Origin of the sequence: Amycolatopsis rubida (assembly GCF_900115345.1) — a bacterium.
Classification (GTDB): Bacteria; Actinomycetota; Actinomycetes; order Mycobacteriales; family Pseudonocardiaceae; genus Amycolatopsis; species Amycolatopsis rubida.
Genome location: NZ_FOWC01000010.1, coordinates 166,110 through 223,780 on the forward strand (window position 1 = coordinate 166,110; position 57,671 = coordinate 223,780).

Sequence of the window (57,671 nt, forward strand, 5' to 3'; positions counted from 1 at the left end):
CGCACCGGCCGCGGTCACCGACGCCCAACTGGCCGCCCTGCCGCAGGAGACCACGTTCGCCGACCTGCCGACGGCGCCGAAGGACCCGGCACCGGGCCAGCAGCCCGACGGGCTGGTCCTGCATCCGAGGACCGCCGTGCCGCTCTACAGCAAGCCCGGCGCGGCCGCGATCGCCGCGCTGCCGCCGACGCAACTGGGCTCCGACACCTGGGTCCCGGTGATCGGCGAACAGCCCGGCTGGGCACTGGTGTTGTTGCCCGGGCGCCCCAACGGCTCGACCGCCTGGCTCTACCGCGACGACCCGCGCGTGGACGAGGCCCGCACCCCCTACGTGCTGCGCGTGGATCGGGCCGCCTACCGGCTGGAACTGGTCAAGGACGGCGCGACCGTCCGGACCTGGACCGTCGGGGTCGGCAAACCCGTCTCGCCCACCCCTGCCGGGCGGGCGTTCGTCCTCGCCTCGATCCGCGACACCAAGCCGACGTTCAGCCCGATCGTGCTGCCGCTGTCGGTGCACTCCGACACCTACACCACCTACGGCGGCGGTCCCGGAACCGTAGGCGTCCACGGCTGGCCCACCGACGGGGTCTACGGCAAATCCTCGTCGGACGGCTGCATCCGGGTGCCGCCCGATGCTCTGAACATCCTCAGCAGCGACGTGCCTCTCGGCACGCCGGTGCTGATCCGCTGAATTCGCCAATCACCGGCCCGGCCCGTCCACGGGCGGCCGAACAGCAAGGGGGAGAAATGGTCCGCACCACCACCATCAAGCCGCGGGCGATGCTCGCGGCGCTCGCGGGGGGCTCGGTGCTCGCCGCGGGCGTCACCGGGATCGTCGTTGGGAGCGTCGGGCAGGCCTCGGCCGCCGAGGCCTCCACCGCCTACGGCGTCTCCGCCGGCGGCACCGACGGCCTCCGCGCCCAGCCGTACGTGAGCTCGGCCGGAGCGGTCGCGTCCGACTCGCTCGGGTCCGTCCGGTCCAAGACCGGCGTCGTCAAGGCCAAGGGCCTGAGCGTGAAAGCCGGAGCGGGCACCGCCTCGGCCACCGTCGCCGACGTGACCGTCGGCGGCAAGTCCATCGGACCGGTCTCGACGACCTGCACCGACGGCAAGGCCTCGGCCGGCCGCACCGGCACGGTGAAACTCTCCGACACCCTCACCGTCACCTACGGCTCGGTCTCCGGCGGCAAGGCGACCGGCGCGACGATCACGCTCACCGGCGCGGACGGCGGGTCCGAAACCGCGCTCGTCGCCGTCGTGTCCTGCGGCGCGAAGCCCACCAACCCCCCGACCCACGACCCGGGGCCGGGCAAGCCGGTACCCGGCCAGCCCGGGCCGGGCCAGCCGACCGGCGGGCAACACGCCCCGGGCAAGCCCGCCGCCGGCGGGAAACCCGGAACGCGGCACGGCGGAGCCCCGACTCTCAAGCCCGCCCCGGCGCCGCAGCCGAAGCCGGGTCACCAGCCGGTCACCGGCTGACCCGGCCACCCGGCCCGCGCGGCCTGCCCGAGAACCGCAGGCTCGGGCAGGCCGCGCCTCGCTGCGGCCGCCCGCCGCACGGCACACCGGCGCCCCGACCCGAGCACCCCGCGCAGGCCGCCGGAATCCCGATTCCCTCCGCAGACACGCTCCGGCGGGATCGGGCCGTCACCGGGCGCGGGGGGAGAAGCGCCGTGCACACAGAGGAACACCGGGAGGAGGAGACGTGCGCACATCGCCGACTGCGATCAGCCTGGCAGCGCTCGTCATCGCGACGGCGGCGTTGATCGTCCCGCCCGGCACCCGTCTCGGCGAGCACCTCGTCGCGAGCTGACAGCCCTCGCGCAGCTGCCGTGGATCCCGGCGGCAACCTGGGCCGCGCTCGGGATTCTCGTGCTGGCCGGGATCGTGCTGACCGCTCTGGACCGGTCGACCCGGCCTGGTGCCATGCGGCCGCGGCGGGCGCGAAAGCGGCCGAAGCGCAGGACGCCGCCGCGGTGACCGGCCGACGGATGCCCGGCGCCGACGTGCGGCGGGCGACGCCGCGCGGTGAGGACGCCCAGCCGTGCGGAGCCTGGCGCTGGGGGCCGGACGAGATGCCGGAGTTCGTTGATCCGGTGGCCGCATGGCCGGCCGAAGCCGGACGGCCGATGCGGTTCCCGCCCGTGCCGGTCTGGCTGGGCCGCACGGGCAGCGAACTGGCGTCCCGCGCGTCGGTGCGGCTGGAACTGACCTGCGATCCCCGAGTGGAAACCCACTGCTGTTCGGGCGCCACGCCCAACGGATCCCCGCTGGCGTGGATCAACGTCAAACCGTCGTGGTTCAACAACGACCCAGACCGCGGCCGGTTCGTCCTCGCGCACGAGATCGCCCACGCCGTGCTCGGGAACCAAGCGCACCTGCGCCAACACCGCTGGCGTCGCGCGCGGACGGCCTGCGGCGCGCTCGCGCGGACACTGGCCTGGCCCGGAGCGCTGCTCGCGTTTTCCTTGCCAGGCCCCGCAACAATGCCCCTGCCGGTGCTCGCCGCGGCCGCGGCCGCCGCTGCGGCGATCGCCGCGGCGCTGTGCCACCTGCGCACGTACGCCATCGCCCGCGACACCGAACTCCAGGCCGATGCCTGGGCCATGGCAGCGCTCGACGCGCCGATGCCCGCCAGCGTCGACAGCATGAGCCGCCTGATCGAACGGACGGAACGAGACTGGGACCGGGAAGAACTCACAGCCCTGCGGTTCCTGCTGAACTGGACGGTGCTGCGCACCCACCCCCGGCCGCGCCGGCGACGTCGCAGAGCGGACGCGGCACAGACGGCACGTCGGCGGGTCCAAGCGGCCGCGACCGGCGAGAGCGCAGCGTCAGCTCCCGCAGCTCCGAGACATCGACGACGACGCACAGCCGGACGACTGCGGTCTCGTACCGCCGCCCGGCGACGCGGGTTAGCCTCACCGGTACAGCGCACCCGAATGGGCTGACCGGCACCCGCGTGGCGACCAGCCCCTTCGAGGGTCCGCGTAACGGCGCACCGCCGCGATCGCCGGTCGCGGCATAGACGCGGGGGATCTGGCGGACACTGCCGGTGGCGAAGGGACTGGTCAGGTTGCGCGAGCCGGGCAGGGCCACGGGCCCGGCGATCGCGACCGGCCGACGGGTTTCCGTTGCCCGCCAGGCTGTTTCGAGCCTTGCGAGGGTTCCCGGTCCGCCGAGCCGGGCATGGGCGAGAATACGGTCCGTGCTCGCCCCGTCATCCGCCGCGCGCCGCCTGGCCGCGGCGACCACGGCCCTGTTCGACGTCGATCCGGCCGACACCGGCGCAACGGTCGCGGTGCTGCGGTCCGGGCTCGCCGCGGCGTACGCGGGCGGGCTCGCCGTGGCTCTCGACCCGCGGTGGAGGCTGCGGCACACCCGCGCGGGCACGGTCGAGTTCGACCTCGCCTACTTCCTGGCCTGCGTCTCCGCCACGATCAGGGACGTCGAGGTGCCCGATCGCATCCAGGATTCCGAGGCCCTGTTCGGGACCGCCGCGGACGCCGCGGTCGCGGCGATCGCCGCGTACTGCAGGGCGGCGAGCCTGTGCACTCGGCAGGCCGCCGAACGGTGCCCGGACCGTTCCGCACGTACCGATTTGATGCGCACGTCCGGGCTCTGGAACGCGCTCGACGCGGCGTGGACCGCAGATGCGCCGACGCAGGCCGAGCCGACGCGGCTGCCGCGGGAACGTCCGCCGCGCGTGCCGTGAGATCGAGGTCGGCCTCGACCGGCCGGCTCCGCGCACGGGCGGACTGCGCCGCACTATCGGGCGACTCTTTCAGGTCCTCATGCGCCGACCGGTTTCGCGTGTCCGGCCTGCGGACAAGCCGCCGTCCACGTCCCCGGTCAGGACCGATTCGGCCCGGTTGTCGCAGCCGGATTTCCCGATGACGATGGTCGGCATGGCCCAAGACTCATGTTCCTGGTGCAGGCGACCGTTCGACCCCGACGGCCCGGTGAAACTGGATCTGTTGTTTCCCGAGGTGTTTCCCCGGTTGACCGGCTTTCTCGGAGCGCCGTGCACGACGTGCTCCAGCCCGATTCACTGCAATTTCGGAACCGACGACGCCAGGGCAGTCGACGCCTTCCGCGAAGGCGGCCGCCGCGGGCTCGAAATCATTCTCCGGCTCCAGGACGAGGCGCTCGCGGAGGCAACGGGATACACGCCGGACGACGTCGTCGCCGACGCCGTCGTCCGCTTCAGGATCAAGGAACGCGAAGCCGGGATCCCGATCGGGCACCACTGCACGGGCGACGACTGCACCGCGTGCCGCGAAGATCTGGACAACCTCTCCATTGTTTTCCGGCAAAGGCTGGTCGAAGAACACCCCTGATTCCCTGTGTCGGACGAGAAAAGACATCTGCTTCCGCAGCTTTTCCGGGAAAGTCCGCCTCGGGGCCTCGCCGGCCAAGCCGTCATCGCCGAGGCGCACCGGGGCGGCCAGGAACCCGCCGTGTCCCCGGTAATCCACTGTCCACACAGGACTTTCAGGGTCGCGCGGGTCCTCGGCCAGCGCGAGTTCGGCGTCCACGACCGCAGCCCGGCGAAGATCGACGGCGCGGCGCAGCCCGTCCGGGGACTCGCCGGACCGCACCTCGACGCCGTCGCGACAGGCCGTGCACGCCATCGAGTGGACGTCGTCGATCGCCCGGGCCAGGCGCGCGGCGTCCTCGGCCGGACCGGACAAGTCCAGGTAGAGACCCGGGTCCCGCAACAGGTTCGCGGTGCGCGCAAGCAGGTCGTGCACGAGAACCAGCCTGGTCCACACATACGGCCACGGCGGCTCCCAGCCCGGCTCCGGCTCAGGCTCATCTTCGTCCTCGTCGCCGCCGAAGTCGTGGTTGCCTTCGGACACGGAGCCCGAGCACAGCGACGGCCAGGGCTTCCCGCAGCGCCCGGGACAGGCGCGCCCGGCGTCGCCGGCCGCCGCAGTCCTCGTGGGCCTGTGCGGCGCACCGGGGGACAGACCCGATCGATGATCGCCCTGAGATCACCGTAGGCGGCGCGGGAACGACCTCATGACGGTCGCGTGCCGTCGTCGGCGTCGCGCGATTGCATGCGGAGCGCGGCCTCTTCCACGACTTCCCCCGACAGTCCCCCCTCCCGCAGCTCCTCGAGCACGTCCAGATGTGCCCGCAGACCCTCGGGCATGGCCAGCTGGCGGTCGGTCCTCCTCGCGACCGCCGGATCCCGCTGTGGATCGGCGGGTGGCGGGCCGTCGTCGGCGGTGCGCGATTCCAGCCGCAGCAGCTGGTCCTGCAGCAGGGAGTTCTGCAGCTGTAATTCCGCCCGAAGCGCCTCGATCATGCTCAGCTGACGCTCGACCATCTCCACCGTCTCCGGATTCGCGCCCGGATCGAGGTAGCCCGGCAGGACGCCGAAGACCTTCTCGATCTCCCGGGCTACCCAGATCGTGGGGAAGTCGCGCTTTCCGCGCCGCAGGTAGCCGATGTAGGCGGCAGAGACATTGACCCGATCGGCGACCTCCTTGTTTGTGTACTCCCTCTCCCCGTCGCCGGACCGGATCGTGTGGAACAGCCGGTTGAGCTTCTCGACCATCTCCAGGTGGCAGTCGACCTTGGCGACGATCGCCGGATCCGCGTCGGGATCGAGGTACCCGGGCTTGGCGCCGAAGAACTCCTCGATCGCCCGGGCGAGCGAGATCGGCGGATCGAGACGCTCTCCCTCCCGCAGATAGCCGAGGTAGGTGTCCGAGGCGCCGATCCGGTCGGCGACCTCCTTGTTGGTGTACTCCGTGCTCCCGCCGCCAGGCCGGATGGCTCGGAACAGCCTGTTGATCTTCCGGGCCGTCACCGGATCGGCGCGGTAGCGATCGAGCACTTCGCCGGTCGGCGGGGACGTTCCCCCAGTTTCGTGCATGCCTCAACCCCCTTGCTGTGGCTACCGGTTTCGGTCATGGCCGAACCCGGTAGGTGGGTGCCACAAGGAAAACCAACGGTAGTCGAGACCCGCCGATGCTCCCCAGTATCGTCACCTCACGTTACACGGCTAGTCCATATGGGTGAGTGTTCCCGCATGGCGCCTTGAGCAAGCTCCGCCTGCCCTACAGTGACGGACGCGGTTAACTATAGTTAAGTGCGCTGGCCCGGGGGGACCATCGTGAGGGAACTTCATCGTGCTGCCGGATTCGGCGGCCCGCTTCGCGCGCCTGTGCGCGGCCAACGCGCGCCGGCGTGCCGAGGGCACTCGGGGGCAGCACCGGCAGGGGCTGCCGCACAGGGCAGGCCGCCGGGTTCGCGCGCCTCGCCTGCCGGTTCGTTCTCCGGCGCGTCGCCGAGCCCGGTCCGCGACGGCAGGCGTCGCGGACCGGAGCCAGGGTCCGTCGCCGATCGCCGGGAACCTCGCCTTCGGCAGAGGCAGACTCTCGCGGCCGCAGGCACGGTCGCGACAGCCCCTGCCGCGCCGCCGTTCCCCGGCGGGCGATCATCGGCCGGTCGGCCCGGGAATCGCATGAAGAAAGGGGGATCACATGTCACGGTCGCGCATGCGTTGCCTCCTCTGAGTTGACGAGGGCACGGAAAAGCCGACTCGAATGGACCTGTTGTCAGGGGGAGTGACAGTTGCAGGCTGTACTTGTTCGTTCACATGTCGCGGTCGCGGCGCATAGCGGGACCTCCTCTCGGATGCGATCTCGCATCCGAGGCGCGACGAACCCGGAGAAGAAGGCGGTTCGGTGCCGGGCAGGTGCGTTCACCCCAGAAGGCAGCCCGGTTTCGGCTCGCGAAGCAGCACAAAGTTCACCTCCGCTGCTCGTCGGCCCCGAAGCGCGAGGTGAGAGCGGCAGGTCGTGGGTGGCTGCGCCTGTCGCACATCAGGGGGGATTGTGATGGCGGTAGTAAGGGTGTCACGAGCCCGGAAGGCGAAGGAAGCTCGGGTCAGTGACAAATACCGGTCAAAAGACGCGCTGCGGTCGCTGAGCGGGGCGACCGTCGCCTCGGTCCTGCTGATCGACTTCGCCGGACTGGGCGCCGTGGCGTGGGCGTGGCTCCGGTCCGACACGCCCCGGCTGCACCACTGGGTGCTGTTCGCGCTGCTCACCGCCCTCGCGCTCGCGCACATGGCACTCACCCGCCCCTCGGAGGAGCGCCGACGCGCTGTCCGCCAGGAGCGCGCACTTGTCGAATATGTGGACCAGAACGGAATCTGGTCCGCGGCGGCAGCGCTGGTGCTGCCGACGACCATGGCGATCGCGCTCGTCCTGATCGTGCGCAGCCGCCGGTTCTTCACCGCCCGCAAGCCTCTCGGGCTGTGGACGAGCACCACCGCCACGGTCGTGCTCGCGGTCGTCGCCGCCGGCTCCGTGCGGGACCTGCTCGACGCCGCGACCTGGCTCGGCCAGACGCCCGTCGTCTTCGACACCGGAGCCGGGCTGCGGGCACTGGCGGTGATGTCCGGCGCGGTCGTCGTGTACTTCCTCGCCGAGGCGGTGCCGATCGGGATCTACCGGGGCATCCGCTGGGGCAAATGGAGCCTGCTCTACACGATCGGCAGCCGGGACGACAACAAGCTGATCCTGCACACCCTGCTGCTCGGGATGGCCGTCGCGCTCGTGGCCGTCGTGCTGCCGCCGCCCGCGCTGCTCGGGATGCTGGCGATCGCCGTGTTCGACACCCGCAACGTCGGCCGCATCGCGGCGCTGGAAACCGAAAGCGCGCGGCACAAGACCGCCGCCATCACCGATGCCAGGACCGGACTGCTCAACCGGCGCGGCTTCGACGCACTCGCGGCCGCCGCGGTGGACATCGACCACGCCAACGGGCAGCCCACCGCCATGCTGGAAATCGACATCGACAAATTCAAGGGATGGAACAGCCGCATCGGCCACCCCGGCGGCGACAAAGTCCTCGCGGCCGTCGCGGACGTGCTGCGGCGCGACACCCGCACCGGCGACATCCTGGCCAGGACCGGCGGAGAGGAAATGGCCGTCGTGCTCCCCGGAACCGACTGGACCACCGCCCTCGATGTCGCCGAGCGCATCCGCCGCTCGGTCCAGAACCTCGAAACCGAAGTCGTCAACCCCGCCGGCGGCAACACCCTCCGGCTCGGGCACGACCCCCTTCCGCCGTGCACGATCTCCATCGGCATCGCCGCGTCTCCGGAGCAGGGCACCACCATCACCGCGCTGGAACGGTACGCCGACCAAGCGCTCGAGGTCGCCAAACGCAACGGACGCAACCAGGTCGTCGCGCTGGCCATGCTCGTCCCCGACGCCGGCGACCAGCTGCTCTGCTCGCCCGCACCGCAGGACCGGGCTGGCGCAGCAGGCGACCAGACCGCAGAGCGGATGCCCGTCCCGCAATGACGCACCGACCCGCCAGGTGACGCGAACCGGGCCCCGAGACCGCAACGGTCTCGGGGCCCGGCCGTCTGCCGCGCCGCGCGGTGCTGCCCGGCACTGCTGTCAGGAACCGCGCACCCGCCCGCGGCCGCGCGGCGGCGTTCCCGCGACAGTTCTCGCGCGCAGCCGAGGGTGCCGCCGCACCGCCGCGGACCGCGCGGCCGTCCGCCGATGCGCGTACTGCCGGTTGAGCCCGAAACAGGCGGCCGCGACGAGGACGAACCAGCCCGCCGCCCAGGCCGCCGAACCCGCGGTGGCGCCGGTGACGGCCCAGCAGGCGACGGCGGCGGGCGCCAGGTACCGGACGTCGCGCAGCGTCCGCCGAAGGGCCTCGCGCCGCCCGGCTCGCCGCGCAGGTTTGGGTTCCACCGGCCGACCGTCCCTCTTCCTCACGATCCCGACGCTCCATTCCAGCACGCGCGGCGACCGGTTGGCCGCCGAACGACCGGCATCCGAGGCGTGAACCGACGCCGCAGGCGCGGCGCGCGCTCCGCGACTCGACACGCACGAGGGCCGGGCCCATGTGCGAGCATGGCGAACTCCGGGTCACGCCGTCGTCATGGAAGAGAGTGCTGGGACGCCGATGCCGTCAATCACGATCACGATGGACGAATCCGACTTCGTGCAGCTGTGGACCGTGCACACGGCCTGGTCCGGCGCGGGCTGGCGCGACCATGCCGGGCCGTTCGAGGCCGTCGGAGCTGGCACGGTCGAATACCACTGGGAGCAGGCGTACTGGACGGGCGACAACTGGCCCGCGGTGATGCTCCTGCGCAGCTTCCTCGCGTCGATCGGACACGACTGCCAGGTCGTCGTCGACACGACCGACGACCCCGCCTACCACGGGTACGTCGTGCTGACCGACTACCTCGACCCGACAGCGGCCGGGTAGCCGGAGCAGGAGAGCCTGCCCCTCCCGGACAACCGCGCCTTCGACTTCGCGACCGGTCGGGGATTCAGTCGGTTTCCTCCGCGGCTCGGGCGTTGTCGAGGTCTGCGAGCAGTTCCCTCAGTTCTGCCGCGGTCGCGAATCCGTGCCCTGTCCGGAACGCGAACCAGACTGTTTTCGCGACGCGAGGCGCTTTCGGCGCGCCGAGGTCGGCGGGCGAGTCGACCATCGCGCCCGTCTCGTCGACGAGCTCGCTCTGCTGCACCTTCCAGACCAGGTTGGTGAACGGGTGCAAGACGAACATGTCGCCGCTGGCGTAGCCGGGCTCGTCGACCGTCGGAGGGTCCATGTCCTCGTCCAGCCGGTGACGGAAAATGGCGCGATAAAACCTCCTCTTGTAGCACCGGAGAAGTCTCCGGCCGTCAGGGCGAAACGAGACGAACGTCTGCAGATCCCGGCTGGCATCGACCATCGCGGCCAGCCGCAGGTACAAGCGGGTCGCCTCGCGACCGGACGGGACGCGGATCCACCACGCGAACCACACCAGAACCGCCGCCGCGGCGACGCCGGCGATCCCTGCGCCCGCCTAGCCGCTGTCGGCGGCGCTCCACGCACTGCAGGCGGACGCCAGCAGCAGGACGATCGCAGCCGCCCGCCGGAACCGCCAGGCGTACGCGGTCGCCACCCGGCCCACGATGCGCGACGTCATCCGCCGAGTGTCTCCCGCCGAATGACGTCGCGATGCTCAGCCCGCCGGCGCGGCGTTCGCACCGCCCGAGCCGAACCGCCCTCGTCGAGGCTCGCGCGCAACCGACCGGTGCGAGGCGGCGCAGTTTATTGGCAGGGTGTTTCGCGCCGAGACGACCGGACCGCTACTCTCAGTGCGGCTGGGATCACAGTGTCAGCACGCGGGGAGGTACGCGTCGTGGCCGACGCAAAATACGCGCCGCCGGGGGTCGACCCGAACCAGGCGAGCATCGCGCGGGTCTACGACTACTTCCTCGGCGGGAACTGCTGGTACGAGAAAGGCCTGGAAGCTGTCAACAAGATCTTGCGGGAACTGCCGGACGCGAAGGAACTCGCGTGGGTGAACCGGAACCTGCTCACCCGCGTCTGCCGGTTCCTCAGCCAGACCGGCGTCCGGCAGTTCCTCGACATCGGATCCGGCCTGCCGACCGCGGAGAACGTGCACCAGATCGTGCAGCGCGCGGATCCCACCGCGCGGGTCCTCTACGTCGACTACGACCCGGTGGTGGCCGCCCACGGGCGCGCCATCCTCGCCGAGAACGACAACACCGAATTCGTCCTGGCCGATGCCTTCGACCCGCCGAGCATCCTGCAGAACCCCGTGGTGCGAGACCACCTCAACTGGGACGAGCCGATCGCGTTGCTGTACATGGCGGTCCTGCACCACCGCTACTGCGACACCCCCGCCGACCGCGCGGTCGCGGCCGCGGCGACGTTGCCGCTCATCGATGCGCTCCCGCCCGGGTCGTACGTCGCCATCTCCCACCTGATCGACCCCCACGACGGCAGCGACGACGACACGACGGTGAAGAACGTCCTCGGCGCCGTCGACAGCAGCAGCATGAAGAACGTCACGGCACTGACCCTCCCCGAGATCGAAGCACTGTTCCACGACACAGAGCTGATCCCGCCGGGGCCGCACCAGCCTGCGGGGATCGTTCGGGCGGCTCTCTGGTGGCCGGACGGGCCGCTCGGAGAACTCTCGCCCGCGCAACGGATCCTGGCGGCCGGCGTGGCGAAGAAACTCTGACAGCACAGCGCCGACCGGCCCGGCCGCAGGCTGCGGCGAGTCCGGTCCGGACCGGCCGCCCAGCCGGTCGAGCGGCGAGGTCGAGTTCGCGCGACGGCTGCGGATTCCGGCGCGCCGCCGCCCCCGGGCGACTGGTTCAGTCCTGGGGCAGGGGGTAGCCGCTGATCGGATGGCCGCACCCGTAGAGCACGCCGCTGTCGGGCGGGTCGGTTTCGGCCATGATCCGGGGTCCGCGCGAGTTGATTTCGATGAGGTCTGCCGCGTGCAGCAGCCCGGCGTAGAACGCCGGGTGGATGCGGGCGTTGCCGTCGGCGTCTTCCACGACCGCGTCCCATTCCATCATCGCGCGCAGATCGCGCGGATGGGTCTCGCGGAGGATCGAGAACACGCCGCCCTCGTAGCGGACGTTCCTGCGCAGCCAGTCGGCCAGCCGCGCCCGGGCGGCGGCGTCGACCGACGTGCGCGGGTCGGGGGCGGGAGCGAGGCTGCTCGACTCGTGCCACTGTCCGGTTTCCCGGATCTGCGCCCGCGGGCGGCGCGACGAGGCCGGGGTGATCGCGTCGACGGTGCCCAGTGCGTCCTGCCCTCCTGCCGCCGGATATTCGACAAGGTCGCCGACGCTCGGACGCCATCCGCTGCCGCTCATCGCTTGTAGCACCTGCCTTTCGAGGTCTCCTTGCGCGGCGAACGGAATGCTCGCCGTTCGCCGCCCAAGGCGTTCCTGGTTCCCGAAGCCGGCATTCGGCATGCCGCTCAAGGTGTTCGCGCGGCCGGGCTGAAGGCTGCAGCAGGACGGTGCGGCCGCGCACCCGACGACGTCAGCTTCGGTTTGCGACGGCTTTCTTCAGTTCGGCGGCCGGGTAGGTCTTCACCTGGCTGTCGCCGATCATCGTGGACTCTTTGTGCACGCGGACCTGGCTGAGGGCTTGGGAAAGACGGCCGTGGCCCTTCGGACCGCGTGGCCAGTCGTGGCGTTTCGCCATGAGGGCAAGCAGTTCCGTTGCCCTCACGTGACTTTTTCCGTTCAGGAGCTTGGATCCGGCGACGACGTCGAGGACGAGCGCGGTGTCGTCCGGGATCTTCGGTTCCTCCTGCGCAGCATGTTCGGTCCCGGCGGCCGCAGGAGGCGCCGGTTCGCTGTCGTGCGCGGCCGCGACCGCGGTCGCGGGCGGCGGCGGGCTTTCGATGAGCAGCGGGCCCCGCGGCATCGGTTCGGTGTCGACGTGGCGGCGAACGAGTTCAGACGCCCATTCCTCCGGCGTCTCTCCGGCGATGGCGGCCGAGAGACGGACCAGCCTCATCACGTCGTCGGGAAGTTCTAGCTGCATGCGCGGACTCCTTCTGAGTCGGACAGCGAAGCGGCTCGCTCGGACGGCGAGCGCGGGTCACCTTGGTACCAGGGTGCGGAGACGGGCGTACGCGGGGGCGCTGCGGCGAGACGGACGAGGGATTGCCACGCGATTCCGGCTGCAGTCCGAGCCTGCGGAACGCACGCCCTCGTGCGACAGGACCAGGTCTCGCACAGGGGAATCCGGTATGGCGAGGCGGGGACCGGGAATGTCTCGGGCAGGTACGATCGGCTGCATGGCGGACACGCATTCCCTGGAGACGACCGCAGCCTACATCTCGGCCGTCGATCTGCTGGGCACGCGTCGAACCGCTGCTTTGGGCCTGGTTTCGCTGGCCGACATTTGGCGACGGGACCCTCGGTTCCGTGAATCCGCCGTCCCCATTTTGACCGCGATGCTGAGTGGCGACTACGACGAAGCGACCAGGGACGAAGCCCGGCGCCTGTTCGCCGAGTTCGCCGACGAGGCTGACCGCGATCGTCCTCCGGCGTCGCGGCACGAGCGGGGCGCGATGCGATCCCAGCCCCCGACGCCCGACGCGGCGACGGCCTGATCGTGCGTGCCGTGACCGCGCGGCGACCGGCATGAAGGCGGGCGACGAAGTGACCGCAGCCCGCGGCATCGGCGGCATCGCGCGACCGCACGTGCCCGCCGGCGCCGTCGGGGCCGTCGTCGAACCCGCCGGACTCGCCTCGTCCGCCGTGGTCGAGTTCAGGATTCCCGGCGGGGTCTTCTCGCGGGCGGAAACCGTCCGGGTCGAGGTCGGTCCGGACGAGGTCCGGCCCCGTTGACCGCGCACCGGCCGCGTCGTCGCCGGAGCGCGCGGTGCGCGCTCCCTCGTCGCCGGGAACGGCGTCGTCGGTCCGTCCTCGCCCGTCGCCCGGCGGCCGGGCGCCGTCGCGGTCCGTCCCGCCGCGATGTCCTTGCGCCATGGTCACTTTCGCGATCCTCGCTGGCACGGACCAGTTCGCGTCGCCGTCCAGGCCAGGACGGCCGTCGCGAGCCCCAGCAGGACAAGAATCCCGACGGCAGCCCAGATCGCCGTCCAGATCCAGGGCTGTTGCCCCAATTCCTCCAGCCCCGCAACGACATGCTCGCCGATGTGGGTGCCGGGCGGGACGATCAGCGCCGCCACCGCGATGACGAGCGCGGCCAGGCTGATCACCGTCGGGGACTTCCGCACGTTTCCTCCTGTGTTCACGGCATTCGCCCTGCGGGCTGGGAACGTTCGGGCGCGTGGGCGGGCGGTGCGAGGGTGATCGCGGTGACCTGTTGCAGGACCGGGTAGCCATAGGTCCCGAGGCTGTGCCTGTTCGCCTGGTCGAAGGTGCGGGTGCGGCAGGCCAGGACGAACGGCCGGCGGCGCGCGTCGGGGGTCAGCGCGTGCAGCGTCGCGATCGCCCTCAACGGCGGGCCGCCCGGCTCGTCCATGTCGTCGATTCCGTCCAGCACCGGCAGCACTCGCCGCAGCGACACCAGCAGCCGCGCGACCGGGCGCCGGTCCCTGCGCCGGGGCAGCCGCGCGGCGACCTGTACCGCCAGCCAGTCGTCGAAGCGGTGCGACAGCCCCAGCGGCCCGGTCAGCGTGTCGCTGTTTTCCTTGCGCCAGAGGCTTTTGCGCAGCGGGTCGAAGCCTCTCAGATCCAGCATCAGGGGAATCCGGCGCGGTCGCCGCTGACGGTCCAGGGAGCCGAGAAGCGTCGCCGCGAGATCGAGCGCGGCACCTCTCTTCCCGGATCCCGGTTCGCCGAGCACGACGAGCCGCCCGGTCTCCAGCCCGCAGTAGTAGCCGAGCAGGCGGCCGGCCACGCCGGTCTCGGCGCCGCCGTCGCTCGCGCAGCCCTCGAGGTCGCGTCGCCGGAACCGCAGGCCCGCCACGTCCGGACGGCGCGCCGGGTCGAGCAGCGGCGCCACCCGCGCCCGTTCCTCGCGGGGGAGCAGGTCGGCGGCCTCGGACAGGAACAGCAGCCGGCGTCCGTACGCCCGTGCGGACATGCACATCCCCCTCGGCCTCCGCGGTCGCGCCCCGTCGTCACGGCGGCCTCGCCGCCGCGTTCAGACCCTGCATACCAAGAAAGTCACTCAAAGTCACAAGTAGTCCGTAGCGGCTAGGCTGAACGGGTGATAGATTAACTATAGTTAGCCGGGCCGCTGGCGTGACGCTCTGCGACCGGGTAGATGTTGATTACCTCCAGAAATGGGGGAAGCGGTAACTCGGAGTAGTTGCCTGGTTGGCTTCAGGGGGACCGAGCAGTGCGCGGTCAACCAGGTGGACGCGGACCGCGCCCGTCGCCCGAGCGTCGTTCGGGCACTGAGCGTGGTCAACGGGGAGAGCCGGTGCGGCGCGTCGAGCACGCCGCAGCACACCTGGTTTCCTCTCTCCGTCACGGGCGCACTGCGCCTTCCGGGTGACCGCGCAACGAGGGGGGCCGTAGCCCGGCGGCCCCGGTCCTGGACCGGGAGCACCAGCCGGACGAGGACCAGCCGCCGGGTTCGCGGCGGCCGGCGATCGGGGGAGATCGCCGACCGCGAGCCCCCGGGATTCTGCACAAGCAAACAAATTCTGCCGTCGTGGCCCATCCGGGCGGCAGCAACAGCCCCGCGCACCGCGCGGGCACACGGTGTTCGGGGGGACACGTGACGGATGGGCAGAGGCCGCCGCTGGTGCTGGGCGGCGTCTCCGGCGGCGTCGGGACCACGACGTTCGCCCGCGTGCTGCTCGCGGAATGGAAGATCCCGGTGCGCGACCTGGGCGTGTACCGCGGGGGCCTGGTCCACCTGCTGATCACCAGCAACACCGCGGCGGCGACGGCGCAGCTGGGCCGCGCGCTCGCCGCGTGCCCGCGCCCGCCGGTGCTGATCGTGATGCACACCGTCCCCGGCGGCCTCAGCCGCGCGTCCAAATCGCACCTGCGCAGCGCCGGACCGCACCTCGCCGCCACGTTCACGGTCTTCCACCAGCGTCAGTGGACCGAGCTGGAAGCACCGCCGGGCAAGACGATTCCCAAACCTGTCGCGGACCTGGTCCGCCGGCTGCCCGACGCGGTGCGGCTGATGTACTCCGCGCCCGCGCGCCCGGCGCAGCCGTCCGCGGGCGGCCGCCCGGCGCACCCTCCGTCCGCCGTCGTGCCGCCCGGCCGCGCCGTCGTGCCGCCCCGGCCCCGGTCGTTCCCGCCGCGCGCGGGGCCCGCGTTCCCGGCCGGCGGCCTGCCAGTCAGGCCGCCTCAGTATTCCGCGCCGCAGCCAGGGGGGCTGGGACGCGTCACCGGGGGATAGACGGGGGAAAGATCGTGTTCAGCAAGGCAATCGCCGCAGTCAACGTCTGGCTCATGCAGGAGCCCGGCATTCCGGGCTTCGACGACCCGAAGCCGCATGCGCCGCCGGGCAAGCTTTCCGAGGCAGCGTCCACCATGGTCGCCTGGATGAAATGGGGCGGCCTGGTCGGCGCGGTCGCCGCCCTGGTCGCGGCCGGGATCATGATGGCCGTCGGCCGCCGCAACAGGAACAACATGGCCGTCGAGGGCGCGATGGCGCTGCCGTGGGTCGTGGGCGGCCTCGCGCTGATCCTCGGCGCGACCTCCATCGTGGGGTGGCTCATCTGATGGCCGCCCGCCAGCGGACGCGACGTCGCTGGTGGATCGTCGCGATCGTCGCCGCGATCGTCGCCACCGGCCTCGTCGGATGGCTGATCAGCAGCAGTTCCGGCGCCGCGACCGCGCACCCGCAGCAGACCGCCGCGCCGCCGGCCCGCTCCGCCGAGGGCCCGCCGCCGAGCGGGCAGCGGCCGCGGTGCCTCACGCGGTGGGAAGCCGCGCCCAGCGGAGACCCGGCGCCGGTCAGCGACTGCGCCGGACCCCGCGACGCGAGCGGCGGCCGCGCACGCGGCTTCGCGCACGACCGCGACGGCGCGGTGTTCGCGGCGATCAACCTCACGGTGCGGCTGTCGGCGGCCTCAGGCGCGGCGGTGTACCGGCCGACGTACGCCGAGCAGACGGTCGGCGACGCGCAGTCGGCGCTCTCGCAGCTGGCGCAGGAGCAGAGCGACGCGCACGCCGGCGACACCCGGCCGACCCAGTGGTGGTGGCGGATCAGCGCCGGCGACCCGGCAGGCGAACTGGTCGTGGTCGAGCTCGCGGCGGCGACCCCGCAGACGGCGGCCAGCAAGTCCTTCGCGCACCTTTCCGTGACGCTGCAATGGGTCTCCGGCGACTGGCGGGTTCAGCTCCCGCGTCCGCGCGCCACCGCGAAGTCCTCAGTGGACGGCTACGCCTCGCTCGGAGCCGTTCCGGGGGGAGGCCGCTGATGCCCGCGACCATCGTGCTGGCCGACGACTGCGGCACGCTCGACGTCGGCTGCCAGATCGGGTCGGGAGTCCACAACTGGTTCACGGATTTGGCCAATTCCATCGCCAAGGGCGCGGTCGAGTTGCTCGCCGAGGCCATGACGTACTGGACCAAAAGCGACCGCTCGTCGATGCTGCAAGGCCCCTCGATCACCGAGATCCAGGGCCTGCTGCTCTACGTCGGGCTCGTGTTGCTGGTCGGATCCGTTGTCTGGCAAGGCATCCTCATGATCTGGAAGCGCAAGGCCGAGCCGCTGGTCAACACCGGCATGGGGCTGCTGTCGTTCGCGGGCTGGTCGACGATGGGCACCGCGGCCGCGGTCCTGCTGTACCAGGGCGGGCTCGCGCTGTCGGACCAGGTGCTCAGCGCCTCGATCCAGAAGTTCAGCAACACCATGACCAACGCCATGCAGGCCAACGTCGCCGCGTCGACGGCCGCGATCTTCTTCCTGGCGCTCATCATGTTCTTCCTCTCCGGGATCCAGTGGATCCTGGGGTTCTTCCGGATGGGCGCGCTGGTGATCATCCTGGCGCTGATCCCGACCGCGGCCGCCGGGCAGATCAACGAGGCCACCAAACCGTGGCTGCGCAAACTGCTGAGCTGGGCGCTGAGCCTGATCCTCTACCAGCCGATCGCGGCGATCGTCTACGCGATCGGGTTCCTGCTGCTGGGCGAGGGCACCGACATCGGCACGATCCTCACCGGCATGGCCGTGCTCGCCATGGCGGTGATCGCGATGCCCACGATGCTGCGGTTCTTCGACTGGGGAGGGCAGCGGTTCGTCTCCTCCGGCGGCGGAGGCGGCGGCGCGATGGCGGCCGGAGCCGCGGCCAGCATGATCGGCGGCGCGGGCGCCAGCGGCTTCAGCAAGTTCATGGACCGCTCCGGTCCCGCCGGAGACGGCGGCGGCAACCAAGGCGCCGGAGCGCCGCCGGTGGCCCCGGCCAACAACGGCGACGGGCCGGGCGGGGGAGCCGGGGACCGGCCCGGAGGCGCTCCGGACACCGGCCACGGAGGCGGACCGCCCGGCGGCGGAAGCGGCGACGCCGAGCACGGACCCGAAGCCGCGGCAGGCACGGGAACGGAAGCGGGGACGGCAGGCACGGGAGCGGAAACGGGGACGGCCGGGGCCGGAGCCGCCGGGGCCGGGGCCGGTGCCGGGGCCGGTGTCGGGGCGGTGGCCGGTGCGGCGCTGGAAGCCGGAAACGCGGCCAAGGGAGCAGTCAGCGACACGATGACCGAGGGGTCCGGCGATGAGTGACACGCGCACGTACGGGGGATGGCGGGCCAGGCGGGGCTTCGGCGTCGGGAAGCTGTCCGAAGCGCAGACGATGGTCATGGCGGGCTGCGTGATGGTCCCGCTGGGGACCTGGGTCCTGGTCGCCAGCACCGGGCTTCCGCTGCTGGTGATGGGCATCGCGCTGCTGGTGTCGCTGGTCACCGGCGTGCTGGCGCTGGTGCCGCACCGCTCGCGCGGCGTGTCGCTGGGCGGGTCGCTGATCATCTCCGCCCGCAGCGCCACCGCGAACCGCAAAGGCTGGTCCGAGTGGGAATCCGGGGTCTTCACGCGGCACCCGCGAGGAAAAGAACTGCCCGGCGTCCTCGCGCCGCTGATGCCGCTGTCCACAAAGGACGGACTGGGCAACCCGTTCGGCCTGTTGTGGGACCGGCGCACCGGGCGGCTGACCGCGTCGCTGCGGGTCGCTCCGGTGGGCACCGTCCTGGCCGATCAGGACCGGCAGGACCTGTGGATCGGGTCCTTCGCCGCGTGGCAGGCGTCGCTCGGGTACGAGCCGACCGTGGAATGGGCCTCGATCACGGTGGAATCGGCCCCCAGCACCGGAACCGAACTCGCCGACTACGTCAGCGACCGGCTCGACCCGGCCGCGCCGGCGGTCGCGCGCGAGACGATGCGCGAGGTCGCCGAGGCGCACCGCGGGTCGACAGCGGACATTTCCGTCCGGGTGTCGCTGACGTTCCAGCCGCAGCGGGCGCGGCCGCAGCCGCGCGACGACGCCGAACGCGTCGCCGAGGTCTCCCGCGCGCTGTCCGGGCTGGAAGGCGACCTCCCGTTGTGCGGGGTCGCGATGCTCGGCCGGGCCACCGCCGCCGACATGACCCACTGGCTGCGCTCGGCCTACGACCCGCACGCCCGCGGCGAACTCGCCCGCCTGGCCGAGCAGAAGCACTTGCTGGCATGGGCCGACGCCGGGCCGGTCAAGGCGCACGCGCTGGCCGACCACTACTGGCACGACTCCGGGTGGAGCTGCACCTGGGCCCTGGCGGGCCTGCCCAACCAGCTGGTGACCAGCAACGTCCTGGCGCCGCTGGTGACGCCCGGCCGCTACCACCGCCGGGTCACCATCACCTATCAGCCGTATCCGGCCGACCAGGCCGGGGACGTGGTGGCGCGCGAGGCCACCGGCTCGGCGTTCCGCCGCGAAGTGCGCCGCCGGCGCGGCATCGACGACACCGCCCGCGACCGCACCGACGAGGTCCGGGCCCGCCAGGCCGCCGAGGAGGAGGCCCGGGGCGCGGGCGTCGGGCTGTGGGGCATGTACGTCACGACCACCGTCTCCGATCCCCGGCGGCTGCCGGACGCGATCGCCGACGTCGAGAGCCGGGCCCGCAACGCGAAACTGCGGCTGCGCCGGTGCTGGGGCTGGCAGGGCGCCGGGTTCGCCGCCTCCCTCGGCGTCGGGATCTACCCGCCGGAGCTGGCGCGGCGCGGGCGGATGGCCCGATGAACACCGCCGAATTCCTGCGGCGCAAGCGATTCCGGGGCGTGCCGCCGACGAAACCGACGGCGCTGCCCGCGACGGCGCGCCGCCGCGTCCACCCCTACCGCGGGCGGTGCGTCGGCCGCACCCGCCGCGCCGGGCGGCCGCCGCCGGGCAGTCCCGGACAGCAGCAGAGCGATGCGCGGAAAAACCAAGCACGGCAACGCGAACACCATGGGGGAAACATGGCCGCGACACAGCCTCGGCGCGGGAATCCCGACCCGCCGCCGGACACGCGGTGCGGGCGCCGGCCGATCGCGCCCGCACCGCAGGCGCCGTCCGCTCGCCCGATCGCGCACTGACGCGCGGCAGTTCCGCAGCGGCGCCGCTGCGCGCGGAACCACAGGCCGTGCTGCGAGTTCCGCCCGCGCCCGGTGGCAGGCGGGGACTCGCACGCACGCCGGCGGCATCCGGCCCGGCTGGGGGTCGGACCGGATGCCGCCATCTCACATTTCGTTGCCGCACCAGCAGTTCACGCGATCAGGGGGAACGCGATGAATCTGTTCGGCCGGCGCGCTGCACGCGCCGTCACCGATCCCGACCACGCCGACGGCGGTCTCGTCATTCCGCAGACCGTCGCCGACGCCACGCTGCGCCATCAGCCCGAGCGCAGCGACCCGCTCGCCGAGCTGCGTGCACTGCCCGTCCCGCCCGCGCGCGGCTGGGCGGTGCCCCAGGGCGGACGCGACCACCACGTCGGCTCGGCCGCGCTGTGGCAGGGCACCACCACGCAGCTGGCCGGTTTGTATCCGTTCGTCGGCGGGTCCGGCGCGCGGGTTCGGGGCGTCCCGATCGGACACGACCTGCACACCCACGAGCCCATCGGCCTCCACCCCGGGGACTGGCTGAAAACCGGTCTCATTTCCAACACGGGGCTGTGGGTTCAAGCGCAGCCGGGGGTCGGGAAAAGCGCGTTCGCGAAACGGCTCGGGACCGGGCTGTGCGCGTTCGGCTGGATGTTCTTCTGCCCGGCGGATGTGAAAGGGGAATACACCGCCCTGGTCCGCCGCCTCGGCGGCACCGTGATCAAGATCGGGCGCGGGCACGACGCGATCAACCCGCTCGACCCCGGCCCGCTCGGCGCGCTGCTCGCGACCACCGTCGGCCGCGAACGCGACGCCCTGCGCGAATCGATCCGCGCCCGCCAGACCTCGCTGCTGGAGGGCCTGCTGCTGCTGGAGCTGGACCGCCCGCCGACGCCGACCGAGCGCAACCTCGTCTCCCGGGCCATCGACTTGGCCACCGACGCCGCCCCGGGCAACCAGCCCACCATCCCGGACGTGCGCGCGGTGCTCGACCAGGCGCCGCAGCCGCTGCTGTCGGCCGCGCGGATCGGCGACAGCCGGGAACGCTATTTCGACCTCGTCCGCGAAGTGCTCTCCAGCTTCGACCTGCTCGTCGACGGCCCGCTGCGCGGGCTGTTCGACCGGCGTTCCACCGCGCGCCTGGACCAGGATTCCCCGGCCACGTCGCTGGACATCTCCGTGCTGGACGAGGAAACCGACGAGGTCGTGGCCGCGGCGATGCTCTGCTCCTGGGCCTGGGGCGCGGCGATGATCGAGGCCCGCCAGGCCGGGCACGGCCGCAACATCCTCTGGGTCCAGGACGAGCACTGGCGGGCGCTGCGCACCGGGTCCGGGCTGGTGGAGAAGTCCGACCGGCTGACCCGGCTCAACAGGCACAAAGGCGTCGCCAGCGTCTATCTGACGCACTCCATGGACGACCTGGAAGCGCTGCCGTCCGAAGAGGACCGCGCCAAGGCGCGCGGCATCGCCGCCCGCTGCGCCATCCACGTCTACGGCGGGCTCCCGGCCACCGAACTGCGCAGCCTGACGGTGTCGCTGTCCTCGCGCGAAGCCGACATGCTCTCCTCCTGGCAGTCGGCCGGCACGTGGGTTCCCGGGCAGCGCCATCCCGGACGCGGGCTCTACCTCGTCAAAGCGGGCGAGCGTGCCGGGCTGCCGGTGCGGATGAACCTCACCCCGCGCGAACTCGATCTGTACAACACCGATTCGGCGTTCGAGGCCGCGCCCCGTTCGGCGGTGGCGTGATGACCTCGCCCACCTCGCGCCGCCACGCCTCCGGCGCCACGCCGGTGCTCCCGTGGGTGATCGTCGGGCTGATCGGCTCGGTGTTCCTGCTCGGCGGCATGGTCTGGGTCGCCGCGCAGGCCGGTGCCGCTCCCGGATTTCCCGTGCCCTCGCCCGGATCCATCCCCACCGCGCTGCGCCGTCCCGGGCTGACCGGCCTCATCGGTCCCGGCGGATCCGAGATCTGGTTCTGGATCGCCTTCGGCGCGCAGATCGCGGTGCTGCTCGCGGCCGCGATCACGGTCGCGGTGCTGATCGCGAAACGGGGACGGCCGCGCGACGGGCACCGGGCGATGAACTCCGCCAAGGAATTCCGGGAACTGCAGCAGCCGGCCATGGCCAAACGCGCCCAGGGCCTGCGGCCCTCGCTCGCCGACGCCCGCCCGCGCGACCTCGCCCCCCGCCAGATCGGCGCGGCGCTGGGCGACATCGGCGGCCGGACCGTCTACAAGAGCCACGAGGACGTCGAGCTGGTGATCTGCGGGCCGCGCAGCAACAAAACGAGCGCGAAAGTCGTCCCCGAGATCCTCAGCGCCCCCGGCACGGTGGTGGCCACGTCCAACAAGGGCGACGTGTGGGCGCTCACCGCGGGCCTGCGCGCGCTCGCCGGCGAGATCTATCTCTTCGACTGCAACCACATCACCTACCAGCCGCAGACGTTCTGGTGGTCCCCGCTCGCCGGAGTGTCCGATGTGGAGTCCGCCTCGCGGATGGCGGCGTACTTCATGCGCGAGGTCGGCGGCGGCGCGGGCGGCGGCACCGACCGCGCCGACCCGTTCTTCACGCCCGCCGCCGAGAAAACCTTGCGGCAGATCCTGCTCGCCGCGGCGGTGTCGGGGCATTCGCTGCGCGACGTCGTGCACTGGGTCTCGACCCGTTCCGACGAACCGGCGGTGCAATTGGACCGGCACGGCTTCGGCGGGCAGGGCGATTCGCTGCGCGCCACGCTGGAATTGCCGCCGGAAACCCGGGGCGGCGTGTACGAAGGCGTCGCCACCGCCATTTCCTGTCTGGACTCCGAAGCGCTGCTGCGCTGGGTCACGCCGCCGCTGTCGTGGCAGGAAATACCCAAAGACCCCGGCCTGATCAGGGAATTGAACCTCTGGGACCTGATCACCCGGCCCGGGGACGCGCACCCGACGCTGTACCTGCTCACCCGCGAAGGACAGGGATCGGGCCGCCCGATCGTCGCGGCCATGGTCGGCGAATTGTGCAACGTCGCATTCCGAGCGGCGGCCGCGAATGGCGGGCGCCTGGACCCTCCGATGACTCTGCAATTGGACGAAGCGGCCAACATCGTCAGAATCCCAGAATTGCCCGGCTGGTATTCCTGGTTCGGGTCGCAATCGATCATGGTCACCACCGTTCTGCAGTCCCGCGAGCAAGGGCGATCGGTGTGGGGCAAGGAAGGTTTCGACGCGCTGTGGTCCGCGGCGACGATCAAGACGATCGGCGCCGGGATCGCCGACCCCGATTTCGCGGAGGACCTCAGCCGCCTGGTCGGCGACCACAAGGTCGAGGAAACCTCCAACAGCTACTCCAGCGGCGGCCCGTCCACCTCGCGCCAGCTGCACACCGAACGGATCCTCACCGCCGCCGACATCGCCGCGATGCCGCGCACCAACGCGCTGCTGATCACCTCCGGGCGCCGCCCCGGCATGCTGCGGCTGCGGCCCTGGTACGCCGAACCCGACGGCGAGGAGAAACGCCAGCTCGTCGAACTGTCCAAAGAGGCCACCGCGCAGATCCAGCAGTCGGCCATCGACTACCTCGGGCCCGACAACCCGGTCGCGAAATCGCTGCGGCCCCCGGACGCCACCGCACAGACAAGGCCGCGGTCGTGACCGCCCCGCCCGCAGGGCCGGGGCCGGACTCCCCGGACGAACCCGCCTGGCCCGCCGACGACACCGAACCGGCGACCCTCGCGCACCTGGCCGCGCTGGAACAGCGCGTCCGGCGGTGGCTGCGCTCGCTGGAGACCGAGCAGTTCCAGGTCAGCGGCGAGGTCGTCCTGATGCGCAACGCCGTCGAGATGGCCAACAACGGCCTGGACAACCTCGAAGACGGCCTGGCCGACATGAGCTACCAGTTCAGCAACCTCTACGCGCAGATGCAGGCGGTGGCGTCAGCTCCTCCCGTCGGCCCCGCCGCCGCGGCCGAGGACGGACCCGCCGCGCCCGCACCGGAAACCAGCGGCGGAGGGAAGGACGGCGCGGGCTCCGCCGCCCCCGTCGCGCGGCCGTCGCCGGGCGCGCTGCACGCCTGGGTGACCGTCCACATCGCACCGATGGTCCGCAAGACCACCACGACCGGCGAGGGCGGCGGCATCCGCTGGTGCCGCCAATGGTGGCTGCACCACGACGCCGTCGAACGGTTCACCGCCCTGTACCTGGCCTTCGGCGAGTTGTCCGACTCGGACGAACCGTCCTGGCTCTCGGTGTACCTGCGCGACCACCTCGACCCGCACCTGGCCACGCTCACCAGCCCCTACGGGCCCTTCCACGCCTGCACCCCGAACCGGCACTCCGCCACCGTCGCCGAACTCGGCCACGACCCGGCGCCGCAACCGGGCGCCGACCCCGCCACCGGGAGGACAGCATGACCGAACCCGAACAGCCGCCCGCGTTCCTGGGATTCGCCGGACGGCCCGTCCCCCCGCCGCCGCCGGAAACCTACGACTACGACGGCTACGACGCCCCGGCGCCGGGCGAAACCGACGCCGTCGAGACCCACTTCCACGACGTCGGGAAGGCCGACGGCGACTTCCTCGCCGACCAGATGACCCGGATGCACCGCGACCTGAATTACCGGCCGTTCGACCTGGATGCCGAGATCGACCGCTACGACCCGCAGCAGAACTGGGCCACCGGCATCGAGCCCGAAGACCACACCTGGCTCTACACCTCCGCGCTGATCGGCCGCCTCGCGCACCGCGCGGACCTGCTGCGCGAACTGAACCGGAACGACAGCGAACCGTCCCCGTTCCTCGACCCCGCGCAGCACGCGCCGGAACTGGCCCGGCTGCGCGACCAGACCCGCGATCTCTCCGCACCGATGGAGCTCGCCGACCGCTTCGACGACGTCGTCCGAAAACTCGCGGAGAACACCGGTCGTCCTCTGCCGTGGCGGCTGGAACAGGACGACCGGCGCCGGGAGTGGGCGGTGCGCGACCACGCCGCGATGGAAGACCTGACCGCCGCGATCGACCACTACCAGCTCCACCTCGCCCTGCCCTGGCTGCATTCGGACAACCCCGCCGAGCAGAGCGCCGAACGCGACCGCCGCACCGCCCGCGTCGCCGCCCTCGACACCCAGAACCACATCCTGGTGGAATACCTCACCGCCGACCGCGCACAGGTCGTGCAAGCGCTGCTGCCGGACTCCTCGACCCGCTGGAACCTCTACGCCCTGACGTCGCTCCCGGACCCGCCGGCTCCCGACAGCCTCGTGTTCCGGCAGCTGAAAACCGCCGCCGACGAACTGCTCACCGCGCTCCTGCACCCCGCCGCGCGCGCCGACGCCGCGACCGTCGGCCCGCTGGCCGACCGGCTCGCCGAACTGCGCGAGCGCGACCCCGCCCTGGTGCGGGAACTGCCGCCGCTGCAGGCCGGGCTGGTCCGCAACGCCCACATCGTCCAGGCCCGCGCACGGGGCGAGAACGACCAGTCCGCCGCCCCCGTTCGCCCACCCGCGCCCGAACGCGACCAGGCCGCGCGGCCGGACGAGCAGCCGCGCCGCGGCGCGGCCCGGCAGGGCGCCGATCCGGTGCGCCGCGACGATGCCGCCCTCGATGCCTTCTTCGGAACCTTCCCGGAGCTACTGCCTCCCGACCGGCGCGAGGCAGTAGCGGAAAGCACTGGGGCACAGGAATTCCCGCGCGGCGACGGCGCCGGCCCCGTCCGCTTCGCCGGGCCGCACGGCGGTGCGCGCGACGCCGCCGACCCGACGCACGCCCCGCGAGCACCGGTCACGCCCGCGCGCGCCGCGCGGCCGGGCACCGCCGCGAGCCGCCACGGCGGACCCGCGCACCCGCCAGGCACGGGCCGGGCGCGATGACGACCGCACCGACGGCACTGAAGGGGAGGACCGCATGACCCAGCCCGGCTACGAGGTGGCGTTCGAGGGATTCGCCGGCTGGCCTGTTTTCGAGTACACGGCCTGGCTGCGCAACCAAGCGGAGTTCGCCGACGCCGGCATCGACGACTACTACATCCGCCTCAACGGGACCTGGCACGCCGACTTCGCGACCGAGCAACTGCTGAGGATGCGGGACATCCCGGATTGGCGGCCGTTCGACCCGCAGGCCGAGGTCCAGCGGTACAACCCTGAACCCAGACACGCGCAGGGCACACAAGCCGAGCACGACCTCGCCCACTACACCTCGGCCTTCATCGACCGCCTTGCCCAGAAGGCCGAGCTGCTCCGCGACGTGCAACAGGGCCGCCCCGTCCCCGCACTCGACGTCGCCGAGGAACTGGAGGCTCCCGACCGCGGCGAGCGCATCCGCAAGCACGCCGCCGTGCTCCCGGCCGCGGACGTGCGGGCCGTCGCCGACGAACTCGACGACCTCGCCCGCGCCCTCTCGCACAAGACGGGCGTGCGGCTGCCGCGGGCCCTGTCCGAGAAGGAGCGCGGCCGGGAGCAGGAGACGCAGGACCGCGCGCAGGGCGAGAACGACCGGCCCGCACCCGTGACGGCCGGCGCCGAGCTGGAACGCCGGCTCGATGCCGCCCTCGACGCCGGTTTCGGCCGCGTCGCGGAGATGCGCCCGAACGGAACGCTGCGGTGGACGAGGCAGCCCCTCGCCGAGCGCGCCCGCGCTGCTCTGCGGAAGGACGCGCTCGGCAACGACCGCCTGCTCAAAGCGCTCCTGCGCAGCTTCCCTCCCGACCGAGACGGCGCCCAGGACGCCGCCGCTGCGGATGCCGCCGGGCCGGCGCAGACCCCGCAGGAACCGGCCAAGCCCGCGCGCGCCGCGCGGCCCGGCACCGCCGCCAGCCGCCACGGCGGACCAGCGCACCCGCCGAACACGGGCCGGGCGCGATGACGACCACGCCGACCGCGATCCCGGGGAGGACCGCATGACCCAGCCAGACGAGGAACCGGCGTTCCAGGGGTTCGCCGGCTGGCCCGTTCCCGAGCCCCCGGGCTGGGGGCGCGACTACGACCCGTTCGAGTCCCCGGCCGATCCCGGCGATTTCTTCCTCGGCGTCGGCGTCGACCACGCCGACGCCGCGGCGGACCAGCTGATGAGGGCGCGGCGGATACCGGGATTCCGGCCGTTCGACCCGGACGCCGAGGTCCGGCGGTACAACCCCGAGACCGAGTACCTCTACGGCGACGAACCCGTGGACAGCATCGGCCTCTACACCGGAGCCTTCGTCGGCCGCCTGGCCTGGGGAGCGGAGGTTCTGCGGGACCTGCACCGAGGCGACGACACCGCGCTCGCGGCCGAAGACGGAGAGATGCACGGGCCGGAGAAGGCCCGCCGCCTCCGCGCGTTCGTCGCCGAGTTCCCCGCCGCCGACGTGCACGCGGTCGCCGACGGACTCGAGTCCCTCGCCCGAGCCCTGACGCGCAAGACCGGTGCCCAGTTGCCGCCGCCGCTGGCCGAGAAAGACCGCCGCACGAACCAGGAATACGCGGACCGCGCCCGGCTGACCGAGCTGTCCGCGGCGATCGACCGGTACAGCGAGCAACAGGCCATGCCGTCGCCGAGCACGGCGAGCGGCGCCGAGCAACGCGCCGGGCTCGGCCGCCTCGCGGCCCGCGTCGCCGTCCTCGACACGCAGAACCCGCACCTGCTGGCCAGCCTCGATCCCGGCCGCGCCCGAGTCGTGCGCGACCTGCTGCCGGGGGCGGCCGCCCGTGAACACCGCGCCGACTGGCCGCCGCCCCTGCCCCAGGAACTCGCCCCTCACGAGATGGTCGCCCGGCCGCCGGATCTCGACAGGTCGGCCCGAATCAAAACCCTCCTCGACACGCTTCGGCAGGGATTGCGCGAACGGGGAATCCCGGCCCTCGACCAGCTCGTCAACGGCGAGTCCGTCACCGAACCACCCTGGCGATGGCAGCGTCGCGACCTTCCCGAGGAACTGGGGAAGGGGCAGGCTCTCCAGCCAGCCGGACGCGGCCTCCGGGAGCAGGAGACCGCGGACCGCGCCGGGCTGGACGCACTGGTCGCCGCGATCAACGAGTTCCGCGCACACCAGGACAGACCTTTCCCGTCCTCGGCCGCCGGCGGCCAGATGCTCGCCGAACGCGTCCAACGCGATCGCCTGGCGGCCCGCGTTACCGCCCTCGTCGCGCAGAACCCGCATCTGCGGGCCAGTCTCCGCTCCGAACACGCCGCGATCGTGGGGTTGCTGCTGATGGAGTCGGCTCACCGCGAGAACCCACTCTCCGTCGAAATGTCGCCTACGGGCGAACTCGTGCGCCGGGTCAGGCCGGCACGCACCCTCGGCGGCCCGCCGGAGCACGGCGACAACCGAGCGGCGATCAGCACGCCGGATCTGGAGAACGAGGCTCCGCACCAGGTCTTCGGGCAGGACAAGGGCACAACGCCGGCCCACCCCGGCGAGCAGGCCGACGCCGAACCGGCTCCAGCCCAGCCGCACCAGGCCACCCGGTCGCGCGACGCACGACCGGGCACCGCCGCGAGCCGCCACGGCGGCCCCGCCCAACCGCCAGGACGGGCGCGATGACGACCACGCCGACCGCACGGGGGAGGACCACGTGACCCAGCCCGCCGCAGCACCCGCGTTCCTCGGGTTCGCGGGGTGGCCTGTTCCCCCGCCCTGGCAATGGAGGCTCGGCCCCGGCGCGTCCGCAGCGCAGCACGAGCCCGGCGAGGTCGCCGGCTACTTCCGCGACGCCGGCGTCCGCCACGCCGACAACGTGGCGGAGGTGCTGCTCAGACAGCGGCGCCTCCCGAACCTCCGGCCGCTCGACCTGGTCGCCGGGGTCGACAACTACGCCCCCGACCCGGGGCACGCGTACGCCGCCGGGTCCGCCGACAACACCGGGGCCTACACCCGCGCGTTCCTCGATCGCCTGGTGCACAAGGCAGACCGGCTGCGCGACATGCACCGAGGCGGCGGCGTACCCGCACCCGACGACCTCGCGGACATGGACCCCGCGATGGCCCGATGGTTCCGCCACTCCGTCGCCGAGCTTCCGGCCTCCGACCTGCTGGCCGTCGCCGGCGAACTCGACAGCCTCGCACAGGCGCTGGCGGCGAAGACCGGCATCGCGCAGCCGTCCCCGCCGACCGACGAGGACCGCCGCCGGGAACCGGAAGCCCAGGACCGCGCCGGGACGGACGACCTGGCCGCCGCGATCGACGAATACAGCCTGCACAGGACCATGCCCTTCCTGCATTCGCCCGACCGCACCGAGCAGGCCGCCGAACGCGACCGCCGCGCCGCCCGGATCGCGGTCCTCGACGCCCAGAACCCGCACCTGCGGGCAGGCCTCACCCTCGCCCGCAGCCAGGTCGTGCGCGCGATCGTCCCGGAATCGGCCGTCCAGGACGATCGCCGCGACGGCACGCAACCCCTGCGAGCAGCCCCGGCCGCGGACGAGGCACTCGTGCGCGCGTTGAGCGATGACGCCGACAGGCTGGCCATCCACCTCCTGCTCGACGAGGTGGTCGAGACGTTCCAGCGCAGTGGAACAGCCGCCACGCTCCCGCGCAACGAACTGCTCGCCTTCTCGCCTCAGGACCCAGCCCGCAGCCGCCAGCGCGCTGAACTCGCTGACCGGATCGCCGCGCTGCACCGGGACCATCCGGACCTGGTGCACGCACTGCCCCCGATGCAGGCGGGGCTCGTCCGCGGCATCCGCACAATCCAGGCCCTGAGCCAGGACGACCGTGCCCCGCGCGCCGCGGAAATGGCGGCCAAGGCCGGAACGGGGCTGCCCCTGCGGCTGGCCGAACGAGACCGCCGCAGGGAACAGGAGGCAGCGGACCGCGCCAGGCTGGACGAACTGTCCGCCGTGATCGACCAGTACAGCCGGCACCAGGCCGCGCCGTGGCTGCGTTCGGCCAGCAGCGCCGAGCAACAAGCCGTGCTCGTCCGCCTCGCGGCGCGTGTCGCGGTCCTCGACACCCGGAACCCGCACCTGCTGGCCAGCCTCACCCCCGACCGCGCCCGGGTCGTGCACGCGCTGGTGCCGGAATCGGCCGCCCGCGAACACCGCGCCGACTGGCCGCCGCCCCAGCCCCAGGAACTCGCCCCTCGCGAGGTCGCCGATTTCCGGCTGGATCCCGACAGTTCGGCCCGAATACAGGCCCTCCTCGACCGCGTGCGGCAGTGGCTGCGCGAACGGGGAATCCCCGCCGAGCGCCCGGAGCACGCCGCAGCACCGGAGCGCGGCCCGCGCGTCGCCGCCGAACCGCTTGCGACACAGCAAGAACAAGGCTGGCAGCCGCACAAGGAGGCTCGGCCGGGCACCGGCCCGGCCCGCCCCGGCGCTCATGCGCAACCCGCAGGCTTCGCGACCGCCGCGGAGATCGTCCCGGACGGCACACCGCGCCCGCCGGCCCGCCCCGAATCCCGGTCCCGGACCGACGCCCTGCGCGAGGAACTGCCGGAAATGACCGGCACAAAGTTCGAGCTGCAAGGAATGCGAGGCGGTCCCGCTGTGCCCGGCCGAACCGGTTGGCACTACCTCGCCACTCCGCACGACGACGAAGCGCCGCCGGCCCCGCAAGAGCAAAAACCGGTCCAGCGGCCGCGCGCCGAACGGCCGGGCACCGCCGCGAGCCGCCACGGCGGCCCCGCGCAACCGCCGGGCCCGGGCAGGGCGCGATGACGACCACGCCGACCACCCCGGAGGGGACGTCCATGACCCAGCCCGCCGAAGAGCCTGTGCTGTTCCGGGGATTCGCCGACCGGCCCGTTCCCGTGCCCCCGCTCTGGGTGCTCGACGACGAGCCGTTCGCGAGCTGGACCTCCGACATCGACGACTACTTCCGCCTCGTCGGCGCCGAGCACGCCGACATCGCAGCAGAGCAGCTGATCACGACGCGGGACGTGCCGGGATCCCGGCCGTTCGACCCGGAGGCCGAGGTCCGGCGATACGACCCCCGACCCGCCTACGTGACGAACGCGGACGGCGAGGACAACGTCGGCGCCTACACCTCCGCGTTCCTCGACCGCCTCGCCCACAAAGCGGAACTGCTGCGCGGACTGCAGCGCGGCCGGCCCGAGCCCGCGTTCGACCTCGCCGAGGACCGGGCGCCGGAGCGGGCCCGGCGGACCCGCGACAGCGTCGCCGGGCTCCCGGCCGCAGACGTGCACGCCGTCGCCGACGAACTCGACGACCTCGCCCGAGCCTTGTCGCGCAAGACCGGCGTGCGGCTGCCGCGGTCGCTGGCCGAGAAAAACCGCCTGGCCGAGCTGGCCGCCGCAGTCGACCGGTACAGGGAGCACGCAGCCAGGCCCTTCCCGCATACGCCCAGCAGCGCCGCCGAACTCGCCCGCAGCGCCGCCCGCGTGGCAGCCCTCGACACCCGGAATCCGCACCTGCTCGCCGGCCTTTCCGCTGAGCAGGCACGTGCCGTGCACGCGCTGCTGCCGGAGTCCGCCGCCCCCGAACACCGTGCAGACGAACCGCCGTCCCGGCCACACACGCTTGCCCCGCAGCAGGACTTCCTCCGCGACGACCCGTGGCGCCGAGGCGGGGAACAGCGTCGCGACCAGGGACCACCCGCCGATCCCGTCCGCAGCGACGCGGGGCACGGCGGCCCAGCCGCCGCCGAACCGGCGCAAGCCCGGCAGGAACCGGCCAGGCGAGCACGCGCCGCGCGGCCGGGCGCCGCCGCGCACCGCCGCGGCGGACCCGCGCAACCGACCGATCCCGGCCGGGCCCGATGACGACCGCGCCGACCGCACAAAGGAGGAATCTCGTGACAGAGCCCGCTGAGGCACCCGCGTTCCTCGGATTCGCCGGCTGGCCCGTACCCGTGCCCAACGGCTGGGGCGACGACATCGACCCGTTCGAGCACATCGTCGACGATCCCGACGAGTTCTTCCGCTTTGTCGGCATCGCTCACGCCGACAGAGCGGCGGACCAGATGATCAGGGCGCGCAGGCGGCCGGGCTTCCGGACGTTCGACCTCGACGACGTCGCGCGGTACAACCCCGATCCCACGTTCGTCTACGGCAACGGTTACACCGGATCCGGTCCCAGCAACGGCGTCGGCGCCTACACCTTCGCCTTCCTCGACCGCCTCGCCCAGAAAGCGGAGATCCTGCGGGACGACGACCGCGCACGCGCGTTCGAGGAGGCCAGGTTCTCCGGGCCGGAGGAGGAGGAGGACGACCGCCGGTTCGGCGAGCCCGCCGCCGAGTTTTCCGCCGCCGACATGCTGGCCGCCGCCGACGAATTCGAGGGCCTCGTCCGTGCCCTGTCGGACAAGACCGGCGCGCGGTTGCCGCCGGTGCTGGCCGAGAAAGACCGCCTCCTGCACCAGGAAACACAGGATCGCGCCCGCCTGGCGGAGCTGACCGAGGCGATCGACCAGTTCATCGCGGTGGGCCTGACCGCCCCCGAACCGCCCCGAACCCAGCCCCGCCGGGAATGGGCGCGCGTCGAACGACCAGGGCACGACCCCGAGCGTGTCGAGCTCCGCGCGGCCCGGCCCGGCGAGCAGGCCGTGGCGCCCCGCGACGGCGCCGAACCGCCGCCTGTCCGGGAAGAACAGGCCGCGCGGTCGCGCCTTGCCCGGCCCGGCACCGCCACGGCCCGCCACGGCAGTGCCGGCCATCCCGGCTCCGGAAGGACCCGATGACCACCGCGCCGGCGCGCTGCTGACCACGCGCGCACCGCGCAGCCAGAACGACGATCCGGGGGGACGACGTGAAGGAAAACGAAAAACCAGGCCACAATGGAGACCGTGACGATGAATCACTACGGGGCACAGACCCAGGAACACTGGAGGAAGCACCGGGCGGCGGAGTACGCCCAGATCGAGGACCCGGCGACGTTCTTCACGGCCAAGGGCAAGGAGATCGCCGCGGAGATCGAACGCCGCACGAACGAAGCCGAGCAACAGCAACAGGCAGGCCAGAGCACGGACTTCATGGCGAACCTGGCGAGCCTGAACAACGTCTCGACGACGGTGAGGGACGAGGTGATGCGCGAGATGGCGTTCACCGAGCCGGGCAGTCCGATCTAGAACGGTTCCGGCCCCGGGGGCAGCAGGACTTCGCGCCCTCGGGGCAGAAAGCGCGGATCGAGGCGAACCTCGCCGCGCTGCGCGTCCTCGCACGGGTGCGCGGCGAGGACCCCGACCGCCCCACCGACACGGCGACCGACGACGGCGCCGCGCCGGAGCGCCTGTCGCACGAGGATCGCGCGACCCTGGCCCGGTGGTCCGGGTGGGGCGCGGTCCCGCAATTGTTCGACAGCGACGACTTCGCCGAGCAGCGCGCCGAACTGCGGCAGCTGCTCACCGACGACGAATACGACGCGGCCAAGCGCAGCACCCAGAACGCCCACTACACCGACGCCGCGCTGGCCTCGGCGATCTGGGACGGCCTCGCGCGCCTGGGCTTCGACGGGGGAGAGGTCCTCGAACCCGGCTGCGGCGCCGGTCATTTCATCGGCCTGGCACCGGATTCCGCCCGCATGCACGGCGTGGAACGGGAACCGGTCAGCGCCGCCATCGCGGCCCTGCTGTACCCGCAGGCCGACATCACCGAAGGCTCCTTCGCCGACATCGACGCGCACGAGGGCGCGTTCGACCTGACGGTCGGGAACGTGCCCTTCGCCAAGGTGAAGCTGCGCGACGACAAGCACAATCCCGGCCGCCAGCACTCCATCCACAACCACTTCATCCTCAAGTCCCTGCGCCTGACCCGGCCCGGCGGCATCGTGGCGGTGCTGACCTCCCGCTACACCATGGACGCGCGCAACCCCGCCGCGCGCGCGGAAATGGCGCTGCTGGCCGACCTGGTCGGCGCGGTCCGGCTGCCGAGCGGCGCGCACCGCCGCGCGGCCGGGACCGAGGCGGTCACCGACCTGCTGATCCTGCGCCGCCGCGACGACGACGCGGCTTCCGACCCGGCCATGCCGCCCTCGGCATGGGAAAGGGCCCTGCCGACCCCGGTCGGCGACAACGGCGAAGACGTCGAGATCAACCGGTACTTCCTGGACCATCCGGAGAACGTGCTCGGCGAGTTCGCCCTGGCCCACGGCATGTACCACGCCGAAGACCTGAAAGTCCGCGGCGACCTCGACGCCCTGCCGGAAGCGTTCGCGGCCGCCGTGACCCGCATCGCCGACAACGCCGCAGACCGCGGCCTCGCGATGACGCCCCGCCGCGAGACCGCGCCGCGCCCGGCGACCGCGATCCACGTCGTCGACCCCCAGGCCGCCGCGTTCCAAGGATTTCTCACCGCGCTCCCGGACGGCGGCTTCACCCGCCGCATCGGCTCCGAGGACACGCCCTTCGAACCGCCGAAGGGCCAGGCCGCCGAGCTGCGCGCCCTGCTCGGGGTGCGCGACGCGGCGATGGCGCTGCTGCGCGCGGAACGGGACTCGATCGACGACACCCCGCAGATCAAGCAGCTGCGCGAGCAGCTCAACACCGTCTACGACGCCTACGTCGCCGAATTCGGTCCGATCAACCGGTTCACGGAGCGCCCGCAACTGCGCCAGGGCTGGCACGTGTTCGGGGACTGGTGCGACCGCAACCGCCACGACAAAGTCCCGGCCTCGCGCGACGCCGTGCTCGCGTACCTCACCGAGCTGCGCGGCTACGGCCTCGGCCAGGACATCCTGCAGCGCCACCTCGACGCGATCGTCAAGGGCCACGAAGCCGCGTTCGGCAAGGCGGTGAAGAAGGCGGCGAAGAAGGAAGCCGTCAACCGCCGCCGCAACGATCCGGGGCTCGACAAAGCAGCGGTCGAACAGGCGCTGCTGGAGAGGATGGAACCGGAAAGCCTGCTCGCTCTGGCCGGCATCAACGACCCGCGGCTGAGCGCACGCGCCGCGGCCGCAGGCCAGCAGATCGTCGACGGGGCACCGAAAACCACGCCCAAAGACCTCGATCTCGACGCGCTCGGCCTGCGCACCACGATGATCATCCGCCCGCCGCAGGGCGAATTCCGCACCGACCCGTTCAGCAACGTCGCCCGGGCCCTGGAGAAGTTCGACCCGACCACGCAAACCGCCCGCAAGGCTGACATCTTCACCCGGCGGGTGGTCAACCCGCCGCGCCAGCGGCTCGGGGCTGACACCCCCGAAGAAGCGCTGTCGATCTGCCTGGACACCCATTCCCGGATCGACCTGCCCGAGATCGCCCGGCTGCTGGGACTGCCCGGCGAGGACGAGGCCCGCGCCGCCCTCGACGGACTGGTCTTCACCGACCCCGACACCGGCGAACCCGTGTGGAAACCGTTCTACCTATCCGGCAACGTCCGCCAGAAGCTCGCCCGGGCCCGCCTCGCCGCCGAGGACGACCCGGCCTTCGAGGCGAACGTCGCCGCGCTCGAACCGGTCATCCCCGAAGACCTCGGCCCCGAGGACATCGAAGTACGGCTCGGCTCCTGGATCGGCCCCGAGTACGTGCGGGAGTTCCTCCACGAACTGCTCGAAGACGAGAACGTCGAGGTCGAAAGCGTCGCCGGGCTGTGGCGGGTCGCCACCAACCGTTCCAAGCTGAGCAAACCGTCGCGCCTGGCGGCCGAGGAGATCTGGGCCGGCGGCGGACTGGACGCCTACGACCTCACCGAGCGGCTGCTCTACGGCGCCCCGATCCGCGTCATGAAGACGATCGAGGTCACCAACCCGGACGGGGAGATCGTCGAAAAGGAGGTCCTCGACCCCGAGGCCACCGAAGAGGCCACCGACAAAGCCGTCGAGATCAACGACCGGTTCGCGGACTGGGTCTGGGAGAAGACCGAACGCGCCCAGCGCGTCATGCGGCTCTACAACGACGAGTTCAACGCCGAGATCCCCACCGATTTCTCCGGCATCGAACTGTCCCTTCCCGGCCTGTCCCAGGCTTTCACCCTGCGCGAGCACCAGAAGATCGCGGTCGCCCGGGTCGTCTACCAAGGCGGAACCGGGCTGGTGCACGAGGTCGGCGCGGGCAAGACGCTCGAAATGATCGTCGGGGTCATGGAGCGCAAGCGCCGCGGGCTCGCGGACAAGCCCGTGATCGTCGTGCCCAACGACAGCATCGTCGAGCAGTTCACGCGCGAGTGGCTGCAAGCCTATCCGGAAGCCCGGCTGCTGACCGGATTGAGCGCCGATCTGGCCAATGACAAGAAAAAAGGCAAGGACGGGCGCGCCGATTTCGTCGCCCGGGTCGCCGCCGACGACTGGGACGCGGTGATCATGACGAAGGAGAGTTTCCAGCGGATCCCGCTGCCGCCCGAGATCCAGGAAAAGTTCCTCAGCGCCGAACTCGAAGACCTGCGCCAGGAAAAAGAAGCGCACGCCAACCTCATGAGCGACTCGATGACCAAACGCATCGAGTCCGCCATGGAAAACGCCGCAGAGCGCTTGAAAAAGCGCATCGCCGAGATCGACCGCGACACCGCCGGGATGACGTTCGTCGACGCCGGATTCGATTTCGTGGTCGTCGACGAAGCGCAGAACTACAAAAACGGCCTGGTCCTGTCCGCGATCCCGGACCTGGTGATCGAGGGCAGCAACCGCGCCATCGACCTGGACATGAAGCTGGGGCACCTGCAGGACCGGTTCGGCACCGCCCGGGTCGTCCTGGCCACCGCGACGCCCTGGACCGGGAAATACAGCGAGGTCTACCTGTGGCAACGCCGCCTCGGCTACCGGCTGCCCCGGTTCGACGAGTGGGCCCGGACCTACGTCACCGTCGAATCCTACATGGAGATGACCCCCGGCGGGACGCTCCGCTCGAAGAGCCGCACCCGCCGGCCCATCAACGAACCGGAACTGTGGCGGTCGCTGCGCCTGACCTCCGACATCAAGATGAAGCAGGACCTCAACCTCAAGGTGCCCCGCCTGCGCGACGGCGGCATCGAGGTCATCGACGTCATCGCCTCGCCCCAGGCGCGCATCTTCACCCTCGACCTGGCCAGGCGGGAACGCATCCTCAGCGGGCCGCCGACGAAGGGCGCCGACAACCACCTGGTGATCGCCCACGACGGGCAGCTCGGCGCGCTCGACCTGCGCACGGTGGGCATCACCACCCCCGAACCGCAGAAGGTCGACGTCATCGCCGCCGACATCCACGCCGAATGGCACGCGGCCAAGGACAACGTGTACCTGCGCGAGGACGGCACCGAACATCCCGTGCGCGGCGGCCTCATCCTCGTGTTCTGCGACGAAAGCACCCCGAGCAAGCACTGGAACTTCTACGACGAACTGCGAACCCAGCTCCACGCACGCGGCCTTCCCGAAGGCAGCGTCCGCTACATTCACGAAGCCACCTCCCCGCAACGCAAAGCGGACATGCTCGCCGCCGGACGCGAGGGCGCGATCTCGGTCCTGGTCGGGTCCACGATGAAGATGGGCGCCGGGATCAACGTGCAGACGCGCGTGATCGGCGGCTACGAGATCACCGGCCACTGGCGGCCCGACATCACCGCGCAGGCCATCGGCCGCGCCGAACGCCAGGGAAACCAAAATCCGGAGTATTTCTGGAAACGCGTGGTCCTCGCGCCCAGCATGGACGCCAAGAAATGGGAGATCACCGCCCAGAAACAGGCGATGTTCGCGCCGCTGTACTCGAGCGCCCCGCCCGAGCGCACCCGCGAGATCCAGAACGACGAAGGCCAGAGCCTGGCCGACGTCATGGCCGCCGCGACCGGCGACCCCCGGTACAAGGAAAAGGCCGATCTCGACGTCGAGCGCAAGACCCTCAACCGACAGCGCTCCAGCCACGGACGGACCCAGCAGGCGCTGAAACTGTCCATCACCCGCGGCACCGAACGCATCCCCCGGCTGCAGGCCCTCGCCGAACGCCAGGACGCCGTCGCCGAGCGCCTCGTCAGCACCGACGGCGACACGTTCGCGATGACGGTCGGCAAGCGCACCTTCAGCAAACGCCCCGAAGCCGCCCAAGCCCTGCGCGACCGGCTGGCCACGCGAATGGCCGCGGCCCCGCAGACCCGCGTCGCCACGGAAGCGCCGATCGGGTCGATCGGCGGCTTCGAGATCACCGCCCGCTTCCGGCCGCTCGAACGCCGCGAACTCCGCATCCACGTCACCTTCCCCGCCGCGGACGAGAACACCCCGGGGTTCTACCTCGACCCCACCGACCTGCCCGGCGGGATCGGCCTGGTCACCCGCCTGGAAAACCAGCTGAAAAACATCGCCGCCGCAGGCGACAAGACCCGTCGCGAGATCGCCGACGAACAAGCCGGCATCGAAAAAGCCGGCACCGCGGTGGGAAAGCCGTTCCCCGGAGAACAGCGGCTCGCCGAGGTGACGCGCCGCCGCGCGGAACTGATCACCCAGCTCAGCGAAGACGACGACGACGTCCGCGACCCCAACGAAGACCCCGACTCCCCGGAAGCCCAAGCCCGCCGGGAACGCTCCGAGGCGCGCATGCGGGAATTCGCCAAGCTGTTCGACGACGCCGTCGACACCGCCCGGCTCCTCGGTATCGCCGAACTCAAGGCCACGACATTCGGCTCCTGGTACCGCGAGATCGCCGGCCCGGTCGCGGCCGAACAGCGCCCGTCGATCGAGCAGTCCCTCGACGTGTGGCTCAGCATCGGCCAGCCCGGCTCGCGCGATCGGACCGTCCTCGCGCCTCAGGGCGCCGCCCCGCGCCCCGCCGCCGCTCCCGTCGCGACCGGCGCCGACGGAACAGCGCAGGATCCGGCCGCGTCCGCCAGCGACGAGCAGCCGAGTCCGGCGGCGCAGCTGCACGACCCGCGCGCGGACCTCGACCTGCCCGCAGCGTCGCCCGCTGCCGCAGGGCTGCCCGCGACGGCCGCCGCTCTCGGCCAGGACCGCCCCGGTCGCCCGATCGCCGAGGACGGGCCGGGCGATCACGAGGCCGGCCGGACCACGGCGTCGAGCGCGGCGGCGGCCGCGCTCGACGCGGCCGCGACAACCGAGGCGAGCGCGCCGGACGCTCCTCCCGGCCCGCCGGATTTCGCGCGCGGCGCCGCCGTGCTCGAATCGCTGCGCACCAACGACCTCGTTCGCCGGTGGACGCTGCTGGAGGCCGAGATCGCCGCCGCCGGCTACACCCACCTCCGCCGTGCCCAGGCCGGGTCCGGGCGCGTCGACCACGACGCCCGGCGGGTCGTCACCGACGAGGAGACGCCCTTCGAACACGAACTGCGGTCGCTGGCCGCCCACGTCGAGACCCTGCGCGAAGACCTCAACCAGCCCGCGGCCTCCGACGCCGTCGCCGCGCTGATCGCCTCGGACGCCGCCCTCGACCCCGACCGCCGAGACCTCCTGCGCCTGGTCGTCGAGAACGGGCCGCGAGGAACAGCGGCGCGGTTCGTCGCGGAGCAGATCCGGCAAGCCGCCCTGCTCTACGCGATCGCCGGCGCCGCGGCGGGCCAGCCGGTCGCGCCGCTGCTGGCCCCGAACGGCGACCCGATCACCGGCGACGCCGGTCTCATACCGTGGATCGGCTACAACCGTGCACCGCTGACCTGCGGCGAGCTGGACATCGAACTGGTGCGATCCGAGACCGGCGTCGACGGCGTCTTCACGCCCGGCGGCGGAAGCCACGGGTCCTACCGGCTCCGGCTGCCTTCCAGCCCGCGCGGCGAGGGCCCGGTTTCCCTCGATGCCGTCCTCGCGTCCCTCGCCGGCGCGGGGGAGAAGGCGGACGAGCACCGAGCCAGAGCGATCGGCGAGATGGCCCGGGCCCGGCCGCTCGCTCCCGCAGCGGCCGAGGACGCCGCGGGACGGGAGGCGCCCGTCGGCAGCGCGGAACCGGTTCCCCGCGAACCGGCCGAGCACGAGGAGCATGCCGCGCAGGACACCCCCGCAACCGACCCTGCCGCCGCATCCGCCGCGCCGGAGCAGGGCAGCACCGGCGCGGCCGGCGATTCCGGCCGGACCGCGCCGGCGGAGCAGGCGGCGCCGCGCGACGCGCAGCGGCGGCACGAGGCCCCGACGGTCGCCGCCGCGCCGGCCGACGACAGCCGCGTCCCGGACACGGCGCCGGAGGCCGGGCTCCCGGCCGGTCACGAGCCCGCAGCGGACGCGCAACCGCATGCCCTCGGCACGGAGCCGGAGAAGGAGGCGGACCGGGATCCTGCGGTTCCCGACGGCGACGCCGCGGCCGACGCGGCGCCGGTGCCGCCGACGTTCGCCGGGATCCGGGCGATGGCCGCCGAGCGCGGCCTGGACGTGACCGTGGCGCGGGTCGGCACCGAAACGTTCGTCACCGTGCACGAACCGGGCGTGCCGGTGCCGCCGGTCCTGTCGCTGCCCGCCGACCGCGCCTCCGTTGTGGACGGCGCGGGGCGGCCGCTGGCCCCGGGCGCGATGCCGGAGTACCTCGCGCGCTACCGGGAAGCGATGGACCCGGCGTTGTTCACGATCGCCACGACGGTCCGGGACTGGCCGCGCCGGGTCGCGCAGCTCGCGCCGCACCTGCTTCCGGGCGAGCACCACCGCGACCACGTCGCCGCGGAATTCGCCTCCGCCGCAGTCCTGGTCGACCGAGGCCGACCGAACGACGCGGAAGACGCGCTGCGCCGCGCCGAAGCAGCGGCGGGCCCGCATGTGCTGACCCCGGAACGGGAACTGCGGGTCGTCCGTGCGATCACCGACCACGCGGCGGGCTACGCCTCGACCGGGACGCCGGGCCGCTACATCGCCGAGTCGCACGTCGAAGGCGGCACGACGCGGCGGGAATGGGACTGGATCGACGCCTACATCGCCGCGCATCCCGAGGTGCTCGCCTCGGGTCTTCCCGACCACAAGGCGATCCGAGCCCGCGAGGACGAGGAACTGGCCACCTGCAAGGAGGCAGGCCGCCAGTTCAACCTCGCCGCCGCCCAGGCCTACAAGCGCCGCGACTACGCGAAGGCCCGCGAGCTGATCGACGCGGCGGAACTCGTCCACCCCGACGCCCGGGACCAGTGGGAGATCCTGCGGCAGCGAGTCGCCGACGCCGCAGCCGGTCGCGACGCGCGCGAACCGGCGTCCGCCGAACCGTCCGCCGCCGCGAAAACCGACGCCGCACAGTCCGGTCCGGGCCAGCCCAGCGCGGCCGACGACCCGGCCTCGCGGACCTCCGAGGACCGGATCGCCTTGCACGCCGCGGTCAACGCCGAGGCCGCGGCCTGGTTCGACCGGCAGCTGGACGCGAACGCGTTCGCCCAGGAGGCCCTGCGCAGCCGCCTCGGCGGCCAGGCCCCGGTCGACCGCGTCCGGGCGCGCGGCGCCGGCGACGAGGGCAAGCTGACCATCGGCTACGCCCCGAACGGCTGGACCGGCCTCACCGACCACCTGAGGAGCAAAGGGTTCCGCGACCAGGACCTGGTCGACGCCGGCGTCGCCACCGTCGCCTCCACCGGCCGCCTGGTCGACCGGTTCCACCACCGGCTGATGTTCGCCGTCCGCGACGAGCACGGCCGGATCGCCGGGTTCACCGGCCGCTCGCTGCTCGACGACGAAACACGCGAGCGCGACGGCCGAATCCCCAAGTACCTCAACACCCCCGCCACCGAACTGTTCGTCAAGAGCAGGCTGCTGTTCGGGCTCCACGAACAGCGCGGACTCGCCGGGCACGCCAAACCGGCGTTCGTCGAAGGCACGATCGACGTCGCCGCGCTGATGGCCGTCGCACCGGCGGAGCAGCCGATGATGTTCGTCGCGGCCTGCGGGACCGCGCTGACCGACGGCCATCTCGCCGCGGTCGACGCGCTGGTCCCGGCCGACCGGCCGCGGGTGTACGGCAGCGACAACGACGCCGCCGGGCGCAAGGCGGCCGCCGAGCAGATCGAGACGGCGATCGTGCGCTACCCGCACGTGGAGGCCATGGTCCTGCCCGAGGACCGCGACCCCGCCCAGTGGGCCGAACAGGCCACCGCCGACGACCCGTCCTTCCTCGGCTCCCCGCCCACCCGCTGGGCGATGGAGGCCCTGGTCGACCTGCGCATCGCGCCGTACGCCGACCGGCTGGGCGAAGACTTCGAGGTGGAAGCCAGCATCACAGCCGCCCGCGACGTCGCCGCGGCGCTGGCCCTGGTCGAGCCCGCCCGGATCTCGGAACTCACCGCCGCAGCGGCAGCCCGCCTGCACATCGACACAGCGCACCTCGCGGGATTCGTCGTCGACGCCCGCCAGGCCCTCGAGCGCCGGGCCCCGGCGCGGCCCGCCCCGGCCGCCGCCCCCGCTCCCGCCGCACCCGGCCGCGCCGTCCCCGACGGCGCCGAGCGCCGCGACGACACCGCAGACCGCTCGGACGCCCCTGCCGCCCCGAGCCCGGACAGCCCGGATCCGCACCAGCACGACGAGGACACCGCCATGGACAACCGCCCGGAGCCCGTCGGCGACGGGCCATGGCTGCTCGACCCGGTCGCCCGGCGGCTCGACGAACAGACACCGCTGTCCCGGCTGGACCGCACCGAGAACGCCGCGGACGCCTACGACGTGCTCGCCGCCTCGGTCACCGGGGACGCGCTGGACCGCCTGACCGAGTCCGGCGGCCACGAAGCCCTGGACCTGCTGCTGCAAGCCGACCGCCTCGAAGCGATCGCGCAGGCCGCCGAACGGGCCCAGCACGCCCCCGTGATCCTCGTCAAGGGCGACACCGAACAGCGGCTCGACCCCGACCGGATCGACGGCGCGTTCGCGCTGCTCGCGCAGCGGCCCGGCGAGCGGCTGGCGCTGCGCTGCGGGGACCTGACGTTCCGCTGCGGCACCGACCGCGCCGGGACCTACATCGCGATCGAGCCCGCGGTCTGGAGGTCGGACGACGAGCAGCCCTGGGCCGACCGCGCCAGGCTGTCGGCGGCCGCGACCCGGCCCGACGCCGCCGGCCAGGCCCGCGAGCAGGTGCAGGACCGGATCGGCACGGCACGGGCCCGCGCGACGCTGGCGCGAGGACGGCTGACCGCCGTCCTCGCCGGGCGCGGGCTCAGCGACGGCGCGCTGGCCCGCGCCGGTCTCGCCGACAACGCCGACCGGCTCGGAACCCGACAGGTACAGCGGATCGGGGCCCAACTGGCGCGCGTCGACCTGCTGCGCCAGTTCGCCGTCGCCGGCGCGCTGCCCGCCTCCGGCGACGAGTTCACCTTCGGCGGAGAACCGCTGGCCGACCCCGGCCCCGCGCTGGCGGAGGTCTCGCCGTTCCCGCAGGACCCGCACCACTCCGAGGTGCTGCGGTGGCGGGGGCTGGAGGTCAGCACCCGGTGGACGGACGACCAGGAGAAGCCGTTCCTATGCCTGGCCGTCGCCCCGGCCGGGCCCTCGGGAAGCGACCGGCGCCCGCCGCTGATGTTCGAGATGACACCCGAGTGGTTCACCGACACCGGCTACGCCCCCGACCGGATCGTCGAGTTCGTGCGCCGCACCGTCGCCAACGCCGAACGCATCGCCCTGCGCGAACTGCAGGCCGCGCAGGAGGCGATCGGCGCGCCGGACCGGGAGGACCGGGAACGCGCCGAAGCCGCCGCCGAGCGGACCGCCGCCGCCGAGGAGCAGACCGCGGCCGCGCGCGAACACGCCGCCACACACCACACGCTGGTGATCGAGCACAACGCGTCCGGGACCTTGGTGCACGGCAGCAGCAAGGACGACACCGCGCTGCACAAACTGTTGCACACCCACAAGTTCAAGCACTCCAAGCGCCAGGGATTCTGGTACCTGCCCCGGCCGTGGCACTTCGACACGCGCAGCGTGCACGCCCGGCTGCTGGCCCGTGACCTGAGAGCGGCCGGGCGCGCGCACGAGATGTGGGACAACGACATCGCCGCCCCCGAAACGCCCCCGCCGCCGCTGCCGGACGCGGAACCGTTCACCACGCGCAAACAGTTCACCGACGCCGAACGAGCCGCCACGTCCGCCTACTGGGCTGTGCAAGAGACCGCGTCCGGCCGTCGACTGCTGGGCTCCGGCAACGGTCGGCCGGACGCCGAGGCGCTACGAACGGCCCGGGACGAGATCTCCCAGCATCGGCTCCAGGGCGACCCGGCGCAGAGCCTGGACCGCTACGTCGCCCTCCACCGCGCGGCGAAGATCCTGTACGACAACTTGCGCGCGGAGCGCAAGAACGCACCGAAGATGATGGACCGGCTCAAGCTCCTGGTCGAGCGATCCGGACGCTTCGCCGCCGGACTGCGCGCGCTGATCGAGCAGAACCCCGGCTCCGACCTCGTCGCCGACCACGAAGCCGCCGCCGAGGAACCCGCCGCCGTCACCCCGGCGCCGGAACCCGGACAAGCCCAGCTCGACATGTTCGCTTCCGCCGACGCGGGAACAGCCGACGGTGACCGCGGCACCGAGGACACCTCCCCGCCGACGGAGGCCCCTGCCGAACAGGACGAGACCGCCGGGCCGGAGACGTCGGCCGGCGCCCCCGGCGAGGGGCACGAGGCTCCGGAGGGCGAAGCCCGCGACGTCCTGCCCGAGCTCACCGCCCGGCAGAAGGCAGATCTGCACGGGACCTACAGCGGCCTGCACGACCTGCTGACCGCCGCCAGTTTCACTCACGTCCAGGAACCCGGCATCGGCGTGCCGGGCGCCATCGACATCGAGGCCCGCACGGTCACCACCGACCCGGATCTCCCGCCTGAGGAGAAGATCCGCTGCCTGGTCCTGCAGACCGGCAAGATGAGGCTCCACCGTGCCCGGCTGGCCGAGCAGGCGCGCACCGCGCTGGCCGCCGCGGAGCCGGACGAGGCGACCGCCGCACGCGCCGGGGAACTGGCCACGCTGGCCAGCCAGCTCGACACCCTCGCCGAAACCGCCGCAGGCGCGAAGCGCGCCGAGCGGCACTGGGTCGTCCCCACGCACTCGTTCATTTCCCACCAGCTCAACGACGGGGAGGTCGAAACCGCGCTGCACGGGTTCGCCCGCGCCGCGCAGCACGGCATCAGCCCGAAGAAAGCGTTGAAGGGCAAGCAAATCCTGGTCGGACCGCGCTCCACCGGGCTGACCTGGCACACCCTCAACCTGGAATTCTCCCGCAACGACGACAACGGCGTCGTGCTGTCGATTGCCACCGCCGACCGCCGGGACCGTGACGAAGTCGCCGTCGACCCGCGCTGGCTGGACGCCGAATCCGGCGGCGCGCAGATCCGCTCGGCCTTCGAGCAGCGAGTCGCCGACCTCGGCGCCCGCGCCGACGCTGCCCGCCTCGAAATGCTTGCCCTGCTCGCCCCGGACACCGCTGCCGCGCACGAGGGACCGGCCGACACTGCAGCGCGCCTCGCCGACACCACGCCTGCCGACGCGACGACTGCGGCCGAATCAACGCCAGAGCCAGAACCCAGTCCCGAACCCGCGGCTGAGTCCGCGGCTGAGTCCGCGGCTGAGTCCGCGGCTGAGTCCGCGGCTGAGTCCGCGGCGGCACCGGAGCATGAGGTCGGGGACGCGCCAGCAGCCGCTGCCTCCGCGCAGCCGTTCGAAGCCGGGTCGTCGACTGCCGTGCACGACGATCAGGACAGCCGCCTCACGCTGGCCGAGGAGGCGCTCGGCGGCGGCAAGCCCGACCTGGACGCGGTGCTCGGCCACTGGCAAGGCATGCCGAACCCGCATCCCGACGACCCGGCCAGCGCCGAGACCTGGGACTACGACCGCGACAGGCTGATCAACGAAGTCCGGGGAGCGCGCAAGACCCAGTTGTCGCCGGGCGGCGTCCTGCTGGCCTACAAGCGGAACCAGCGCACACCGCTGTGGACGGTGGTCCAGACCTCCACCGGGCATCCGGTGATCGACACCGCCGCGGTCGCGATCCCGCCGCACAGTGCGCCCCGGTCTTCGACCCGCTACACCGTGCTGGGACTTCCCGACGTGGCCGTGCCGCGGGTCCTGGCCGCGCTGGAGCGCGGCCAGGACCCCGACGGGCACCGGATCGACTGGACCGACCACGCCTCGATGACCCGCACCGCCGCGAAGTGGCGGATGCCCGGCCTGAACGGCACGTTGGTGTCCGGCGACGACGCCGCCGGCGTCGGGCTCCGGCACCTGCTCGCCGCCGCGCTCCTGGACGCCGCCGCCCTGCATCCGCAGGCGGTCTGCGGCTCCCCGGCGTTCAACCGCGCGCTCTACGCGGCCCTCCCGGACGAGAACGCGCTGTGGGGCACGAGGATCCCCGGTGATCTCGTACGAGACTTCCGCGACGTCGCGACCCAATTCAGCGCCGAGGGCCCCGCGCTGCAGAACACGCGCCAGCAGCACCGGCAACTGCGCAAGCGCAAGCAGGACGACCGAACCTACGCCGTCGTCCGGCTGGCGGCGACGCACGCCTTCAGCGGCCGCCCGCACGCAGCCGTGCGGCTGCTGCAGAACCGCGCCGACGAACTGGCGCCCAGCGACGAGACCCGCCACTTCCTCTACGGCTCGTACCGGCTGCGCCACCTCGTCCGCGGCATAGAGGAACTGTTCAGCCCCGTCGACACCGAACTCGAGCGGCTGCTGTCCGCGACGCCGGGCGACCGCGTCGTCGCCACAGCATCGAAAGGCGACCCCGGCATCGGTTCGGTCTGGACCGTCACCGGACCCTCGCGGAGGACGACGATCCCGTCGACCGGCAACTGGCAGGTGGAGATGCGCGTCGACCTGATGCACGACTCCGGCCCGGTGCACGCCACGCTGCACATCGCAGCGGGCGAGCGGTCACGGCGCGTCTGGTTCGACTACGACCACAGCCAGCCCGACAACAGCGCCGATCGAGTGTGGAGCGACGACCAGCTGTACCACGCCTCCGCCGACAACTGGGCGTTCGTTCCCGCCGGCGAACAGCTTCCGGACACCGCGACCGATCTCGAAGCGCTGACCCGCCGGGCGGCGACCGCGTTCGCCGACGGGACGTCGCGACCGGACCACGCCGTCACCGACCCGTCCGACGTCCACGCGGAGCAGAACCGGGCGGAAGCGGGCGAGAAGGTTCCCGCATCCGCCGCAGTCGCTGACGAAGAACCTGCGCCAGTTCTGTCCTCGGCGGACAGTCCCGGGGCTCCCGCCGACGCAACCGAGACCACCGCGAAACCGGAGGCGCCCCGCGCCGAACAGCCCCGCGAGGACACCGACAACGCCCCTCCTGCCGACACCGAGAGCGTCTCCGCGACCGAGAAGGAACCCGCGCGGCCGCAGGGCGAACTCGACTCGCCGACCCGTCGCGCGGAAACCCCGGTCGCCGACGGGGCACCCGGACCGGACCCGGCAGCCGCCGGGCAACCCGGGGACCACGCGGAGCAGACCCGGCCGGACGCCGACGAGAACAACGCCGTGCCCGCCGCGACAGACGACGGAGAACCCGCGCCGCCGCTGCCCTCGGCGGACAGCGCCGGGGCTCCCGCCGGCGCGGCCGGCGACGGCGCGGAACCGGCCAGGGCGAAGGCGCGGGCGCTGGTCGAGGGCATCGACGCCGAGTTCCTGGCGGCCGCCGAGCAGGAACTGGACGAGTCGCAGACAGGCGAGAGCGCGCTCGAACTGCTCGTGACCGGACTGGACCTCCACAACCCCCGGCTCGTGCCGCCGCCGGTCGCCAAAGAGATCGAGCTCGCTGTGCACAACGTCACCCGCGGCACGGGGTTCGATCCCGATTTCCGCGCCCAGCTGGCGATCAGGCGCGGATGCGGCGCCGAGGACGCGGCGTGGCTGGCCGCGCTCGCCGACGAATTCGCCGGCCGCCGCGGCGCCGACGATCCGCTCGGCCGGGTGCTGGCCCGCACCGGGATCGACAAAGCCGTGTCCGACCTGCACGACATGGTCGAGCTGATGGGCATCTACGGCAATTTCGCCGTCCCCGACCGCCCCGCTCCCGCCCCGGCGGAGCCGGACCGCAGCGCCCCGCGGCCGGACGCGGGCGAGGAACTCGACGCGGGCGCCCCCCTCGCGGAAACCGCCCTCGGCGACGCATCGCAGCCGGCGGCGCGCCACTCGGCACAACCGCGCGAGGACACCGGGACCGCCATCGCCGCCGAGGGCACCGATCCCGCCCGGGCGCACGCGCGCGCCCTGCTCGACGGGATCGGCGCCGAATCCCTGGCCACCATCACCCGCATGGCCGGGGCCGGAGAGGAGGTTCTCTGGCGAGCGCTGCACAACAGCTACAGCGCGACGATGGGCAGCCCGACTGCCCGGGTCGTCGAGGAGGCCGTGTTCGGAGTAGCCCGCGACCTCGAATTCGACCCCGGTCTTCACGCGCGGCAGGCGGTGGAATCCGGGCTGGGCCGTCCCGCCGCGACGTCCTACGCCGCGCTCGCGGACGTCCTGGCCGACCGCAGCGGACGCGACGACCTGCTCGGGCGAGTGCTGACCCGCGCCCGGGCCGACCAGGTCGCGTCCCGCCTGCACGCGGCGGCCGACCGGATGGGCGTCCGCGGCGGATTCGCCGTCCCCGGCCGCCCCGCTCCCGACTGGGGACCGGCGCAACCAGGCGCCGAACCGGGCAACTCCGCAGCCGCCGAGGCCGCTGCGGAGGAGTGGGAGTCCGCCCGTGCGCACGCCCGCGCCCTGCTCGAAGGAATCGACGACAAGACCCTGGCCACCGCCGCGAGACTGGCCGGGGCCAAGCACGATCTGCTCTGGCGCGCGCTCGGCGACGGTACCGCCGCGGTGATGGACGAGCCCGTGGCGAGCGTCGTCGCCGATGTCGTGGGCAGCGTGGCCGACGACGACAGGTTCGACCCCGACCGGCGTGCCCGGCAGGCGGCGGAGTCCGGTCTGGGCGCCGCCGCCGCGACGGCGATCACCGCCTTCGCCGACGCCCTCGCCGACCGCAGCGGACGCGACGACCCGCTCGGGCGGGTGCTGCCGCGCATCCGGGCCGACGAACTCGTGTCCGGCCTGTACGCGGTGGCCGACCGGATGGGCGTCCACGGCGGATTCGCCGTCCCCGGCCGCCCGGATCCCGCGAACGCATCCGGACAGGACCTCGACGGCGCAGCGTCCGAACAGGACGCCGAGCCGGACTTCGACACGGAGTACGACGAAGCCAGGTTCACGTTCGTCCCCGGCCTGACGAACATCTCCGAGTTGTTCCTGGCCAACGGCTGGGTGATGCAGGAAGAACAGCCGAGCGAGATCGGCGGGATGCGGAACGAGCACTGGTCCCGGCACGACGTCTCGGTCGCCGTGGGCCTCACGCCCGACGGCCGGGTCCTGAGCACGGTGTTCCGCAGGCACGGGTCCTGGGACTCGCCCGACTGGCAGGAAGCGGAGTTCAGCTCGGCGGAGAAGCTGCGCGACCTGGTCGAGCAGGCCGGGCTGCACGGCGTCGCGCGCCCGGCCCGGCTGCCCGGGCTGTGGCGGATCGAGAACGCCGACTACGCGGTCGAGGCACGCGAAGCGGCCGAGGCCGACGCCGGTCTGCGGCTGGTGACCCGCGCCGCCGACGCGGCACAGCCGGGGTGGTCGTTCGCCGACGACGGCCAGGACGTGCGGCTGGCGCCGCCGCTGCCCGATGTGCCGGTGACCGACCGGGCCAGCCTGCTCGACTACATCCTGGGCGATCGACACCGCGAGAAGGAAATCCGGAACCTGGCGTCGATCGTGATCAGCAACCGTGCCCGCAACGGCACGCAGCCGATCGCCGCACTGCGCCGGCTGCGCGAGCAGGACACCGAGATCTACCGGCGCGCCTTCGCCGCGACAGCCGGACTCCGCAACGGGAAAAAGCTCGACGTCGCGCGAGCGCGGGAAGCGCTGGTGCGCCTGGCCGAAGGCGACCCCGCGCTGCCGCTCAACGCGGCCGGGCAGTACGTCGAGATCACCCAGGACGAGCCGCAGGCGGCCGACAGCGACGGATGGATTCCGGTGAACCGGCGGCAATCGGTGCGCGGGATCGTGGCCGAGCTGGATCCGACGTACCCGGGCGCGGGCCGGGTGTCGGTGTTCGTCGACCGGGACGTGGTCAGCGCGGACGGAGCGCCGCGCGCCTCGCAGGTCTTCGACGTCGACGGGCAGCTGGCGCTGCTGGATCCCTCGGCCCGGCCGTCGCCGGAGGACCGGGAGACCGCCAGCGCGGCGATGCAGGAGGCGATCGAGGCCCGCAAGCGCGCGCTGGGGATCGGCGATCACGCCGCGCCGTCGACGGCCGCCGCAGACGCCGCAGACGCCGAGGAGCCTGTCGCCGACGACTCCGGCGAGGCGCGCGACGCCGCTCCCGTCGGCGAGCGGGAGACCGCCGCGCCGGATCCCGCCGCGCCGGATGCCGAGGCGCCGGATCCCGAGGCGCCGGTCCTGCGGCTGCCCGACGGGCGCGAACTCGAGTACCTGCCGAACCCGGGACGCGCGGAACTGCCGCTGTACGCCGGCATCGCCGGCGAGGCGTTTCAGCGCACCGAGCCCGGACGGTTCAGGCTCGTCGTCGGCCGCGAGGCCTACGGCGGGGGTTCGTGGTGGTGGGCGCTGCACCGGATCGATGCCGACGGCGCGATCGCCGGCATCGGCATCGCACCGCGCGTCTCCGTACACACCACCGCCGAACGCGCGCTGGCCGCCGCGCACCGGCGCCTCGCTCCGCTGGAACAGCTCCTGGAGACGCCGTCCGAACCCGTCCCGGGACTGTCCGGCCCCTTCGCCTCGGTCACGTTCGTCCCGGAGTGGGGCGACGTCGCCGGGCAGCTGGAGCACATGGAATGGCCCGACGCCGTCCAGTCGCACGGGCCCGCGAGGGTGGCGACGACCGTCGTCCGGCGCGTGCTTCTCTCCGTCTCGCCCGAGGAGAACGCCCGCTGGCTGCTCGGCAACGGCAACAGCGCCGAATCGGCGGCGGAGGTTTCCCGACAACTGCACGAGCTCGCGGCGGTGATCAGGGCCAGCGGGCTCCCCGACGCCGTTCCGGGCACCCACCGCCGGATCAGCGGCGAACTCGCAGCGACCGGGGCTGCCATCACGGCGCGCCTCGAACAGACCGCCCCGGCGTCGGCGGAGCCTGAGACGGTCGGCGAGGACATCCCGCTGCCGCCCGAACCGGAGGACCGCGAGGACGAGAACCTGCCGCCGGACCTGGCGGACCTCGATGTCGAACCGGTGTTCCTGGACCTGGACCGGTGGCGCCATCACGACCTCGCCGGCGGCGACGGCCGCGGGGTGCCCGAGCCTGCGGTCCGTGCTCACAACCATCTGATCGGCCTGCTGACCCCCGCCACGGTCGCCGCGCTCAACGACCTTTCTCGCCGTTTGATCGCGGACCAGGTGCAGGACTCCTATCGGTACGACCTGCTCGCCGCGGCCGTCCGCAGGGCATACGACACCTCGCAGAAGCTCTACCGGCTCGGGCCCGTCGACGGTCTTGTGCGGACGTTCTCGGACGACCACGAGTCGTGGGATTCCGTCATGGAGGCCTTGGGCGCGGACCCGGACTCCTACGGACAGGTGAGCTGGGGGCAGATCCGGTTCACCGTCGAGCGAGGCCGCGACCGGACCGTCGCGGTGATCGCGGTCGCCGACCTCGACTCCGGCTACGTCGACGTGATCGACCGCCTGCCGTACGTCGCGGGCGAATCCGGCCCAGACCGGCTGTACCGGATCGGGCACGTGCTGCGCGTCGCCACCGAGGGAGCCGCTTCGCGCGCCGTGCTCGCCCGGGGCTTCGCGACCGAGTCGCTGGACGCCTACCGCCGGTCTGCCCGGGAGGCCGCGTCGGCGCGGCTGGACGCCCTGCACGGCACCCTGCCGTCGTCGGCGGCAGGAGAGCGCCGCAACGACATCCACTACGAACTGCAGGACATCAAGTTCGCCGGGGAAGCCGTGATGACCCTCGCGCGCGGCCGGCTGGACGCCCTGGAGTCCGGCGGCCCGGCCGACGACGCGGACGCGTTCCAGGAGTACATCGGCGAACGCCCCATCTCCGATCCCGGCGCCGTCCTGGCGACCCCGGAGGTGCGGGACACCCCGGGCGCGAAGAGCACGAACATCTTCTGGCGCGACTTCCTGGTCTACACCTCTCACTCCCATGACGGCCGGCTCGGACTCGTCCTGTGCGAGAGCCACGGACTGCCGTCGTCGCTGCTGTCCATCCCGCTGACCGCCGAGCAGTTCACTCCCGAAGGAGTGCTCGCGGCCCTGCACGACACCATGGCCACGCTGGAACAGACGGTGCTCGACCGCACCGCCGCGGCGACCGCCGCCGTCGCCGACCTCGAAGCAGAGACCCGGGCCGCGCCCGGGAACGACGCCGAGCCGCACGCGGAAGCCGCCGCGGCCCCGGACCCGGCTCCCGCCGAACCGGCGGCCGCCCCCGGCGATCAACCGCCGCCGACCCGGAGCGGGACGCCGTCGGCCCCGGCCGCCGTCGAGGACGCGGAACAGCCCGGGCTCTTCGACCTCGCGCCGCCGCCCGCGCCCGAGGCCGCCGCGCGTCCGCCGGCGGCGCCCCGGGGCGAGGGGGAGACCCGGCCCGGACCGCCGGACTCCGCCGAAAGCGCAACGCCCGCGCCGACCCCGCCCGGCGAGGCCGCCGACGATGCGGAGCCCGCCGGCCCGCCGCTCGCGCCGTTGACCGCCGACGACATCGCCCTGGCGCTGGGCCGTCTGCACGGCACACGCCTGGCCGAGTTCCTGCGCGCCATGAGCAACGGCGCGAAGCTGCCGCTCGCCGACGCCCAGGAACGCCAGGTCACCCGCGCGCAGGACGAACCGGACCCCGGCGCCGCCGAGCACGTCGCCGCGCAGCGGCAGGGGCTGGAGATCCGCGTCGACACCGCGACGGAACAACGCACCGGCCGACCGAGCTGGAAGGCGGTCCACGAGTGGCTCCGCGCGGGACTGCACCGCACGGACCTGCGGATGCTGAGCGAAGCCTCCGACGCCCGCGGGCAGATCGCCGCCCGCGCCCGGAACTTCGCCGCGGCGGGGGAGGGCGTTCTCTACCGCACGGCGCTGGGCGAACTCGACACCGTCGTCGAGCGGGCGACGGCGAGCATCGTCGCCCGCGCGCTGCGCGCCCACAAAGCCGGGCAGGCCCCGAAACCCTGGAACGGCCGGGGCCGGGACCCCTTGCTGCGCAACGCGTCGCACAACGAGCTGAGCGAAGCCCAGCGAACCGGCCTCGCCAGGATCCGCGAACTCGCAGCCGCGATCCCCGCCGACCCGCACGGCCGCCCGGCGCCCCTCGCCGACACCGCCGAGGACGCCGAAGCGGCGGCTCAGGCTCAGGCTTCGGCCGCCGATTCCGCCGCACCGGCGACGAAGCCGCCCGCGCCGGACGAACCCGCAGCCGCCGCCGCGGCACCTGCGCCTGCCGCGGTCGATCGCGCGGAGCCGACACCGCCCGCGGCGCCGACCGGCCCGGCCGCGGGCAACCCGCTCGACCTGCTCCGGTTCGACCCTGCCGGGCCGGGCGCAGCCAGGCAGCTCTCCGACCTCGCGATGCCCGAGCCCGTCAGGCTGCACGAACCCTCTCGGCTGGCCTACGTCGTCGCCGGTCGGCTCATCCAGAACCGCGGCGCCAACGTGCAGGCCCACGCGACCTGGCTGTCGAACGTCGCGGCCAGCCCGGCCGAAGCGGCCGAGGCGGCCGAGCAGATCCGGCATCTGGCGGCGCTGATCACCGCGACCGGCCTGCCCGACGACCTGCCGGGAGACAGCGGCCAGCATCTCGTCGACGCCCTCGTGCGCACCCGCGAGGCCCTGCTCGCGCGGCTCGGGCTGCCGCTCGACCAGCAACCGCCGCCCGCGCAGGGCCCGGACCCGGCGGCCGTCGCCGAGGAAACCGCCCCGCCGGAGAACCCGGAACCCACGGAAACCCCGGCGAACGCGACGGCGACGGTCCTGCCCGAACTGGATCTGGACTGGGACGAACTCGAGGGAATGGCCGAGGAAGCCGGATACACCGTCGTGCGGCAACGCCACCTCGCCGAACCGTCCACCGATCACGACCTGCGCGTCATCGCCATCCCGCTGGAGTCGGACAAGGAACGCCAGCGAGAACAGCTCGGCGCCGAAATCGCGGCGCTGCTGCGCGAACCGCGGCCCGTGCCGCCCGAGGCGACCGCGGCCCCGGCGGCGAAGTTCTATCCCTCGTCGCCGGAACCCGCTGCGCCGTCGACGGCCGACGAGACCGCCGCACCGGCCCCGGCTGCGGACCACGTCGACACGGCGCTGCCCGCCGATCGCGACGGCACTGCCCTTCACGACCAGGACACCGCCCCGGCGGCGAGCGAGGCGCAGGCGCCGCCCGCCGACGAGCGGGAAGCCGAACCGGCTGCGGCAGAAGCCGCGCCGGCTGCACCGCCGGAACCGGCCCCGCCCGGCGCACCGCATGACGCGCCCGGCGAAACCCCGCCCGGCGAAACCCCGGCCGACGGAGCGACGGAAACCGCCGGGGACGCTGCCGACAACACGCGCCCCGACGCCGGGGACGCCGTGCCGACCGGCCCCGCCGCGACGCGAGAGCCCGTCGCCGGATCCGAGGAAGACCTCGCCGACTACGAGGAATACCTGGCCGAGAAGAACGGCGAGCACGACGCGGCGGCAGTGCTCGCCGAGAGCCCCGCGCCCGCAGAGCCCGCACCGCCAGTCCCCGAACCCGGCCCCGCGCCAGAGATCGCGGCTGCAGCGCCCAGTTCCGGCGCCGCCGGCGCCGCGGCGCCGGAACCGGTCGAGGAGGCAACCGGAGCTGCTCCCGTTGCGCCGTCGCGACAGGCCGCCGCGCCGCAGTCGGATCCGGCGCCGCGGCGTCCGCGCGAGCGGCGCGGCCGCAGTGTCGCGGCGAACTCCGGAGCCGGGCGCCCGCCGCAGGATCCGGTACCGCACCAGCGCGCAGCCGATCCGGTCGGGCAGCAGTGGGCGGCGCTGGTGGACCAGGCCACCACGCTCGGATTCGCCGTGCGCAACGCCTACGACGGCACCACCGCCGTGAACTGGGACGACAAGGTCGTCCACGTCGCGGTCGACCAGCAGCCGGTCGAGCGGATCGTGGCCCTGGCGCTGAAAATCGGCGAGATCAGCGGCGCGGCGTCCGCGGCCCCCCGTGCCCGCCGGCCCGAGCAGAACGCCCCTGACGTCGCCGAGGACGCCCCGCTCCGAACCGAGCCGCAGCCGCACAGCGCCGCCGACAGCGCACCGGTGCACCCGCATCCGCTCAACGGCGCGGTGCAGTCGGCCCCCGCCGGGCCGGACAGCGATCCGCTCGACACGGAGCACCCGATGTTCAACCGGACGATGGCCGAACTCGGCTGGAGCGAGCTCCCTCTGACGATTCCCGACGCCTGGCCCAGCGGCCCGGTCCACCGCGAGCCCGCGGCCGCGGACCGCCGTCCGCTGTCCACAGCGGACTCGCGAGGACCCGGAGACGAGGCGCAGCACGGACGTGTGGCCGTGCAGGAGCGGATCGCGGAAGCAGAGGCCGACCCGGTGCCGTCCGATCACCCGCTGTTCGACCGGCTGCTGGCCGAGCTCGGCTGGAACGTCGAGATCCCGCCGCTGCCCGAACCGCAGGCGCCCGCTCCCGATCTCGCCGCGGAACACGGCCGGGCCGAGGGCGGCGCCGAGCCCGAACGAACGGAGCAGCAGCCCGCGGCACCGCCCTCGCCGGCCGCCGAGCCGCCGGAGCCGGTCCGGCAGGACGAGGCCGTCCGCCAGAAGCAACGGCCGGCGAGGCTCGGCGAGAGCGCCGCCGCGGCAGCCTCCGGAGCCCGCACGCCCGCCGCGCGCGCCCGGGGCGGGGCGATGAGCCGCGCGTTCAGCGCCTTGGGCTTCGGCCGCCGGAACGGAAGGCGGTGAGCGCCGGGCCCGCAGCCTGATCGAGCCCGCGCGACACCGTCTGGGGAGGCGGTCCGCGCGGTGCGGCAACACCGAGGTCTCGATGGGGGTCGAGACCGCCATGGGGGAAACATGGGGGAACCACGCCCTGCTCAGGGCACATCACGACGACGCCTGCCGGTTCGCGCGCGAGCGCTGCTGCTCCTGGCCGCGCCGGCGCTCGCGGCCGGCGCCTGCTCCGGCGCCGCGCCCGCACCGGAGCGCGCCGCACTGCCCGCCACGACCGCGCCGGCCGCCGCGCAGCCCGCCGCGACGGCGGAGGCCCGCCAGGTCTGCGCGCAGTTCGTCGCCGCGGCGCTCTCCGCCGACGCCGCAGCCGATTCCGGCCCCGGGGACGCGCGCAGACGCGCCGCCGACCGGTTCGGCATTCCCGGCCTGGCAGAACAGATCGGCGGCGAAGGCCGCGACAACGGCTGGGCCCTGCTCGCCGCGCACCGGGCACGCGTGCGGGTCAGCACCGAACCGGTCGACGACGACCCGCCGCCGGTCCGCGACGACCAAACGGGAGCCGGGGTCACCGCGTCCCGGGTCGCGGTCGGCGACGGCTGGACGCAGAACCTCGACCCCCTGGCCGCGTACTGCTCGCTGCGACGGGTCGCCGGCGCGTGGAAGGTCTCCGGGATCACGTTCTCCGACACCGGCGGACCCGGAGCCGGGGGATGAGCAAGAACACCACCGTCGCCGCGGTGGCGGCAGGCTCGCCGCTGATCGCGATCGTGCTGGTCATCGTGCTGCTCTTCGGCGGAGCCGGAGCCAACAACAGCGAGATCAAGAAAACCGGCGGCATCAGCCTGGACTTCAACCCCGACGCCGTCCCGCCCTGGGCCAGAGACCTGCTCTCCTCGGCGGCCACGACCTGCCCCGACATCACCGCACCGATCCTCGCGGCGCAGATCGAAACGGAAAGCAACTGGAACCCCAACGCGCACAACGCATCCGGTGCCGACGGACTGACCCAGTTCACCCCCGCCACGTGGGCCGCGTGGGGCGTCGACGGCGACGGCGACGGCCGCGCCGATCCCCGCAACCCGGCCGACGCGATCAAGTCGCAAGCCGGATACATGTGCTACCTGGCCAATTTCCTCAAAAGCAACAACGGACTGAACGGCGGCGTGGTCGACCTGGCGCTGGCCGCCTACAACGCCGGACCCGGCAACGTCCTGAAATACAACGGGATCCCGCCGTTCGCCGAAACGCAGAACTACGTATCCAAGATCAACCGACTGGCCGCGTCGAAATACGGACGCCCCCGCGCCGGCGGCGGAGGTGCCGGCTCCGGCGGCGCCGCCGCCGGAGCAGCCGGACCGGTCATCGACGCCGCCCGCTCCCAGATCGGCCTGCCCTACGCCTGGGGCGGCGGAAGCCTCAACGGGCCCAGCGGCGGCCAGGCGCCGGACGTCGGCGTCGTCGGGTTCGACTGCTCGGCTCTCGCGAGGTTCGCCTACTACCAGGGAAGCAATGGCAAGATCACGCTGCCGCGCAGCTCGAAGGAGCAGTACCGGGCGACAAAGGGGCACCCCGTGCCCGTCGACCAGCTGCAGCCCGGCGACCTGCTCTTCTGGGGCCGAACAGCCGGATCCATCCACCACGTCGCGCTCTACATCGGCGGCGGCAAGATGATCGAGGCGCCCGAATCCGGCAAGAAATTGCGCGAGACCCAGGCGCGCACCTCCGCACGCGATTACTTCGGCGCCACCCGCGTCCTCAACCCTTGAGGCTTCGGGACCGGCCAGCCGTGCCGTGCCCGCGCGACGTCAGCCGCGCCGGGCGACAAGGGGAAAGCGAGGCTCGTCGATGCTCGATCCTTATCTGTACTTGAACGTCGACGTGGGAGCGCCCGTCGACACGCGCGCCCTGCTGCGCGAGTGCAGGCGGCTGCTCGGCACCCCGGACGACGTGCCCCCGCTGATCTCACCGTCCGACGACCCTTCGACGCCCGGCAACGTCGTCATCAGCAATCCCGCCTCCTGGAGCTTCCCCGCAAGCCTGGAGCTCGTGTACGGCATCGACGGACCCCTGCAAGAGGCCGCGGGCGAGGACGCGCACACGGGCATCGCCGAGAACCCCGCGAGCACCGGACCGCCTGCGGCGCAAGTGTTCTTCGTCCCCCATCCCGGCTGGCCACACATCTCGCGGACAGGCGCGACCGAGCACGACCTGGGAGCGTGGCTGATCCGCGAGACGGGCCGCTGGCTGGACCGCCGCCAGCTGCCCTG

General features: G+C 72.8%; 37 protein-coding genes (2 of these 37 cut by a window edge). 28 read left to right on the plus strand and 9 right to left on the minus strand.

The features are described from left to right. The 4 genes from BM362_RS32195 to BM362_RS32210 form a co-directional block, all read left to right on the plus strand. Positions 1–691: the 3' portion of a L,D-transpeptidase gene (locus BM362_RS32195; protein WP_244287359.1), read on the plus strand. 272 nt of this gene lie to the left of the window's left edge; the window shows 691 of its 963 coding nt (coding positions 273–963); the start codon falls outside the window, past its left edge; its stop codon occupies positions 689–691. A 56-nt stretch (positions 692–747) separates the two neighbouring features. Beyond that, positions 748–1,479, plus strand: a complete 732-nt coding sequence (locus BM362_RS32200; RefSeq protein ID WP_093575724.1) for a hypothetical protein — start codon at positions 748–750, stop codon at positions 1,477–1,479. A 497-nt stretch (positions 1,480–1,976) separates the two neighbouring features. Next, positions 1,977–2,951, plus strand: coding sequence for an ImmA/IrrE family metallo-endopeptidase (locus tag BM362_RS32205; protein WP_093575725.1), 975 nt, complete (start codon positions 1,977–1,979; stop codon positions 2,949–2,951). A gap of 257 nt (positions 2,952–3,208) precedes the next feature. After that, entirely contained in the window at positions 3,209–3,715 is a 507-nt protein-coding gene (locus BM362_RS32210) for a hypothetical protein (RefSeq protein ID WP_093575726.1), read from the plus strand. Positions 3,716–3,920: 205 nt separating this feature from the next. Here BM362_RS32210 and BM362_RS32215 read toward each other — a convergent pair whose 3' ends face one another. Beyond that, positions 3,921–4,862, minus strand: coding sequence for a hypothetical protein (locus BM362_RS32215; RefSeq protein WP_093575727.1), 942 nt, complete (start codon positions 4,860–4,862; stop codon positions 3,921–3,923). Positions 4,863–5,023: 161 nt separating this feature from the next. After that, complete coding sequence (locus BM362_RS32220; protein WP_093575728.1) at positions 5,024–5,887, minus strand: helix-turn-helix transcriptional regulator; 864 nt, start codon at positions 5,885–5,887, stop codon at positions 5,024–5,026. 982 nt (positions 5,888–6,869) lie between these two features. Between BM362_RS32220 and BM362_RS32225 the strand changes: the two genes are divergently transcribed. Next, positions 6,870–8,330 carry a GGDEF domain-containing protein gene (locus BM362_RS32225; RefSeq protein WP_167545537.1) on the plus strand — a complete coding sequence of 487 codons (1,461 nt, stop codon included), beginning with the start codon at positions 6,870–6,872 and terminating at the stop codon, positions 8,328–8,330. Positions 8,331–8,429: 99 nt separating this feature from the next. On the opposite strand, the gene BM362_RS32230 is transcribed toward BM362_RS32225, so the two are convergent. Further along, complete coding sequence (locus tag BM362_RS32230; protein WP_093575730.1) at positions 8,430–8,735, minus strand: hypothetical protein; 306 nt, start codon at positions 8,733–8,735, stop codon at positions 8,430–8,432. Positions 8,736–8,925: 190 nt separating this feature from the next. Here BM362_RS32230 and BM362_RS32235 point away from each other — a divergent pair, with 190 nt between their 5' ends. Then, on the plus strand, positions 8,926–9,258 hold the full coding sequence (locus BM362_RS32235) for a hypothetical protein (RefSeq protein WP_143132554.1): 333 nt from the start codon (positions 8,926–8,928) through the stop codon (positions 9,256–9,258). A gap of 64 nt (positions 9,259–9,322) precedes the next feature. Here BM362_RS32235 and BM362_RS47835 read toward each other — a convergent pair whose 3' ends face one another. Together BM362_RS47835 and BM362_RS50095 are read right to left on the minus strand one after the other, a co-directional pair. Next, the gene (locus BM362_RS47835) at positions 9,323–9,604 is read right to left on the minus strand and encodes a hypothetical protein (protein WP_167545538.1); all 282 of its coding nucleotides are present in this window, start codon (positions 9,602–9,604) and stop codon (positions 9,323–9,325) included. A 237-nt stretch (positions 9,605–9,841) separates the two neighbouring features. After that, complete coding sequence (locus tag BM362_RS50095; protein WP_280142759.1) at positions 9,842–9,964, minus strand: hypothetical protein; 123 nt, start codon at positions 9,962–9,964, stop codon at positions 9,842–9,844. Positions 9,965–10,180: 216 nt separating this feature from the next. Between BM362_RS50095 and BM362_RS32245 the strand changes: the two genes are divergently transcribed. Beyond that, the gene (locus BM362_RS32245) at positions 10,181–11,032 is read left to right on the plus strand and encodes an SAM-dependent methyltransferase (RefSeq protein ID WP_244287360.1); all 852 of its coding nucleotides are present in this window, start codon (positions 10,181–10,183) and stop codon (positions 11,030–11,032) included. Between the two features lie 136 nt (positions 11,033–11,168). Here BM362_RS32245 and BM362_RS32250 read toward each other — a convergent pair whose 3' ends face one another. Continuing rightward, complete coding sequence (locus BM362_RS32250; protein ID WP_143132555.1) at positions 11,169–11,780, minus strand: hypothetical protein; 612 nt, start codon at positions 11,778–11,780, stop codon at positions 11,169–11,171. A 70-nt stretch (positions 11,781–11,850) separates the two neighbouring features. Then, complete coding sequence (locus tag BM362_RS32255; RefSeq protein ID WP_093575735.1) at positions 11,851–12,360, minus strand: hypothetical protein; 510 nt, start codon at positions 12,358–12,360, stop codon at positions 11,851–11,853. Between the two features lie 256 nt (positions 12,361–12,616). Here BM362_RS32255 and BM362_RS32260 point away from each other — a divergent pair, with 256 nt between their 5' ends. After that, on the plus strand, positions 12,617–12,934 hold the full coding sequence (locus BM362_RS32260) for a hypothetical protein (RefSeq protein WP_093575736.1): 318 nt from the start codon (positions 12,617–12,619) through the stop codon (positions 12,932–12,934). Positions 12,935–12,983: 49 nt separating this feature from the next. Further along, entirely contained in the window at positions 12,984–13,172 is a 189-nt protein-coding gene (locus BM362_RS32265) for a hypothetical protein (protein ID WP_143132556.1), read from the plus strand. 143 nt (positions 13,173–13,315) lie between these two features. On the opposite strand, the gene BM362_RS32270 is transcribed toward BM362_RS32265, so the two are convergent. Together BM362_RS32270 and BM362_RS32275 are read right to left on the minus strand one after the other, a co-directional pair. Next, a complete protein-coding gene (locus BM362_RS32270; protein ID WP_093575738.1) occupies positions 13,316–13,564 on the minus strand; it encodes a hypothetical protein in 249 nt (82 codons plus the stop codon). 14 nt (positions 13,565–13,578) lie between these two features. Then, a complete protein-coding gene (locus BM362_RS32275) occupies positions 13,579–14,376 on the minus strand; it encodes a hypothetical protein (protein ID WP_143132557.1) in 798 nt (265 codons plus the stop codon). A gap of 642 nt (positions 14,377–15,018) precedes the next feature. On the opposite strand from BM362_RS32275, the gene BM362_RS32280 reads away from it, so the two are divergent. The 19 genes from BM362_RS32280 to BM362_RS32370 form a co-directional block, all read left to right on the plus strand. Then, positions 15,019–15,657: a hypothetical protein gene (locus BM362_RS32280; RefSeq protein WP_143132558.1), complete on the plus strand. Its 639-nt coding sequence runs from the start codon at positions 15,019–15,021 to the stop codon at positions 15,655–15,657. A 14-nt stretch (positions 15,658–15,671) separates the two neighbouring features. Beyond that, positions 15,672–15,983 (plus strand): hypothetical protein, encoded by a 312-nt coding sequence (locus BM362_RS32285; protein ID WP_009086073.1) that lies wholly within the window; start codon positions 15,672–15,674, stop codon positions 15,981–15,983. After that, positions 15,971–16,684, plus strand: coding sequence for a DUF8175 domain-containg protein (locus BM362_RS32290; protein WP_143132559.1), 714 nt, complete (start codon positions 15,971–15,973; stop codon positions 16,682–16,684). Before BM362_RS32285 ends, BM362_RS32290 begins: the two co-directional genes overlap by 13 nt. Further along, the gene (locus BM362_RS47840; RefSeq protein ID WP_093575742.1) at positions 16,684–17,985 is read left to right on the plus strand and encodes a hypothetical protein; all 1,302 of its coding nucleotides are present in this window, start codon (positions 16,684–16,686) and stop codon (positions 17,983–17,985) included. The genes BM362_RS32290 and BM362_RS47840 overlap by 1 nt, the downstream gene beginning before the upstream one ends. After that, entirely contained in the window at positions 17,978–19,471 is a 1,494-nt protein-coding gene (locus BM362_RS32300; protein ID WP_093575743.1) for an SCO6880 family protein, read from the plus strand. Before BM362_RS47840 ends, BM362_RS32300 begins: the two co-directional genes overlap by 8 nt. Before the next feature lie 527 nt (positions 19,472–19,998). Continuing rightward, positions 19,999–21,555: a hypothetical protein gene (locus tag BM362_RS32310; protein ID WP_093575745.1), complete on the plus strand. Its 1,557-nt coding sequence runs from the start codon at positions 19,999–20,001 to the stop codon at positions 21,553–21,555. Next, positions 21,555–23,438: a type IV secretory system conjugative DNA transfer family protein gene (locus tag BM362_RS32315; RefSeq protein ID WP_093575746.1), complete on the plus strand. Its 1,884-nt coding sequence runs from the start codon at positions 21,555–21,557 to the stop codon at positions 23,436–23,438. The genes BM362_RS32310 and BM362_RS32315 overlap by 1 nt, the downstream gene beginning before the upstream one ends. Further along, positions 23,435–24,196: a DUF4913 domain-containing protein gene (locus BM362_RS32320; RefSeq protein WP_093575747.1), complete on the plus strand. Its 762-nt coding sequence runs from the start codon at positions 23,435–23,437 to the stop codon at positions 24,194–24,196. Before BM362_RS32315 ends, BM362_RS32320 begins: the two co-directional genes overlap by 4 nt. Continuing rightward, positions 24,193–25,650 (plus strand): hypothetical protein, encoded by a 1,458-nt coding sequence (locus BM362_RS32325; RefSeq protein WP_093575748.1) that lies wholly within the window; start codon positions 24,193–24,195, stop codon positions 25,648–25,650. The genes BM362_RS32320 and BM362_RS32325 overlap by 4 nt, the downstream gene beginning before the upstream one ends. Positions 25,651–25,684: 34 nt before the next feature. Continuing rightward, positions 25,685–26,641: a hypothetical protein gene (locus BM362_RS47055; protein WP_143132560.1), complete on the plus strand. Its 957-nt coding sequence runs from the start codon at positions 25,685–25,687 to the stop codon at positions 26,639–26,641. 34 nt (positions 26,642–26,675) lie between these two features. Continuing rightward, the gene (locus BM362_RS32330; RefSeq protein ID WP_093575749.1) at positions 26,676–28,298 is read left to right on the plus strand and encodes a hypothetical protein; all 1,623 of its coding nucleotides are present in this window, start codon (positions 26,676–26,678) and stop codon (positions 28,296–28,298) included. 31 nt (positions 28,299–28,329) lie between these two features. Beyond that, complete coding sequence (locus BM362_RS32335) at positions 28,330–30,411, plus strand: hypothetical protein (protein WP_093575750.1); 2,082 nt, start codon at positions 28,330–28,332, stop codon at positions 30,409–30,411. Further along, a complete protein-coding gene (locus BM362_RS32340; protein ID WP_143132561.1) occupies positions 30,408–31,475 on the plus strand; it encodes a hypothetical protein in 1,068 nt (355 codons plus the stop codon). The genes BM362_RS32335 and BM362_RS32340 overlap by 4 nt, the downstream gene beginning before the upstream one ends. Positions 31,476–31,507: 32 nt before the next feature. Then, a complete protein-coding gene (locus BM362_RS32345; RefSeq protein WP_093575752.1) occupies positions 31,508–32,392 on the plus strand; it encodes a hypothetical protein in 885 nt (294 codons plus the stop codon). A gap of 105 nt (positions 32,393–32,497) precedes the next feature. Further along, entirely contained in the window at positions 32,498–32,779 is a 282-nt protein-coding gene (locus tag BM362_RS32350) for a hypothetical protein (protein WP_143132562.1), read from the plus strand. Positions 32,780–32,874: 95 nt separating this feature from the next. After that, positions 32,875–55,416: a DEAD/DEAH box helicase family protein gene (locus BM362_RS32355; RefSeq protein WP_093575754.1), complete on the plus strand. Its 22,542-nt coding sequence runs from the start codon at positions 32,875–32,877 to the stop codon at positions 55,414–55,416. 111 nt (positions 55,417–55,527) lie between these two features. Continuing rightward, a complete protein-coding gene (locus tag BM362_RS32360; RefSeq protein WP_093575755.1) occupies positions 55,528–56,118 on the plus strand; it encodes a hypothetical protein in 591 nt (196 codons plus the stop codon). After that, complete coding sequence (locus BM362_RS32365) at positions 56,115–57,170, plus strand: C40 family peptidase (RefSeq protein ID WP_093575756.1); 1,056 nt, start codon at positions 56,115–56,117, stop codon at positions 57,168–57,170. Before BM362_RS32360 ends, BM362_RS32365 begins: the two co-directional genes overlap by 4 nt. A 79-nt stretch (positions 57,171–57,249) precedes the next feature. After that, positions 57,250–57,671 carry the 5' portion of a hypothetical protein gene (locus tag BM362_RS32370; RefSeq protein ID WP_093575757.1) on the plus strand. 316 nt of this gene lie beyond the right edge of the window, so 422 of the gene's 738 nt are visible here — the first part of the coding sequence; its start codon is at positions 57,250–57,252; the stop codon falls past the right edge of the window.

Bases quoted from the DNA above. Each gene is read 5' to 3' on its own strand.
- BM362_RS32235 (WP_143132554.1), top strand. From the start codon at position 8,926: ATGGAAGAGAGTGCTGGGACGCCGATGCCGTCAATCACGATCACGATG.
- BM362_RS32340 (WP_143132561.1), top strand. From the start codon at position 30,408: ATGACGACCACGCCGACCACCCCGGAGGGGACGTCCATGACCCAGCCC.
- BM362_RS32250 (WP_143132555.1), bottom strand. From the start codon at position 11,780: ATGCCGAATGCCGGCTTCGGGAACCAGGAACGCCTTGGGCGGCGAACG.
- BM362_RS32200 (WP_093575724.1), top strand. From the start codon at position 748: ATGGTCCGCACCACCACCATCAAGCCGCGGGCGATGCTCGCGGCGCTC.
- BM362_RS32220 (WP_093575728.1), bottom strand. From the start codon at position 5,887: ATGCACGAAACTGGGGGAACGTCCCCGCCGACCGGCGAAGTGCTCGAT.
- BM362_RS32275 (WP_143132557.1), bottom strand. From the start codon at position 14,376: ATGTCCGCACGGGCGTACGGACGCCGGCTGCTGTTCCTGTCCGAGGCC.
- BM362_RS47835 (WP_167545538.1), bottom strand. From the start codon at position 9,604: ATGGACCCTCCGACGGTCGACGAGCCCGGCTACGCCAGCGGCGACATG.
- BM362_RS32310 (WP_093575745.1), top strand. From the start codon at position 19,999: ATGAATCTGTTCGGCCGGCGCGCTGCACGCGCCGTCACCGATCCCGAC.
- BM362_RS50095 (WP_280142759.1), bottom strand. From the start codon at position 9,964: ATGACGTCGCGCATCGTGGGCCGGGTGGCGACCGCGTACGCCTGGCGG.
- BM362_RS47840 (WP_093575742.1), top strand. From the start codon at position 16,684: ATGCCCGCGACCATCGTGCTGGCCGACGACTGCGGCACGCTCGACGTC.
- BM362_RS32300 (WP_093575743.1), top strand. From the start codon at position 17,978: ATGAGTGACACGCGCACGTACGGGGGATGGCGGGCCAGGCGGGGCTTC.
- BM362_RS32365 (WP_093575756.1), top strand. From the start codon at position 56,115: ATGAGCAAGAACACCACCGTCGCCGCGGTGGCGGCAGGCTCGCCGCTG.
- BM362_RS32330 (WP_093575749.1), top strand. From the start codon at position 26,676: ATGACCCAGCCAGACGAGGAACCGGCGTTCCAGGGGTTCGCCGGCTGG.
- BM362_RS32315 (WP_093575746.1), top strand. From the start codon at position 21,555: ATGACCTCGCCCACCTCGCGCCGCCACGCCTCCGGCGCCACGCCGGTG.
- BM362_RS32325 (WP_093575748.1), top strand. From the start codon at position 24,193: ATGACCGAACCCGAACAGCCGCCCGCGTTCCTGGGATTCGCCGGACGG.
- BM362_RS32255 (WP_093575735.1), bottom strand. From the start codon at position 12,360: ATGCAGCTAGAACTTCCCGACGACGTGATGAGGCTGGTCCGTCTCTCG.
- BM362_RS32260 (WP_093575736.1), top strand. From the start codon at position 12,617: ATGGCGGACACGCATTCCCTGGAGACGACCGCAGCCTACATCTCGGCC.
- BM362_RS47055 (WP_143132560.1), top strand. From the start codon at position 25,685: ATGACCCAGCCCGGCTACGAGGTGGCGTTCGAGGGATTCGCCGGCTGG.
- BM362_RS32360 (WP_093575755.1), top strand. From the start codon at position 55,528: ATGGGGGAACCACGCCCTGCTCAGGGCACATCACGACGACGCCTGCCG.